Origin of the sequence: Desulfobulbus sp. (assembly GCF_030824455.1) — a bacterium.
GTDB lineage: Bacteria > Desulfobacterota > Desulfobulbia > Desulfobulbales > Desulfobulbaceae > Desulfobulbus.
Genome location: NZ_JAVBXR010000038.1, coordinates 1 through 46,723, shown reverse-complemented (window position 1 = coordinate 46,723; position 46,723 = coordinate 1). Strand labels below are relative to the sequence as shown.

The 46,723-nt window shown below is 57.6% G+C and carries 39 protein-coding genes, 2 tRNA genes and 1 pseudogene; 23 read left to right on the top strand and 19 right to left on the bottom strand.

Annotation, left to right across the window (positions count from 1 at the left end; all coding sequences use genetic code 11):
• Positions 1-106: 106 nt before the first annotated feature.
• The 5 genes from RCH93_RS06785 to RCH93_RS06765 all read right to left on the bottom strand — a co-directional run bounded on the left by RCH93_RS06785 (position 107) and on the right by RCH93_RS06765 (position 9,968).
• Positions 107-1,579, bottom strand: a complete 1,473-nt coding sequence (locus RCH93_RS06785) for an alpha-amylase family glycosyl hydrolase (protein ID WP_306547569.1) — start codon at positions 1,577-1,579, stop codon at positions 107-109.
• Between the two features lie 131 nt (positions 1,580-1,710).
• Positions 1,711-2,922 carry a hypothetical protein gene (locus tag RCH93_RS06780; protein WP_306547568.1) on the bottom strand — a complete coding sequence of 404 codons (1,212 nt, stop codon included), beginning with the start codon at positions 2,920-2,922 and terminating at the stop codon, positions 1,711-1,713.
• A gap of 92 nt (positions 2,923-3,014) precedes the next feature.
• Positions 3,015-5,756 (bottom strand): hypothetical protein, encoded by a 2,742-nt coding sequence (locus RCH93_RS06775; RefSeq protein ID WP_306547567.1) that lies wholly within the window; start codon positions 5,754-5,756, stop codon positions 3,015-3,017.
• 302 nt (positions 5,757-6,058) lie between these two features.
• The gene (locus RCH93_RS06770; protein WP_306547566.1) at positions 6,059-7,477 is read right to left on the bottom strand and encodes a methyl-accepting chemotaxis protein; all 1,419 of its coding nucleotides are present in this window, start codon (positions 7,475-7,477) and stop codon (positions 6,059-6,061) included.
• 28 nt (positions 7,478-7,505) lie between these two features.
• Positions 7,506-9,968: a bifunctional diguanylate cyclase/phosphodiesterase gene (locus tag RCH93_RS06765; protein WP_306547565.1), complete on the bottom strand. Its 2,463-nt coding sequence runs from the start codon at positions 9,966-9,968 to the stop codon at positions 7,506-7,508.
• A gap of 584 nt (positions 9,969-10,552) precedes the next feature.
• Between RCH93_RS06765 and RCH93_RS06760 the strand changes: the two genes are divergently transcribed.
• From RCH93_RS06760 to RCH93_RS06750, 3 genes are read left to right on the top strand one after another with little or no spacing between them, the layout of a single operon-like run.
• Positions 10,553-11,053 (top strand): hypothetical protein, encoded by a 501-nt coding sequence (locus tag RCH93_RS06760; RefSeq protein WP_306547564.1) that lies wholly within the window; start codon positions 10,553-10,555, stop codon positions 11,051-11,053.
• 11 nt (positions 11,054-11,064) lie between these two features.
• Positions 11,065-12,483 carry an MFS transporter gene (locus RCH93_RS06755; protein ID WP_306547563.1) on the top strand — a complete coding sequence of 473 codons (1,419 nt, stop codon included), beginning with the start codon at positions 11,065-11,067 and terminating at the stop codon, positions 12,481-12,483.
• Positions 12,484-12,519: 36 nt separating this feature from the next.
• Positions 12,520-13,122, top strand: coding sequence for a flavin reductase family protein (locus tag RCH93_RS06750; protein WP_306547562.1), 603 nt, complete (start codon positions 12,520-12,522; stop codon positions 13,120-13,122).
• Between the two features lie 81 nt (positions 13,123-13,203).
• On the opposite strand, the gene RCH93_RS06745 is transcribed toward RCH93_RS06750, so the two are convergent.
• Positions 13,204-13,497 carry a hypothetical protein gene (locus RCH93_RS06745; protein ID WP_306547561.1) on the bottom strand — a complete coding sequence of 98 codons (294 nt, stop codon included), beginning with the start codon at positions 13,495-13,497 and terminating at the stop codon, positions 13,204-13,206.
• A 499-nt stretch (positions 13,498-13,996) separates the two neighbouring features.
• Between RCH93_RS06745 and RCH93_RS06740 the strand changes: the two genes are divergently transcribed.
• Positions 13,997-14,650, top strand: coding sequence for a methyltransferase (locus RCH93_RS06740; protein WP_306547560.1), 654 nt, complete (start codon positions 13,997-13,999; stop codon positions 14,648-14,650).
• A gap of 41 nt (positions 14,651-14,691) precedes the next feature.
• Here RCH93_RS06740 and RCH93_RS06735 read toward each other — a convergent pair whose 3' ends face one another.
• The 3 genes from RCH93_RS06735 to RCH93_RS06725 all read right to left on the bottom strand — a co-directional run bounded on the left by RCH93_RS06735 (position 14,692) and on the right by RCH93_RS06725 (position 17,498).
• Positions 14,692-15,519, bottom strand: coding sequence for a DUF2156 domain-containing protein (locus RCH93_RS06735; protein ID WP_306547559.1), 828 nt, complete (start codon positions 15,517-15,519; stop codon positions 14,692-14,694).
• Positions 15,520-15,760: 241 nt separating this feature from the next.
• Positions 15,761-17,053 (bottom strand): TRAP transporter substrate-binding protein DctP, encoded by a 1,293-nt coding sequence (gene dctP / locus RCH93_RS06730; RefSeq protein ID WP_306547558.1) that lies wholly within the window; start codon positions 17,051-17,053, stop codon positions 15,761-15,763.
• A gap of 100 nt (positions 17,054-17,153) precedes the next feature.
• On the bottom strand, positions 17,154-17,498 hold the full coding sequence (locus tag RCH93_RS06725) for a hypothetical protein (RefSeq protein ID WP_306547557.1): 345 nt from the start codon (positions 17,496-17,498) through the stop codon (positions 17,154-17,156).
• 315 nt (positions 17,499-17,813) lie between these two features.
• Here RCH93_RS06725 and RCH93_RS06720 point away from each other — a divergent pair, with 315 nt between their 5' ends.
• From RCH93_RS06720 to secA, 8 genes are all read left to right on the top strand, one after another.
• The gene (locus tag RCH93_RS06720; protein ID WP_306547556.1) at positions 17,814-17,999 is read left to right on the top strand and encodes a 4Fe-4S binding protein; all 186 of its coding nucleotides are present in this window, start codon (positions 17,814-17,816) and stop codon (positions 17,997-17,999) included.
• Positions 18,000-18,097: 98 nt separating this feature from the next.
• Positions 18,098-18,553 carry a hypothetical protein gene (locus RCH93_RS06715; RefSeq protein WP_306547555.1) on the top strand — a complete coding sequence of 152 codons (456 nt, stop codon included), beginning with the start codon at positions 18,098-18,100 and terminating at the stop codon, positions 18,551-18,553.
• Positions 18,540-19,667: an alanine racemase gene (alr, locus tag RCH93_RS06710; protein WP_306547554.1), complete on the top strand. Its 1,128-nt coding sequence runs from the start codon at positions 18,540-18,542 to the stop codon at positions 19,665-19,667. Before RCH93_RS06715 ends, alr begins: the two co-directional genes overlap by 14 nt.
• 52 nt (positions 19,668-19,719) lie before the next feature.
• Positions 19,720-21,369, top strand: a complete 1,650-nt coding sequence (gene argS / locus RCH93_RS06705; protein ID WP_306547553.1) for an arginine--tRNA ligase — start codon at positions 19,720-19,722, stop codon at positions 21,367-21,369.
• Between the two features lie 128 nt (positions 21,370-21,497).
• Positions 21,498-21,800: a hypothetical protein gene (locus tag RCH93_RS06700; protein ID WP_306547552.1), complete on the top strand. Its 303-nt coding sequence runs from the start codon at positions 21,498-21,500 to the stop codon at positions 21,798-21,800.
• 12 nt (positions 21,801-21,812) lie between these two features.
• A complete protein-coding gene (locus tag RCH93_RS06695; protein ID WP_306547551.1) occupies positions 21,813-22,361 on the top strand; it encodes a hypothetical protein in 549 nt (182 codons plus the stop codon).
• 61 nt (positions 22,362-22,422) lie between these two features.
• On the top strand, positions 22,423-22,923 hold the full coding sequence (locus RCH93_RS06690) for an N-acetyltransferase (RefSeq protein WP_306547550.1): 501 nt from the start codon (positions 22,423-22,425) through the stop codon (positions 22,921-22,923).
• 62 nt (positions 22,924-22,985) lie between these two features.
• The gene (secA, locus tag RCH93_RS06685; RefSeq protein ID WP_306547549.1) at positions 22,986-25,547 is read left to right on the top strand and encodes a preprotein translocase subunit SecA; all 2,562 of its coding nucleotides are present in this window, start codon (positions 22,986-22,988) and stop codon (positions 25,545-25,547) included.
• A 98-nt stretch (positions 25,548-25,645) separates the two neighbouring features.
• Here secA and ppk2 read toward each other — a convergent pair whose 3' ends face one another.
• Entirely contained in the window at positions 25,646-26,572 is a 927-nt protein-coding gene (gene ppk2, locus RCH93_RS06680; RefSeq protein WP_306547548.1) for a polyphosphate kinase 2, read from the bottom strand.
• A 230-nt stretch (positions 26,573-26,802) separates the two neighbouring features.
• On the opposite strand from ppk2, the gene RCH93_RS06675 reads away from it, so the two are divergent.
• Positions 26,803-27,213, top strand: a complete 411-nt coding sequence (locus RCH93_RS06675) for a hypothetical protein (RefSeq protein ID WP_306547547.1) — start codon at positions 26,803-26,805, stop codon at positions 27,211-27,213.
• 27 nt (positions 27,214-27,240) lie between these two features.
• Here the strand turns inward: RCH93_RS06675 and RCH93_RS06670 are convergent, their stop codons facing one another.
• Both RCH93_RS06670 and cls read right to left on the bottom strand, forming a co-directional pair.
• A complete protein-coding gene (locus RCH93_RS06670; RefSeq protein ID WP_306547546.1) occupies positions 27,241-27,957 on the bottom strand; it encodes a metallophosphoesterase in 717 nt (238 codons plus the stop codon).
• A gap of 113 nt (positions 27,958-28,070) precedes the next feature.
• On the bottom strand, positions 28,071-29,534 hold the full coding sequence (cls, locus tag RCH93_RS06665) for a cardiolipin synthase (protein WP_306547545.1): 1,464 nt from the start codon (positions 29,532-29,534) through the stop codon (positions 28,071-28,073).
• A 283-nt stretch (positions 29,535-29,817) separates the two neighbouring features.
• Here cls and argJ point away from each other — a divergent pair, with 283 nt between their 5' ends.
• From argJ to RCH93_RS06625, 8 genes are all read left to right on the top strand, one after another.
• A complete protein-coding gene (gene argJ, locus RCH93_RS06660; RefSeq protein WP_306547544.1) occupies positions 29,818-31,002 on the top strand; it encodes a bifunctional glutamate N-acetyltransferase/amino-acid acetyltransferase ArgJ in 1,185 nt (394 codons plus the stop codon).
• A 10-nt stretch (positions 31,003-31,012) separates the two neighbouring features.
• Complete coding sequence (locus RCH93_RS06655; protein WP_306547543.1) at positions 31,013-32,554, top strand: CHAD domain-containing protein; 1,542 nt, start codon at positions 31,013-31,015, stop codon at positions 32,552-32,554.
• 8 nt (positions 32,555-32,562) lie between these two features.
• Positions 32,563-33,300 (top strand): ParA family protein, encoded by a 738-nt coding sequence (locus RCH93_RS06650; protein ID WP_306547542.1) that lies wholly within the window; start codon positions 32,563-32,565, stop codon positions 33,298-33,300.
• Complete coding sequence (locus RCH93_RS06645) at positions 33,278-33,802, top strand: histidine phosphatase family protein (protein ID WP_306547541.1); 525 nt, start codon at positions 33,278-33,280, stop codon at positions 33,800-33,802. Before RCH93_RS06650 ends, RCH93_RS06645 begins: the two co-directional genes overlap by 23 nt.
• Before the next feature lie 411 nt (positions 33,803-34,213).
• On the top strand, positions 34,214-35,467 hold the full coding sequence (locus RCH93_RS06640; protein WP_306547540.1) for a valine--pyruvate transaminase: 1,254 nt from the start codon (positions 34,214-34,216) through the stop codon (positions 35,465-35,467).
• 96 nt (positions 35,468-35,563) lie between these two features.
• A complete protein-coding gene (locus tag RCH93_RS06635) occupies positions 35,564-36,010 on the top strand; it encodes a DUF4177 domain-containing protein (protein ID WP_306547539.1) in 447 nt (148 codons plus the stop codon).
• A 46-nt stretch (positions 36,011-36,056) separates the two neighbouring features.
• Positions 36,057-37,106, top strand: a complete 1,050-nt coding sequence (locus RCH93_RS06630; protein WP_306547538.1) for a microcin C ABC transporter permease YejB — start codon at positions 36,057-36,059, stop codon at positions 37,104-37,106.
• Positions 37,107-37,108: 2 nt separating this feature from the next.
• Positions 37,109-38,146, top strand: coding sequence for an ABC transporter permease (locus RCH93_RS06625; protein WP_306547537.1), 1,038 nt, complete (start codon positions 37,109-37,111; stop codon positions 38,144-38,146).
• Positions 38,147-38,202: 56 nt separating this feature from the next.
• Here RCH93_RS06625 and RCH93_RS06620 read toward each other — a convergent pair whose 3' ends face one another.
• From RCH93_RS06620 to RCH93_RS06605, 4 genes are all read right to left on the bottom strand, one after another.
• Entirely contained in the window at positions 38,203-40,818 is a 2,616-nt protein-coding gene (locus RCH93_RS06620) for a hypothetical protein (protein ID WP_306547536.1), read from the bottom strand.
• Between the two features lie 38 nt (positions 40,819-40,856).
• The gene (locus RCH93_RS06615; protein ID WP_306547535.1) at positions 40,857-41,462 is read right to left on the bottom strand and encodes an ATP/GTP-binding protein; all 606 of its coding nucleotides are present in this window, start codon (positions 41,460-41,462) and stop codon (positions 40,857-40,859) included.
• A gap of 79 nt (positions 41,463-41,541) precedes the next feature.
• Positions 41,542-41,940 carry a roadblock/LC7 domain-containing protein gene (locus tag RCH93_RS06610; RefSeq protein WP_306547534.1) on the bottom strand — a complete coding sequence of 133 codons (399 nt, stop codon included), beginning with the start codon at positions 41,938-41,940 and terminating at the stop codon, positions 41,542-41,544.
• Positions 41,941-42,483: 543 nt separating this feature from the next.
• The gene (locus RCH93_RS06605) at positions 42,484-43,770 is read right to left on the bottom strand and encodes an IS701 family transposase (RefSeq protein WP_306547533.1); all 1,287 of its coding nucleotides are present in this window, start codon (positions 43,768-43,770) and stop codon (positions 42,484-42,486) included.
• A gap of 108 nt (positions 43,771-43,878) precedes the next feature.
• Between RCH93_RS06605 and RCH93_RS06600 the strand changes: the two are divergent.
• Positions 43,879-44,067 (top strand): annotated as a pseudogene (locus RCH93_RS06600) (integrase core domain-containing protein); the annotation flags it as partial.
• A 275-nt stretch (positions 44,068-44,342) separates the two neighbouring features.
• On the opposite strand, the gene RCH93_RS17895 reads toward RCH93_RS06600, so the two are convergent.
• Positions 44,343-45,185 carry a DUF6444 domain-containing protein gene (locus tag RCH93_RS17895; RefSeq protein WP_373693268.1) on the bottom strand — a complete coding sequence of 281 codons (843 nt, stop codon included), beginning with the start codon at positions 45,183-45,185 and terminating at the stop codon, positions 44,343-44,345.
• A 637-nt stretch (positions 45,186-45,822) separates the two neighbouring features.
• A tRNA-Leu gene (locus RCH93_RS06590) sits at positions 45,823-45,909 on the bottom strand.
• A gap of 213 nt (positions 45,910-46,122) precedes the next feature.
• Between RCH93_RS06590 and RCH93_RS06585 the strand changes: the two genes are divergently transcribed.
• Positions 46,123-46,317, top strand: a complete 195-nt coding sequence (locus RCH93_RS06585) for a hypothetical protein (RefSeq protein WP_306547532.1) — start codon at positions 46,123-46,125, stop codon at positions 46,315-46,317.
• Positions 46,318-46,376: 59 nt separating this feature from the next.
• Here the strand turns inward: RCH93_RS06585 and RCH93_RS06580 are convergent.
• Positions 46,377-46,477, bottom strand: a tRNA-Ser gene (locus RCH93_RS06580).
• Positions 46,478-46,723: the final 246 nt, after the last annotated feature.

Genomic DNA, 46,723 nt, shown 5'->3' with positions numbered 1-46,723 from the left:
TGGCAGGTCGAAACGGCAGGTCTGGTTGACCAACTGACCGGCGGCGGTCAGTCAGCTCCGCCGCGCCATCCGTGAATCCAATGGTTGCGCGGGTTCGACGCTTTGATCAGCGCATGTCGAAAACGTGATACGCCCAAGCAGGCATGTCCAGATACAGGCTTGGTTCAGATAGCTCGTTACCGTTGCGCTCAAAATGCACATCGTTCATCAGGTCCTGCAGTTGCCAGGCACGGCCTGCGACGTCAGGCCACGGCAAGGCAACAGAACACTGGCTTTGATGATTCGAGTAGTTGACAGCAACCAATCGCTTTTCGCCGTTCTTGCCGAGCCACCCGTACACGATGAAGCAGTCCCAGGTCCAATTGCCGTCCCAGGCAGGGCGGCATGTAAGCAGTTGCCAGCGGCCGTCGCGCACGACCGCTGGCCGTAACACCGCCAGCAGCCGGTCATAAAAATGCGCCAACCTGCGGTTGACCGGTTCCTCCGGGCCTCGCGCCAGGTGGGGCGAGATGCGTTTGGTCCGTCCCTCGAATTGCCCCTGGTGAAAGAAACGCAGGCCCGGCGAGAGAAAGGTGAGGACCGCCGCCGCCTCATGGACTTCAGGCGGAAAGGTTGCAGCCGCCCGCGGTTCATCGTGGTTTTCCAGGAAGCGGGCCGATTTGTGCTGAAAATCAAGATCGGCGTGGAAATGCTCGCGCACCGGACGGGCGTGCCCCTCGCGAAGGCGGTCGTACAACCGTTTGTCGTAGGTGTAATCGAATCCCTGTTGCTGGAGTTCCCACTCCAGGTCCCAGTAGACCTCGGCCATGAAGCAAAAGCCCGGAACCCGCTCGCGCACCTGTAGCGTGGCCTTCGGCCAGAAGGATTGCGTCGCAATGCCCCAGGTCCGGGCAAAAACCTCCGGCAGGATCAGCATGGCCATGTCACAGCGCACCCCGTCGCATTGCCCCGCGATGCGTTCCAGTTCGCCGATCATCGCCTGCTGCAGTTCCGGATTGCCGTAGTTGAGCTGCAGGGTGTCGGGCCAGCCGTCAAAGTAGGGGTCTCGGCCGTAGGCCAGCACCAGCGGTCCGTTGCTGGTCTGCACCCGGCAGTAGTTGTGCGGCGAGCGGGCCAGATCCTCCTCGCTGCCCCGGACAAAATACTCGGGGTGCTGGTCGACCCAGGGGTGATCCGGGGCCATGTGGTTGGGGACAAAGTCGAGCATCAGCTTGAGGCCGCGTTGCTGCAGCCGCTGCCGCAACCGGGCCAGCGCCGCGTCGCCGCCCAGATCGCGATGCACGGTGTAGCCCTGGATGGCAAACCCGGAGCCGGCGATGTCTTCGTCTTTGAGATCCGGCAAGGTTGCGGCGAATTCACGGCCCCATTGGTGATGGGACCGAGAGATTGCCTGCGCGAGCGGGCCGGTCTGCCAAACGCTCAGCAGCCAGACCCAGTCAAAACCCAATTCGGCAATCCGATCCAGCTCGGCGTCCGCAATATCGTCCAAGTCCGCGCGTTTGCCGAGCGCGTGCGAGAGTTCCGTCAACCAGACGCGAGTGTTGATTTGGTAAAGCAATGGGGAATGCATATCGGCCATGGGTCCTCCTTGCGGCTCGCGAAATTGTGTTGCGAGCGAGTTTGTTTCCAGCAAAAGAAGGGAGAGGGGGATTGCCCCTGCCTGTCCCGCCTCCTCCGCCTGCCCCGCTTCTTCCGCCAAACGAAACGGTTTTAGAAGAGGATGCCGAAGAGCTTTCTCAGCAGTTCTTCCAGCGGCATCATGGTCAGCATCAGCGGCAGAAGCGGAATAAGGGTCGCGGCTGCGAGCCGAAGGATGGTGTCCCTGGTCACCGGCGCGATGCGCATGCTGCGGACGACTTCGTAACTGTTGCCCAAATCGGCCAGGGATTGAATATCGCCGCTTCCCACCAGCGCTTCATCGGCAGGGGCGCCGCCGCGCAGCCACTTGGCGTCGAATTCGCGCACGTAACGCTCGGCCAGTCCGCCGTACTCGCGCAGGCCGGTTCGCTTTGCCTGGGCCAACTGCGGCGCAAACACCAACAGCGGGCCCAGCACAATGGCCAGGAGCAGCGTGACCAGGAGCAGAATCTCCATCTTGAAGTTCGGCAGGGCTGCTCCGAGATGGAAAATGCGATTGGCGAGATTCCCGGCGAGCAAGGCGCCGTGGGCCATCAACACCGGCATAAAGGCGTAGGCCGTGTTGGCCAGAAAGCCTATCCCGCCTACCCGGTCCGGGTGGGTTGGAACCAGACTCAGCTCAATGCGCGACACCTGCCAGAGGAAGCGCATCCAGATGAACAAACGAAAATACCAGCGAGCCAGCAGGAACTGGAAGATCGGGATGCTGGCGTAGGCGTACCACCAGCCGGCAAACGAGAACTTCGAACCCTCGGCCGAGGGCGTCGCATACCAAGTGGCGGTGTCGAGCGCCATGTAATGGCGCCAGATGAGCAAGTTGCCGACCGCAAATACAAAGACAATCAGCAGCACTTCGGCAAGGACCGAGTTGCGCAGTCGGATGGCGGCGGCAATCGCGGCGTCAAACTGCGCCATGGCCTCAACGGGAATAATTTTGCGTTCCAGGAATTGTTGCACCAGGGGACGCATGCGCCGATGCACCACCAGTTCAGCCGCAATCAACAGCGGCACCACCGCCAGAAAACGGACGTGAACATCCGCGTCGAGCAGAAAGGGCACCGTCACGTTGCCGCCTAGAGCCGTTCGTTCCAGGGCCGAGAGGGCCAGCAGCGGCAGCCAGCAAAAGAGCGAAATGACGATGATCCGCTGGCGCAGCAGCAACAGCGCGTCATCGGCCAGATGTGTCCGGCGCAGGAGTTGGAAGAGCGGTCCGCCCAGGACGAGCGAGAAGTCGGGATGATCCCGATGAAGGAGGTCGCTGGGGCCAGCGTTGGTGGAATGCATAAGCCGTTCCTCTGCAGAGTTGAGAAGATCGTGCCGTTTAGGGAAAAAAGTGGCGGGGCCGCAAGGACGTTGCGGCGGCCGTCCTCACTCTTTTACTTCTTTGCCGTTTGTTTCCCGCCCACCTGCTCCTTCACCAACCGCTCAAAAATGTGCCCCCGTTCGACCTCCAGCGCGGACTTGGCGTCAAGCCGGCCGAAAATGTCGAGCAGGGGAGCGATCAGACCCGTCCAACCCGTCTGGTGGCTGGCGCCGAGCCCGGCCCCGTTGTCGCCGTGGAAGTACTCGTAGAACAGGATCAGGTCGCGCCAGTGCGGGTCGTCCTGGAACTTGGCTGAACCGCCATAGACTGGGCGTTGGCCGTCGGCGTTGCGCAGGAAGGTGGACGTCAGTCGGCGGGAGAGTTCCTGGGCAACCTCAAACAGGTTCATCAAGTTGCCGGACCCGGTCGGGCATTCCACCTTGAACGCATCGCCATAGAAATTGTACAAATTGATCAGCGCCCGGACGATCAGCGCATTGACCGGCATCCACACCGGCCCCCGCCAGTTGGAGTTGCCGCCGAACATGCCGGTGTTCGATTCAGCCGGCAAATACTGTACCTTGTACTCCTCATGCCCAACCCAGAATTTAAAGGGATTTTCAAGGTGATGGCGCGAGAGCGAGCGGATGCCGTGCGGTCCCAAAAATTCCTGCTCGTCGAGCATGTAGCCGAGCACCCGCTCCAGCTTTTTTTTGCTGAGGATCGACAGCAGCTTTCGCCCTTTGTAGCCACTGAATCCCTCGTCGGTTGGAGCCACATGGGAAACCAGCTCGGGGTGACGCTGCCGGAACTGGGCGATCATCTCCATCAGTTTCGGGAAGCGGGTTATGGAATCGGCCTCGAACACCGTGGAGGCGCAGAGCGGCAGCAGACCCACCAGCGACCGCACCTTCAACCGCATGGCCTGGCCATCCGGCAAGCGAAGCAAATCGTAGAAAAAACCATCCTCTTCGTCCCACATCTCGTCGCGATGCTCGCCGATGCGGTCCATGGCGTAGGCAATCCACATGAAATGCTGGGCGAATTTGAAGGCAACCTCTTCATAGATCGGGTCGTACTCGGTCAGAATCAGGGCCATCTCAAGCATGTTCTGGCAGTAGAAGGCCATCCAGGCCGTGCCGTCCGCCTGTTCCAGCGAGCCGCCGGTGGGCAGCTGGGCGCTGCGGTCAAAGACGCCGATATTGTCCAGGCCAAGAAAGCCGCCGGCAAAGACGTTGCGGCCGGCCGGATCCTTGCGGTTCACCCACCAGTTGAAGTTGAGCAGCAATCCCTGAAATGAACGCTCCAGGAAGCGCAGGTCCGCCCGGCCCAGCGACTGCTCGTATTTGTACAGCCAAAGGGTGGCCCAGGCGTGAACCGGTGGGTTGACGTCGCTGAAGTTCCACTCGTAGGCGGGAATCTGACCATTGGGATGAAAATAGAGACTGCGCAGCATCAGCAGCAACTGCTCCTTGGCGAAATCAAAGTCCACCAGCGACAGGGCAATGGTGTGAAAGGCCAGGTCCCAGGCCGCATACCACGGATATTCCCACTTGTCGGGCATGGAGATGACCTCGGCGTTGAGCATGTGGAACCACTCGGTGTTGCGCACGTCCTTGCGGGCCGATTCGAGCATGGGATGGCTCTTATGTTCCATCAGCCACTGTTCCAGATCGAAATAGTAGAATTGTTTGCCCCAGAGCATGCCGGCCAGGGCCTGGCGGTGGACTCGCCGCTGGTCTTCGTTCAGCGAATCCGGCGTGATCCGCTGGTAGAATTCGTCGGCATCAGCTATCCGGTTCTTGAAGATCTGTTCGAAACCGTTGACGGGTTTGGCCACCGGGGTGGCTGCAAGCCGCAGGCGGACGGTCTGGCTGCCGCCGCCCTCCACTTCAAGCACATAATGGGCCGCAGCCTTGGTGCCGGTCTTGGCGGGATTGACCGCATCCGGCTGTCCAGCAATGAGCGCGGCGTGAAAGGCGTCTTTTACATAGGGTGAACTGTTGGGTTGATTCCAGAGGCGCTCGGCATTGCTCTCGTTTTCGGTGAACAGCAGCTCCGGGCCGCCGTCGCAATACAAAAAAGACTCGCCCAATTCATGGTGGCTGGCCTGAATGACGCCTGCTGCCGCCTCCCGCAGCAACGGCTTGCGATTATCCTCGCCCCACGACCAGGTGTTGCGGAACCAGAGGGTCGGCAACAGGCGAAGCCGGGCCGCTTCCGGGCCGCGATTATGGACCGTGATCCGGATGCACACATCCTCCGGGACTTCCTTGGCGTATTCCACGAACACGTCAAAGTAGCGGTCGTCGTCGAAAATGCCGGTGTCGAGCAGTTCGTACTCGAACTCCTCCCGGGACCGTTGGCGGTTTTTTTCGATCAGCTCCTGGTAGGGGAACTGCTGTTGGGGATATTTGTAGAGGTACTGCATGTAGGAGTGGGTGGGCGTGCTGTCGAGGTAGAAGTAGTACTCCTTGACATCCTCGCCGTGGTTGCCCTCACTGTTGGTGAGGCCGAACAGCCGCTCCTTGAGAATGGGGTCGCGCTCGTTCCACAACGTAAGCGCAAAGCACAGTCGCTGCTTGTCGTCGCTGATGCCGCCCAGGCCGTCCTCGCCCCAACGGTAGGCCCGCGAGCGTGCTTGATCATGGGAGAAATAGCCCCAGGCGTTGCCGTCCTGGCTGTAGTCCTCGCGAACCGTGCCCCACTGGCGCTCGCTGAGATAGGGCCCCCATTTCTTCCAGGGAACGCCCGCCTCGCGGGCCTCGTTCAGCCGTTTTTGCTCCGTGACGTCGACAATCTTTGACTTTGCCATAAGTTGCATCTCCCGCTGGGATTCTCGGCTTATTGAGCTCAATCAGTATGCACTATGATACCCTCGGATGCATGGCGCTGCAAGGTGACGCACAGCGTTTTTTTCTCTTTGTTGCTGCAAAAAAAAGTAATTATTGGCGGGGGTTATGTCATGGATAAAAAAGCGTTTGGGCGGGGGGCGCTGAAGTTTTAATGTCGGCGCGGCCAACCGCGCGCGCTTGCTCCATCAAACTTGAACGCAAACCGGAATGAGAAGGCTTCTGTTTGATAGCTCTTGCTGTCGGCAATCGAGCCCTGTTGCCGTCAGATGTTGAGCAAATCCTCGAAATTGATGTCTGCGCCAAGCACGCCGACCCAGGCGGAATGCCGATAGACCGGGACCGCGATTGTAAGACAGAAGGAATTGGTGGCCTCGGATTTGTAGATGTCTGAAATGTACGCTCTTCCTGTTTCGCGCACTTGGCGGAACCACTCTTTCCGATTCCAGTTTTTTCCCTTGGCCGTAGCGTCGCAGACCGTGGTCTGGCCGCTTCTGAACACATTGCTCGATATTTGCGTTCCGTCGGCGTCGGTGAGATAGACCAGTTCGAGAAAGGAGAGCGACTGCATGCGCCGCTGCAGGGCCTGATCGGTGTGCTTGTTGGGGGTGTGGATGTCTGCGTCCTCGGTCATGGCGGTCACCGCTTTCTCTGCCTTGCGGTACTGCGGCAAAATGAAAATGCCGGTGGCCAGCAATTGCTGCTCGGTCAGCTCCTTGACGCGTTCGGCCAACTCCGCCAGCCTGCCGCTGTCGTTCCGTCCTTCCTTGCCAAGAGCGGTGATGTGCGCCAGATCGTCGGTCAACGAAGCCACCGCCTTTTTCTGATCGCCGACGGCGTCAATCACCGATTGCAGGTGGGTGTGAAATCGGCGATGCTCTTGGCTCACCTTGCCGAGGGCGGCCGAGGCCTCCTGGTTGCTCCCCAACCCCGATGCAACCCCCTCTTGAACGCGCGTGACCGCTGCGACGGTCTCCTGGATCAGGCCGCTGATGCCCAAAAGCGAATCCTTGATTTCCTGCGACGCCTTGGCTGTTTCCTGGCTGAGTTGTCTGATCTCCTGGGCGATGACCCCGAATCCCGCGCCGTGCACGCCGGCGCGCGCGGCCTCGATAAAGGCGTTGAGCGAGAGTAACCCGGTGTTGTCGGCGATGTCGGAGATGGATTCAATGATGGACCCTATGGAGCGCGATTTTTGATCCAGATCGGCAATGGCGGCGGAGAGGCGGTCCACATCCTGTCCCATCGCACGCATGCCGTGCAGGGCTTGACTGGTCAGATCGCCGGTTCGGTCGATTTCTTCGACGATGGCGGCGGATTGCGCCAACGCTTGGTTGGCGCTGGCGGCTGAATTGCCGATCCCCTCGGCGATTCTGCGGCCCGCCTTTTCAATCTGTTCGGCGCCTTGCGAGAGCGATTCTGCAGACTGTCGGACCTTGGCGGCGATGGCGTGGGTCTGGGGCGCCACCGCGGCGGTTTCCACGTTGCGCCGGGTGAGGTCGACGACAAAGGTGTGCAGACGGGCCAACATCTGGTTGAGCGTTTCGACGAGCAGGTTGGCCGGCCCCTCTCCGGGCAGGGAAAAGGAAGAGTCAAGCGCCCAGCGTCCAGCCAAGGCGGTTGCAATCTCGCGGATTCTTTCCAGTCGCCTCGCTTTGCCAGCGGATTGAAACAGTGCGAACATAGTTGCCTTCCTTTGGTAAAAACCGTGATTACTGCATCTGAGCATATTTGCGGATCAGTTCCATCGCCTTGCCGCCGTCGACCGGACGGGAGAACATGAAGCCTTGCGCCTTGTCGCAATGCAGGGCGCGCAACCGGTCGAACTGCTCCCGGTTTTCGACCCCTTCGGCAATGACGCTCAATCCCAGGCTGCGCGCCAACGAAATGATGGATTGCACAATCTGATCGTTTTCCTGCGTTTCCTCAAAACCGCTGATAAAGGAGCGGTCAATTTTGAGGTGATCAATCGGCATGCGCCGCAGGTAGGAGAGGGAGGAATAGCCGGTGCCGAAATCGTCGATGGCGATCTGCACGCCCAGCGCCCGCAACCGGTTGAGTTCTGCGACCGTTCGGTTGACGTCGTGCATCAGCACCGATTCGGTAATCTCGATTTTGAGGCAGGCCGGGTTGAGATCGTTGTGCTGCAGCACTTCCGTCACATGCTCGACCAGGCCGGGTTTGTTGAACTGACGAATGGAAACGTTGACGCTCATGGTCAGGTTTCGGGCGCTGGCCAAATTTTGCTGCCAGCGTTTGAGCGTGCGGCACGCCTCGGCTATCACCCATTTGCCCAGTTCGACAATCAGCCCGGTCTCCTCGGCAAGGGGGATGAAACGGTCCGGCGGGATCATGCCGCGCAGGGGATGATCCCAGCGAACCAGGGCCTCGAATCCCTCCAGCTGTTCGTCGGCCACCGCGACAATCGGCTGATAGTGGAGGGTGAGGCCGTCGTTGACCAGCACTTCACGCAGTTCTGCTTCGAGGTTGATCGACTCGACCAGTTCCTGGCGCATCCTTTTGTCGAACAAGACCATGCCTTTGCCGCTTTGTTTAGCTCGGTACATGGCGATGTCGGCGTCGCGCAGCACGTCTCCGGCCGTGGTGTATTCGGCCATGTTCGACACAATGCCGATGGATGCGCCAGGGGTGATGTCGCTGCCGCACAGGGAAAACGGTTCGCAGAGGATGGAGTGCATTCGCCGGGCCACCTTGAGCAACTCTTTTTTGGAGGCAAACTCTTCAAGGATGATGGCAAATTCGTCGCCGCCCAGGCGGGCCACGGTATCCACGGTGCGCACGCAAAACGACAACCTGCGGCCGACCTCGATCAGCAGCTGATCCCCGGCTGGATGGCCCAGGGTGTCGTTGACGCACTTGAACTTGTTGAGATCAATCATTAAAACCGCATAGAAAAGCTCGGGCCGCCGCCGCGACCGCTCCAGGGCGCGCTCCAGCCGTTCGCCGAAGAGGGTGCGGTTGGGCAGGCCGGTGAGGGCGTCGTGGAAGGCCTGATGGGTGATCTGCTCCTCAAACGATTTGCGCTCCGAGATGTCCTGGTAAATATAGGTAATGCCGTTTATTTCTTGGCCAACCCGGACAGGGAAGCCGATCATGGAAACCGGGATGTGGGTTCCGTTGCGGTGGCGGCGGCTGGTCTCGCATTGCACGGTTTCGCCTGCGAGGATGGCGTTGCGCAGTTTTTCGCACTCTGTCTGCAATTCTTCGGGAACGATCAGGGCCCGCATGCCAAAGCCAATAATGTCCACGGCCCGGTAGCCAAACAGTTTTTCAAATCCCTGGTTGCAGTTGAGCACATTGCGGCGGGTGTCGATGATGACAATGGCCTGGGGCGAATTGGCAAACAGTTGGGAAAAATAGGCCCGTTGCACCTCTAAATCGGTTTCGGTGCGCTTGCGGTCGGTGATGTCCATCACCGTGCCCTCGTAATAGCTGATCTCGCCGTTGTCGCCAAACACGGCGCGGGCGTTTTCGGTGATCCAGATGATTTCGCCGTCCTTCCGGCGCACCTGGGATTCAAAGCCGACGACTTTCTCGTCCCGCTCCAGGATGCGGATGAACTGGTCGCGCCGCTCGGGCTCCACATAGAGCTGCCGCTTGATGTCCTTGAAGTGGGTGATGAGATCCTGGGCGGAGTCAAAGCCGTAGATGTGCGCCAGGGCCGGATTGACGTCCAGGTAGCGGCCGTTGGGCGTGGTTAAAAAGATGCCTTCCACTGCGTTGTGGAAGACGCTCTGGTATTTTTTATGGGTTTCAAGCATCTGGGCCTCGGTTGCCCGCTGCTCGGCCATGCTCTGGTAGATGATCAGCACGCCCTGGAGTTTTAGGTCCGCCGTGAGCGGGAACGACGAGACCGCCACGTCGATCAGGGTCTTGTCGGCGTGCAAACGCCTGGTCGCAACGCGCACCAGGGTCGGTTGATCCACCCATTCATTCATCTCTTCGGGTTCGCCGTTGGGCGGGCGGAGCAGGCCTTCCAGGCTCCTTCCCACTATTTCCGCGCTGTTCAATCCAAAGATGTGCTCAAACGCGTTGTTGGCAAAAAGGATGTTGCCGTGCAGATTGCAGAAAACAACGGCGTTGGGGGAGTTGTCGAAGAGGTGTCGATAGGCTGATTCGGCGAGCTGACCGTCCTTGGCGTCGCTTTGGGTCATAATTATAATTTATTTTAGGTGGTTAGGGGGCAGTATTGCATGAGCACGATCTTCGCTGTAAAGCAACTCTCGCACCATGGCTGGGAAATTATGATTCTTGTTGCGTTATCGGACAGATGTCGGGGGCAGGGAATTGAAGCGGCCTAGTCAATGATTGCAAGGCCTTCGCGGCGTTTTACATGGTTGTTCGGAAAAATTTGATAAATGGACAAATGTGTGCATATTTTTTCTGGGCGAATGTGGCCGGCGGCGGGAATTTTCGGTTGCGTAATCGGGCGTTGTCGGCGTTGGGCTCCACGCGTCGCGTCTGACTGATCGGTTGATCTGGGTGATCTGGATGAGCACTGCGCCGCAGCGTCAAGAGACGCCTGAGGCGAGCGTGCAGGAGGGGTTCGACAAGGCGCAGGCGCACTTCAGACGGTGTGGTGAAAATGCAGGGCAGTGATTGCGATTCTGGCAATTAAGAGGCAATATAGTTGGATTCGATGGCCTGCAGCGGAGCGTCATGGGGATGTGTCTGAAAAATCAAAGTGCGCAGGTTACAAGCTACGTTGATGTGCCGAAGTTGCAACAAAGGAGGCTAAATGAAGAACATGCGTTGTTGTCTTTTCCTGATGGTGGTTTTACTCGCTGCGCCTGTCTGCGCCCGCGCGGACCTGGACGGATTCCTCTCTGGTTTGAACAATCAGGCCCATAACGACATGAATGATTACAATGTTCGCCTGAGCGTGCAATTTGGTATGCCGCTGCCGCAGGTGCAGTCCCTGGTCCGGTCGATGGCAACGCCGGGCGACGCTTTTATGTGTCTGCAGCTTGGCCAGATGACGCGTCTGCCGCCCGACCGGGTGTTGCAGACCTACAAGGCCAACAGGGGGAAAGGGTGGGGCGTGGTGGCCAAGGAATTGGGCATTAAGCCTGGCTCCGCCGAATTCCATGCGCTCAAACGGGGCGACTTTGTCTTGACCGGCGCGCCCGGAGCCGCCGGCAATGGCGGTGGAAACGGCAACGCTCAGGGGAACGGCCAGGGTAACGAAGGCAACAGTCAAGGCGGTGGGCACGGCAAGGGCAAAGGTCGCAACAAATAACCAGCATTTTTATGATCGCCTCTCCTTCTCCCCCGTTCCCGCCTCCGTCCGCCGAGCCTTCTTCCGCCCTTGAGCGGTCGGCCCTGTGCGTCGCCGCTCTGACCTCGTTCATGGGGCCGTTCATGATCTCTTCGGTCAATGTCGCCCTGCCGGCGATACAGGCCGAGCTTGGCATGAATGCGGTGCAGCTGAGCTGGGTCGCCACCTCCTATCTGCTGGCGGTCGCGGTCGCTCTGTTGCCGGCCGGCAAGATTGCCGACATCCATGGCCGGAAGAAGGTTTTCACCGCCGGCCTGATCACCTACACCCTGACCTCGACGGCCGCGGTCTTTGCCGGCAACGCGGCTTGGCTGCTGTTGTTCCGCGCCTTGCAGGGGTTGGGGGCCGCCATGTTTATCACCACCGGCATGGCCATTCTCACCTCGATTTTTCCACCGCATAAACGCGGTCGCGCCATTGGTGTGTATGTGGCCGCCGTGTACGTGGGCCTTTCGGTGGGCCCCTTTGTTGGCGGCGCCCTGATCCAGCATTTTGGCTGGCGCTCCATTTTTCTGCTGATGCTCCCCCTGGGCGCCGGCTCAATCGCGGTGACTTTGACCTTTCTCAAGGGCGAATGGGCCGACGACCGCAGCCAAAAGTTGGATGTCGCCGGCTGTTTGCTCTACGCGGCCGCCATCCTGGCCTTGATCTACGGCGCTTCGCTGCTGCCGACCTTGCTTGGCTGCGGTTTGGCCTGTGCCGGCTTGATCGGACTGGGCCTGTTTTTTCAGCAACAGCGTCGTGCCCCGCACCCGGTCTTTGAAGTTGCCCTGTTCGTCGAAAACCGCACATTCGCCTTTTCCAGTCTGGCGGCTTTGCTCAACTACTCGGCCACCTTTGCAGTCACCTTTCTGATGAGCCTGTATCTGCAATATCTCAAAGGGATGGAGCCGCAAACCGCCGGGCTTGTGCTGATGGCGCAGCCCGTGGTGATGGCCGTGTTCTCGCCTCTGGCAGGCCGTCTTTCTGATCGCGTCGAACCGCGACTGCTGGCCTCCGCCGGCATGGCGATCACCGTGGCGGGCATGCTGGTGTTCACCCAGTTGCATGCCGACAGCAGCCTGGTCGGCATAGTGGGCAATCTGGTGATGCTCGGTATGGGTTTTGCTCTGTTCTCGTCGCCGAACATGAACGCCATCATGGGCTCGGTGGCCAAAGAGCATTACGGCGTGGCCTCCGGGGCCGTGGCCACCATGCGGCTGATGGGGCAGATGATGAGCATGGCCATCGCCACTGTGGCGTTGGCGCTTCTGGTGGGGCGGGAGGCGATTGGGCCGGAAAATTATGATCGTTTTTTGCTCAGCGTGCGCGCGGTGTTCACCGTTTCCGCCGCGCTCTGCGGGGTTGGCGTCTATTTTTCGATGTTTCGCGGCCGGTTGCGGCGGCAATAATCTGAGCTTGAGACAGCTCGTTGAGAGTGCAAGGCTATGACAAAAGTTGATTGGAAACCAGGCACCATGATCTACCCGCTGCCGGCGGTGATGGTCAGCCTGGGAGAAACCCCTGAAGAGTACAACATCATCACCATTGCCTGGACCGGCACCCTCTGTTCCGATCCGCCGATGTGCTACATTTCGGTGCGGCCGCAGCGTCATTCCTATGAAATTCTGCAGCGAACCCGGGAGTTTGTGATCAATCTCACCACCAAACCGCTGGCCTTTGCCACCGACTGGTGCGGGGTCAGATCCGGCCGCCAATATCATAAATTCGAGGAAATGCACCTGACGCCGGGCGCGGCGACCAAGGTCAAAGCCCCGATTATCGTTGAGGCGCCGATCAACATTGAGTGCCGGGTGACCGACGTCCAGCGGTTGGGAACCCACGACATGTTCATCGCCGAGGTGGTCAACGTCAAGGCCGACGAGCAGTACATCGATCCCCGCACCGGCGCTTTTGATCTGGCCAAGGCGGAACCGCTGGTCTTTGCCCATGGACAGTATTTTTCCCTGGGCAAGAAGATTGGCAAATTCGGGTTTTCGGTGGAGAAGAAGCGCAAGAAGCGTGCATCCGGACCTAAACGACCCAAATAAAAAGGGGACGTCGCTCGCGACGGCCCCTTTTGTATTGCGCATGTGATTCCCGCCGCACGGCGAGCGTTCTTGGGCGTTTTATTACTGATCGCAGACCAGCTTTTTGGGCTCGCTGGTGGTGGTCAGGCAGACCACGACCGCGTCTTGAACCTCCTGGCTGAGTTTCCCTTTTTGTCCCATTTTAGCGACAATCGCTTTCCAGTCAGCGTTCTTTTGATCCAATTTGGCGCAGATTTTTTTCAGGCTATGGCATTTGGCGCAATTGTTCTGCAAGGTCTGTTGACAGACCTGTTCCGCCGCTTCCTGGCTTGTGCCCAGTGAAGCGATGCTGAGGGCAAAGAGCGCCATTGAACCAAGAACAAGATACTTTTTCATGATGCCTACCTCCTTAAAGTGTGTGGTTTGCCGCTTTTCGCCGACAAAGGAAGGCGAAAAAACGGAATTGCGAACAGGAGAGAGCCGGGAACTGCTTGTATCAGCAGAATAATCTACCTGGACGAGCGGGAAAAGTCGAGGGGAAGAAAGGTGGATTTGGGTAAAGAGGCGCCTTGGCCAGGCGCTTTGGGGAGCAAAGTGGATTCGAGGAGTTGAGGAGTTGAGGCGTAGCGCCAGCTGGCGGGAGCGGCAAGGGGTTGGTTGAAGGGGAAAGAATGGCGGCGTGCGCCGGGCAAACACACCGCAGCCGTCTTTGCATCATCCCGGCGGCGCCGATTGTTGTATCTTCTTGACGCCCTAACCGGTACTCTGAATGCATCCTCATGGATTTGTCCATCTCGGCAGTAGTCTTTCCGCCTGTTCGCAGCGCGGATCCTCCGCCTTCTGATTTGCTCACATTCATCGCCCGAAATCCTCTTCGGTATGAGCGCTCAGTCCCATGTATCACGTCAAATTTGAAAACTTTGCCATCGGCGGCGCCGACTACACCATCCGCTCCCTGCAGAACCGCCAGCAGTTCCACGACCCGGAAGGAACGGCGGAAGGGATGGGCATCTCCTCGGCCACCTGGTCGCTGTTCGGCACGGTCTGGCCCTCTGGACTGATCCTGGCTGACATCATGAGCACCTACGACCTCGACGGTCTGACTGTTTTGGAGGTGGGCTGCGGTCTCGGCATTGCCAGTTTAATTGCCAATGCGCGCGGGGCCAGCCATACGGCCAGCGATTATCATCCCCTGGCCGACGAATTTCTCCAGGAGAACAACCGGCTCAACAACCTGCCGCCCCAGCGGTTTGAGCGCAGCGATTGGGCGGAAACCACCTCCGCGCTTGGCCGGTTTGACCTGATCATCGGCAGCGATCTGCTCTACGAACCTGATCACCCGGGTTTGCTGTCTCATTTCATTGATCTGCACGCCAGCAACTCCGTGCGCGTCATCATCATAGATCCCGGCAGACGGCAGCAGGGAAAATTCACCCGTCAGATGGAGGGCTTGGGCTTTGACGCCAGCTTTGCGCGGGCGGAAAAAGAGCAGAGCCAATGCCGCGATTTCAGCGGCAAGATTCATCACTATTGCCGTGAACGGGGGTGATCCCGGCAAAAAGCTTCCTGAACCCGCGGCGGCAAAGGCGTCTAGGCCAGGGCAACCTTGAATTTTTCGATAAATCCTGACGGCCTGTAGCTGAGTTTGGCGTGGCGCAGGCCAGGGTCGCCCATGTCCTGCTCGCGGTTGATGGTTTCGTAATCCTCCGGCAGCACCGAGGCAAAGGATTGGTTGATGAACTGGTACAATCCTTTGTAGCCAGCCACTGCCTTTTCAAAATGGATCAGGTAGGTCGCCACTCCGGCCAGTTCCTCGCCCAGCACATAGGCCACGGGCCGCTCCTCCACGTAATAAATCCCGCCGCAGAGCTGCAGCTCTTCCGATTTTTCCAGACCTTCCCGCGCCGCCTCATAGTCTCCGGCCTGGTCGTTCTCGGCCCGCCAGTCGTCAAGTACGCGGAGGGCGTCGCTGCGGAACTCTTCGCGCAAAGGCAGGGCCCGGTAGGCGTGCGAATTGACAAACGCCTTGATCAAATTGCGTTTTTTGTGGTAATTGCGGCCGCCCAACTCGGCCAGGGCCTGCCTGCGGTAGAGGTAATCAAAGTTGTCGCGGTCCTCGATCACGGTGTAGTTCATGGCCGCCAGCCGGGCGGCCTGATCTTTGGAGACGCATTTCATCATCCCGTGGTCGCGGAAAAGGCACTCCAGCAACGGTTGTTCGGGCAGGCCAAAGGGAAGGATGAAAAAGGGCGTGTCCTTGTCCCGGCCGAGGATGACAATCGTGCCGTCAACGAACTGCGAGAGGCGGTAGCCGTGGCTTTGCCGAAACAGATAGATGTTGGCAAAGGTGAATTCGGAGATGCCGTCGCGCAGTTGCTGGAAAAGCGGGTGCAGCAGAGGACGGTGGGCAAGGGTCAAGGATGTGGTTTCTGGATAAATAGGGAGCATGGAAAGAGCAAAAAAATGATTGCAACCGGGGCAATGCGTTGAGGGAGCGGCGTTGCCCACTGTGGGCCTACGTCTTGGCGGGGCAGGACAAGAGTCGGCCGCCTTGCGAGCCTACAATACCCATCGCCGGGCCAATCGGCAAGGCGCGGCAGGAGGATTTGAGGATTTCGCGCCGGCGGGTCGCGTTCCGGCCTTGGTGGTCCGGCTGGCTTCAGTCGGCGGCCTGCGCGGAGTGTCCCTGATTTGTCGGCGTGTTGCCTGGGGGTGGTTCTTGCGCCGCCGCCGGTTCGGGTTCGGTTTTGGGCTCCACCTCTGCGGGCGGCTGAACCGCAGCCGGCGGCAAAGGTTCGTCCGCATCGAGCAGTTCCAGGGCCGTGGGTTGGCGGTCGACGCTTGCTTGCGGGGATTCCTGCCTGCCGTCCTGCGGCGGAGGGCCCGGATTTTCGTGCTGCTCCTGCGGCAGGTTGGCGGGAGCAATTGATTTTGCCTCTGCCGCTGGTTGCGCTTGGTCCGTTTGGTTCGGCGCCGGCAGTAGGGCGGCCTCCTGCATCTTGGTCAGCAACGCCTGCAGCCTGGGTTCGCGGTAGTCGGCCATCTCTTTGAGGCTGGCGGTGCGGGCGCGAAAGGTTTCGATGTCGGGCTGCGCCTCGATTGTCATGCCCTGTTGGGCAAACAGGGTCAGTCGCGCCGCCTCCTGGCTGCGTTGCGCCAGCCGCTGGCGCGCCGTTGCCTCGGTCATGGCGGCCTGGAGCCGCGCCTGGTCGGTCGGCGTCAACGTGTTCCACCATTTGAGCGAGGCCACGGCGAGGTGGGCGGTGTAACTGTGGCGGGTGAGGCTGAGGTGGCGTTGCACGGTGTGCAAACTGTATTTTTCGATCAGCCACAGCGGGCTTTCCTGGCCCTCGATCAACCCCTGTTCAAGCTCGGCATAGATCGGCCAGGGGCGCGGCGTGGGACTGGCGCCCAGGGCCAGCCAGAGCGCGGTGTTGATTGGCGAGGAGGGGGTTCGTATGTTCAAACCCTTGAGGTCGTCCAGGGTTTTGACCGGGCGGATGTTGTTGCTCAGGTGGCGGAACCCGCCCTCGGCAAAGGCCAACCCCTTGCAGCCAATGGTTTCGATGTCGCGGAGGATGGCCCCGCCCAGGGGCCCGTCGAGGATGGTCGCTGCCTGTTGTTCGTCGCGAAAGAGGAAGGGAAAGGCCACGACCCGGACGATGGGATCGAACCGCTCAAAGGCGGGGGTGGGAAGCACGGCCATCTGCGCGCCGTTGGTTTGCACCTCTTCCACGGCCTTGGCCTCGCCGGAGCGCAAGCCTGCCGGATCGATCAGGACGACGAAGGAATCCCCGGCTTGCCGCTCGATCAGATCCTTGAAGGCGTCGGCAACAACCCGTTGCGGCGAGCCGGGTTTGGCCAGGGTCAGCAGGACAATTTCCTGAACTGCCGCCGTCGCAAGGCGGCAGCTCAGGAGCAGCGCGATCAGGGCAAACGCAAGTGGTTTCATTGCGCCCCATGCGCGCAGACTGCACAGATCATGGCCCGCGCCGAAGGACTGCCGCTGCAGGCCGCTGTTGTCTCCACATTGGCGCTGTGCAGGACTGCGTCTATTGTTCGGCGCCCAGAACCTTGGCGGTGATCATCGCCTGGGTGTGGGCGTCGGGTTCTGGCGATTTCCAACTGATGAACTGTTTCACCACCCGCATGTAATCGCCGTTGTCCTCCTTGCACAGGGCGCAGATCGATTCGGCGTTGTCCCGGTACATGATGATTTTACTGGCCGGATCGCCGGATTTGTCGACGGCGGCCATCTTCCGGCAGCCGCAGTCCAGCCGGATCACGGCCACGCCCACCGCGTCCGGGCTGCCCTCGATAATGCCTTCGATCATGGCCTGTTCGCCTTTTTCCGGGGACGGGGAGGCTGTGCCGCTTTTTTGTTGTTTTTTTGCCATCGTGATGTGCACCTCTGGAATTGGTAAAATTGGACTTCATCTTCTTACCTTTGTTTCCGGCAAGAGCAAATCAAAAAAAGCGTGACGCTGGTGAAAGGCCGGGTGGTTGGTCGCGGCGGCGTGGACCGGTGATATCGGTAGGTTAGCCGCTCTTTTCCGGGTGCTTGCCTGGGTGTGAAAGTATCTTTTAACTTGACAAAGCATGGGCTGTCTTTTAAAGGAAAACGATTCTTGCGTATTGTTTTGCCTTGTAGCCCAAGGTTGCAACAACATCGTTTTTTGTGTTCTCAATTCATTCATTTTGGAGGTTGTGCCATGTGGGAAATCGTTGTTGACAAAGATAAATGTTCTGGTGATGAAGAGTGTGTAAACGCTTGCCCCGCTCAGGTTTTTGAAATGCAGGGCGGTAAGGCCGAGCCTGTCAACTCCGACGAATGTCTGGGTTGCGAGACCTGTGTTGAAGTTTGCCCCGAAGGCGCCATCACCGTTACCGAAATCTGATTGCATCAGAACATTCGGTTGGTCTGTAAGCCCATCCCTTGTAGGGGATGGGCTTAACTTGTTTTAAGGGATGATTGCCGCGAGAGTGGAACGGTTGGATGCCAGGAAGCATGATGTTCAGTCGTTTGTCTAAACCGGGCGTGCCGCGTTCGGTGCATCTGTTTGCCGCGCCCTTTCTCTGGACTGTGGTCGGCTGCATGCTGCTGTTCCGGGGTTGGGGCTGGCTCGGCCCGGGCGCCGGCCGCTTGCTGATTATAGTCTCCGGACTGCTGGGGACGCTGAAATCGTTGTTGGTGCTCGACAACATGGCGCGGCGTTCCATCCGGCGCATTGTCCTTTTTAAAGACGGCACCTGCCTGGGGGCCGTCTATTCCTGGAAATCCTGGCTGCTGGTGGCGTTGATGATCGGCGCGGGCTTTGTCCTGCGCTGGGTCGGTCAGCCTGGACCGCTAACGGGCATGCTGTATTGCGCCGTTGGTTGGTCGCTGTGCCTGTCCAGCCGATTGGGCTGGATGCAATGGTTCAACCTGTTGAGAAACAATGAGATCGCTTAATCGTGTGCAAGTAAGCCGGTCGGCTCTGGTGCATAATTTCGAGGTGTGCCGACGGTTGGCCGGCGGGGCGGCGATCATGCCCCTGGTCAAGGCCGACGGTTACGGGCACGGCATGGTTGATTGCGCCCGCATTTTTGCCGCGCAGGGTGCGGCGGCCTTTGGCGTGGCCGAGGCCGTGGAGGGCGTGCGGCTGCGCGAGGCCGGCATTGCCCAGCCTATTCTGGTGCTGGCCGGGGTGATTCCCCAAACCCTGGAAACCATTGTCGAGGCGAATCTGACCCCGGTGGTGGTCGATCAGGCGATGTTGCCAGAGTTGTCGCGCTTGGCCGGGCTGCGCCAAACCACCCTGGGGGTGCATGTCAAACTGGACGCCGGCATGGGCCGCCAGGGCGTTCTGCCGGCGGATTTTGTCGCCTTGGCGCAGGCCGTGCAAACCACCGCCAACCTGCGGCTTGACGGCGTCATGGCCCATTTTCCCCTGGCCGATGATCGCCAATCCGCCAATTCAGCCCAGGTGCTGCACACCTTTGTCGAGACTACCGCAGCCCTGGCGCGACTGACCTCCGGGAAATGCCGCCTCCATCTTGCCAATTCCGGCGGTTTATTTTATGTTGCCGGCGCTTGCCTTGATATGGTCCGGCCAGGCATCGCCCTGTACGGGTACTATCCGGACGGCGCAGCGGGCAGAACGGCCGCCGCGCCGCCGCTGCTGCAGCCGGCGATGCGTTTTTCCACCAGGGTCATCCAGGTGCGGCAGGTTCCCGCCGGCAGCGGTCTGGGCTACAGTCAGCTCTTCACCACCATTCGCCCCTCGACCATTGCAGTGCTGCCGGTCGGGTATGACGACGGCTACCTGCGGGTGCTCTCCAACCGGGCGCAAGTCATAATCCACGGCCAGCGCGCTCCGGTGGTCGGCCGCATCTCCATGAACCTGACCCTGGTCGACGTCACCGATCTGGACGCTTCCGTGCAGATGGGCGACGAGGCCGTGCTGCTCGGTCGGCAGGGCGGGGAAGAGATTGCCGCCGATGAGATTGCCGCCTGGATGGAGACCATCAGCTACGAGGCGCTCTGTCTGTTTGGCAAGCTCAACGACCGGGAATTGGTCGATTGACGACAGTGTTTCGCGCCGCTTTGATTGCTAAAATTTTTCAACCTGTTGGGCCATGATAAAATCACACGTTAAAGAGATTGTTGATCACTGCTTTGCCGAAGGCGTCAAGCTGGGACACTGGAGCGAGGCCGCCAGCGGCCGCTACACCATCGAGGTGCCCAAACGGGAGGGGCAGGGCGATTTTTCCACCAATTTCGCCTTGGTGGCCGCCGGGGTCGACAAGCGTAAACCGCGCGATCTGGCTGCGCAATTTGCCCAACTGCTCGGCAGCCAGCCAATGATCGACCGGGTGGAGATCGCCGGACCCGGATTCATCAATCTCTTTCTCGATAAAAATATCTGGGCCACGGTGCTGGCGCCGATCTACGATCAGGGCGAGCGCTTCGGCTGCTCCGAGGTGGGCGCTGGTCGGAAGGTGTTGGTTGAATTCGTCAGCGCCAACCCCACTGGCCCCTTGAGCGTCGGTCACGGCCGCAACGCCGTGCTCGGCGACGCCATCGCCCGGGTGTTGGCAGCCAGCGGCTACGCGGTGCAGCGCGAATACTACTTCAACGACGCCGGCCGTCAGATGCGGGTGCTGGGCGAATCGACCAAGGCGCGGTATCTGGAACTGCTCGGCCTGCCCAACGTTTTCCCCGAGGACGGCTACCAGGGCGACTACATCTACGACATCGCCCGGTCAATGATCGACGAGGGCAACGACGCCTTCAAAGAGGCCGAGGTTGCGGTGTTCAAAAACCGGGCCCAGCAGGCCATCTTTGCCGACATCGACGCCACCCTGAAGCGGATCGGCATCGGGTTTGACACCTATTTCAACGAGCACACCCTCTATGAGGACGGCCGCATCACCCAGGTGGTCGCGGAGCTGCGCGCCAAGGATCTGGTGTACGAGAAGGAAGGCGCCACCTGGTTCAAAACCTCCGAATTCGGGCAGGAGCAGGACCGGGTGATCATCAAGAGCACCGGCGAACCCACCTACCGGCTGCCGGACATCGCCTATCACCTGGACAAGTTCAAGCGCGGCTACGACTGGATGATCAACGTCTTTGGTTCGGACCACATCGCCACCGTGCCCGACGTCATGGCCGGCATCCGTGCGCTTGGCTTTGACGACAGTCGGATTACCGTGGTGCTGTATCAGTTTGTCACCCTGCTCCGCGACGGCAAGCAGGTGAAAATGTCGACCCGCAAGGCCACCTTTGTCACCGTCGACGAACTGGTGGACGAGGTCGGCCCGGACGCCCTGCGCTTTTTCTTTCTGATGCGCAAGCCTGACAATCTGATCGAGTTTGACCTGGATCTGGCCAAGAAACAGAGTCAGGAGAATCCGGTTTTTTACGTCCAATACGCCCACGCCCGGTTGTGCAGCATTGAAAAACAGGCGCGGGAACAGGGCGTGACCGTCGACTCGGCGGCCGAGGTTCTGCACCGTTTGGTTGAGCCCGAGGAGTTTGCTCTGCTGAAGACCCTGGCCGATTATCCGTCGCTCGTGGCCGGAGCAGCAGCGGATCTGGCCCCGCACCGGGTAATTTTTTATTTGATGGAGCTGGCCGGTCAGTTTCACGGTTTTTACAACAAACACAAGGTGTTGACCGATGACCGCGAGCTGGTCCGGGCTCGCCTCTATCTATGCGGGGCGCTCAAGCGGGTGTTCCGCAACGGCCTGCAGTTGGCCGGGTTGACCGCCCCGGAATCGATGTAAGACCAGCTGCAGATCGTGCGCTTTTCCGCAGTTGGCCTTGCTTTTTCCGCCGGCAATACTTACCAATGCCGTTTGCACGGCTGGGCTGCTGGCCAGAGTCGGCCTGACCCTGAATTGCCCGGAGCAGCATGGGACTGTTGACAAGAAAAGAGACGGAGCCTGAAGACCCGCCCAGGGAAGCAACCCAACCGAGGAAAGCCAAGGCCTTTCGCATTGAGTTGGGTTGGCGTGGGATGTTCGGGCTGGTGGTTGTCTGTTTTTTTCTTTTTTTCTGGATGTTTGTGCTCGGCATCTGGGCCGGGCAGACCATCCTCCTGCCGTCCCGGGACAGCAGGGTAACGCAACCGGGCGGGCCCGCGCAACAACCTCCGGCGCGGACAGCCGCCGAGAGCAATTCGGCGTCGCAACCTCAGCCGCCCACGGACCGGTAACAACGAACAAAGATGAGCAGCAAAAGATATCAGAGAGGCGCGGCAAAGACGCGCGGTTCCCTTGTGGCGGAGGCGCGCAAGGCGGCAAGTGAACACCTCAGGCGGCATGCGGCGTGGCACGCCCCGGCGGCGTCGCCGGTGGCGCTCTTTTTTTTCGCCCACCTGCTGACCCTGGCGGCCTTTGCTTTGATGAAATCCGGGGTCCTGCAGCAGGAGCAGCTGGATCATAAATCCCTGGTTATTTGGTCGGTCTATGGTTTTTTGCCGCTGTTGCTCTGTTCCTACCTGTGCTTCTTTGCCGTTGCCCGTCCTGTTGCCGGAATATTGGCGCGGCGATTTCCCGATTGGACGACCACAGGTCTCGAATTGGCCTCCGGGGCCGCCTACGGCGCTGCTGTTGCCGTCTCGCTGATCGCGCTGCTGCAGCCCGACACCTGGCTCTCTGCCGCGCTCGTGCTCTTGATTGGCCTCGCGTCCGGTCAGGGAAACTGGTTTATATATCGCAAACTGACGGCAGTCGCCGCATGCCCGCAAGAGACGCCGCCGCAGGAACACCCCTGAGATCCGCGCTTGCGGATTACACCCCAGGCGCGCCCCCTTGTCACTCATGGAAAAAGACCCTATGTCCGAACATTGCAAGCACAACACGCCGGGGCGAATCCGGCCGGCGCGGATGGGCGACGTCCGCGCCATCCACGCCCTGCTGACCATCTTTGCCGCCAAGGGATTGATGCTGCCCCGCTCGATCAGTTCCCTCTACGACCATCTCCGCGATTTTGTGGTGTACGAGGAAGAGGGCGTGATTTTGGGCATCTGCGCCCTGCACATCAGCTGGGACAATCTGGCTGAGATCCGGTCGCTGGCCGTGGCCGAAGAACGGCAAAAATGCGGCATCGGCGCCCTGCTGGTGGAATCCTGTCTGGACGAGGCCAAGAGCTTGGAAATCAACACCGTGTTCGTTCTCACCTATCAGGCCGCCTTTTTTCGCAAATTTGGCTTCGAAGACCGCGACAAGCAGGATCTGCCCCACAAGATCTGGAGCGACTGCATCCACTGCTCCAAGTTCCCCGACTGCGACGAGGACGCGCTGATCCGCACCACCAATCTTACATCCGCCTCCTGATTCGGAACGGACTTCTCTTTTACTTATCCCAAGGGCGCCTGCGCCCTTGATGGAGACGCACGATGCTAGGAAGGACTCTTGCCAAGATTTTCGGCAGCAAAAACGACAGGGTAATCAAGCAGTACCGGCGGATCGTCAAGTTGATCAACGAGTTTGAGCCTTCGCTTGAGCCGCTTTCCGACGCCGAACTGGCCGCCAAGACCGTCGACTTCCGCGAGCGGCTTGAACAGGGCGCGGCGCTCGACGACCTGCTGCCCGAAGCCTTTGCCGTGGTCCGCGAGGCGGCCAGGCGGGTGCTGGGCGAGCGCCATTACGACGTGCAGCTGATCGGCGGCATCGTGCTCCATCAGGGCAAAATCGCCGAGATGAAGACCGGCGAGGGCAAGACCCTGACCTCGACCGCGCCGATTTATCTCAACGCGCTCAGCGGCAAGGGCGTGCACGTGGTCACGGTCAACGATTATCTGGCCCGCCGCGACGTTGAGTGGATGAGCTCGGTGTACCGGTTCCTCGGTCTGAGCACCAGCTGCATTGTCCATGACATGAACGACGAGGAGCGCCGGGAAGCCTACGCCGCCGACATCACCTACGGCACCAATAACGAATTTGGCTTTGATTATCTCCGCGACAACATGAAGTTTTCCCTGCAGGATTACTGCCAGCGGGGATTCAACTACGCGATTGTCGACGAGGTCGACTCGATTCTTATCGACGAGGCGCGGACGCCGCTGATCATCTCCGGGGCCGCAGAGCAGTCCACCGACATGTATCTCAAGGTCGACCGGATCATGCGCCATTTCAAGGCCGAGGAGCACTACACCAAGGAAGAGAAATCCCGGCAGATCATGCTTACCGACGACGGCGTAGGGTTGGCGGAAGAGCTGCTGGAGGTGGAAAACCTGTACGATCCGCGCTTCATCAACCAGTTGCACCACGTCAACCAGGCCCTCAAGGCGCACTACATTTTCCAGCGCGACGTCGACTACATCGTCAAGAACGGGGCTGTGGTGATTGTCGACGAGTTTACCGGCCGCACCATGGAAGGACGGCGCTACTCCGATGGGCTCCATCAGGCCCTGGAAGCCAAGGAAGGGGTCAAGGTGGAGAAAGAAAACCAGACCCTGGCCTCGATCACCTTCCAGAACTATTTCCGGATGTACAAAAAGCTGGCGGGCATGACCGGCACCGCCGACACCGAAGCCCCGGAGTTCAAGAAGATCTACAACCTCGACGTCATCGTCATCCCCACCCATCAGAAGATGATCCGCAAAGATTACGCCGACGTCATCTACAAGAACCAGCAGGCCAAGTACCGCAACATCGTCAATGAGATAAAAGAGCTCAACGAAAAGGGCCAGCCGATCCTGGTGGGCACCATCTCCATCGACATCTCGGAAAAAATCTCCAAGATGCTGACCAAAGAGGGCATTGCCCACGACGTGCTCAACGCCAAGCAGCACGACCGCGAGGCTGAGATTATCGCCGGCGCCGGTCAGCAGGGCAGGGTGACCATTGCCACCAACATGGCCGGCCGCGGCACCGACATCAAGCTGGGCGAAGGGGTGCGCGAGCTGGGCGGCCTGCACATCCTCGGCACCAGCCGCCACGAGAGCCGCCGCATCGACAACCAGCTGCGCGGCCGTTCCGGGCGTCAGGGCGATCCGGGTTCCTCGCGCTTTTATCTGTCGCTGGAGGACGATCTGCTGCGGATTTTCGGTTCCGACCGGCTGAGTTCGATCATGGACAAGCTCGGCATGGAAGAAGATGAACCCATCGAGCATTCCATGGTTTCGCGGGCGATTGAAAACGCCCAGCGCAAGGTCGAGGGCCACAACTTCGACATCCGCAAGCACCTGCTTGAATACGACGACGTCATGAACAAGCAGCGCGAGGTCATCTACAGCCAGCGCCGCGAGGTGCTGGAAGGCGAGAACGTGCGCCCGATTGTCGACGACATGATCGCCGAGCTGGTCGCGCAGGTTGGGGCGGAATTTGCGGGCAAGAGCGCGGCCGACGAGTGGGACTGGCCGGCTTTGGAGGAACGGGTGGAACAGCTGTTTAACCTGAAGCTTGATTGGCCGCAGGAAGATCGGCACGATCTCAACCACGCGACCTTTGTTGAAAAATTGCAGGAATCGGTGCAACAGGGCTATGCCGTGCAGGAGGAGCGCAACGGCGAGCAGCAGATGCGCCAGCTCGAACGGATGGTGGTGCTGCAGATGGTGGACACCCTGTGGAAGGAGCACCTGCTGCACATGGATCATCTCAAGGAGGGCATCGGTCTGCGCGGTTATGGCCAGAAAAATCCGCTGCTTGAGTACAAGCGCGAAGGCTACAACCTGTTTATGACCATGATCGAGGCGGTCAAACAGCACACCGTGGCCAATCTGATGCGCATCCAACTCGTGCAGGACGACGAACTGGCGCGGATGGAAGAGGAGCGGCGGCTACAGCGCGAGCGCGAGCTGGAAGAGGCTAAGCGTTCCAGCGCGACCGCGCCGACCGGGGTCGCTGAAATCGAGCGCAAACCGATTCAGCGGGTCGAAGACAAGATTGGCCGGAACGCGGCCTGCCCCTGCGGTTCAGGAAAGAAATACAAGAAATGCTGCGGGCATACCGGCTGATGGTTGCGCGCTGAGCGTTGCCCGCAAACGGCCGCTGGCTGTTCCTGCGGTTCAAGCCGTCGACCCTTGAGAGGGTTGACGGCTTTTTTTTTTGCTGCTCAGCCCCTGAGGTGCTGGGGATCAAACAGATTTTTTTCCATGTGCTTGATCTCGTCGATGCCCGAGATGATGATGTTGGGGTCGGTTGCCAGTTCGTCGTCCGGCAGCTTTTTGTCGTAGTCGAGGTGGGAGAGGATGTGCTTGATGCAGTTGAGCCGGGCCTGCTTCTTGTCGTCGGAGCGGATGATGGTCCAGGGGCTCAGGGTGCGGTTGGATTCGTTGAGCATCTGGAATTTTTTGACGGTGTACTGGTCCCAGTAGGTCTGGGCCAGGTTGTCCACCGGCGAGAGTTTGTACTGCTTGAGAATGTCGGTCTTGCGCGATTCAAAGCGTTTGGACTGTTCGTCCTTGGAAACCGAGAAGTAGAATTTGAACAGCTTGATGCCGTCTTTGACCAGCATCTCCTCAAACAGCGGCACGTCTTTCAAGAACCGTTTGTGCTGTTCGTCGGTGCAAAAGCCCATCACTGGCTCGACCATGGCCCGGTTGTACCAGGAGCGGTCAAAGAGCACCAACTCGCCGGCGGAAGGCAGGTGGGGCACATAGCGCTGGAAATACCATTGGGTAGCCTCCTTGTCGCTGGGCGCGGTCAAGGCGACGACGCGGGTGTTGCGGGGGTTAAGAAAGGCGGAGATGCGCTTGATGGTGCCGCCCTTGCCGGCTGCGTCGCGACCCTCGAATATGGCCAGCACCCGGGCCCCGCGTTTTTTCATGTCCTGCTGCAGTTTCATCAACTCGGTCTGCAGCTTTTTCAGCTCCATTTCATAGGCCAGGGCGGCCTTGCTCACCCACACGGCGACATGATCGTCGCTCTTTTTATCCTCCATGTAACGCAGAGCCGAACCTTCCTGCAGTTTGAAATGAAGGGCCTTGTCCGGCTCCTGATTTTTCCCTTTGTCGTCAATTTTCTTCTTTTTCTCGCCCATGCGTTTCTCCTTTGGCCGGCGCTGACCGCCGGCCGGGATGTCCGGGGCCTCTTTCCCGGCCCTTGGCGCGGATTGGAAAAGGGGTTCGGGATGTTTTTTTGTGGTGCAAGCCGGTGTTCGCGTATATATGAGGGTAGCACAGATCCTGGGAAAATCCAGGATGACATCGATATTTTTAACTATTTCGAACCGCTGGAAATACATTCCAGCCTATGGCGGGAGAATGCGCGATGAACGGAACAGACGAGGCGGTCAACGCCTTTCTCAGTGATTGGCAAGCAAGCCCGGAGGGCAATAAACAGGGATTCGTCCGGCTCAAAACCTTATTGTCGGCCAAAGAAAATGCAACGATTGAGTTCCTGCCCCGGCCAGGAGTCACCTACTCGTTGCGCGCCGCGCTTCCCGGCGGCGAGCGCCCCCTGTTTGTCATGGTCGACGTGATCGAGGATCAGCCGCGCTGGCTGTCGGTTTGCTTTTTTGGCGATATGATTCAGGACCCGGAAGAGCGCGGCGCCTTTGTTCCCGGCGGCTTGCTGGGGCAGGACGCCCTCTGCTTTGATCTTGAGGAGTGCGGCGAAGAGGCGCTTTGCTATGTCGAGGCCCGAATCAACGAGGCCTACGCGGCCGCCTCAGGTCGCTGAGGTCGCTGAGGCCGGGCTCGTCGCGGTTTAGTTGCGTTTGCTGGCGGTGCGGAACATCTCCCCGTAAATGGCCGGCAGTTGGTGCTGGTCAAGCGCCCTGATTACGGCCTCGACGTCGTAGGCGCAGCGGTGGTGACTGACCGAAATATTGCCCTTGGTCAGCTCAAGCACGGCGTAGGCGGCCTCGGGCCGTCCGTCGAACATCCGGCCCACCGAGCCCGGATTGATGAAGTGGACGCCGGCTACATGGCGGTGATACGGCGAATGCGAGTGTCCGGTAATCACCACCTCGCAGTTGGTTTCCTTGGCCAGTTCCTTGAAGCGCTTGTCCGGGGTGTCGGCGCAGAGAAACTCTTCGTGATCGGCCGGGCTGCCGTGGAAGAGGCCGATAAAGGTCTGGCCGAGGCGGAGGAGTTTCTTCTTTTTTAGCTCCAGAAGAAACTGGCTGTTTTCTGCGGTCAGCATGGCTGCGGTGCTGGTGTACATGATCCGCTTTTCCGGCTTGGACGGCTTTTTGAACGACTTGCCTTTGAGCAGTTTGATCACCCGGTCGTCGGTGTTGCCCCGGATGGTAAAGGCCTGACGGGCGCGCAGCCACTCCAGGGTCTCGTTGGGAAAGGGAGCATAGACCACGGAGTCGCCGCAGTTGAGCACATGGGCGCAGGCCAGCGGTTCCACCTCGCGGCTGACCGCCTCAAGGGCCGGGTAATTGCCGTGGATGTCGGATATCAGCAGGATTTTCATGGACAGGGAGAAGGCTCCGTGGAAGGAAAGGGTTGGGGAATTGTTGGGTTAAAACCGCCCGGCGCACTGTCTGGCAATGCCTGGCATTGTCTGGCGGAGGGTGCGCGGTCGGTTCACAGCAGCGGACTCACCAGCAGGGCAATGTTTTCCAGGAATCGTTGGCCAAAGGAACGGGCGCCAAAGGCCTCGGCGTCATGGGGCGTGGTCTGGCGCAGATACCGCTGTTGCAGTTGCCGAACCTGACCGGCAAAGTCTTTGTTATAGATAAAAAGCGTCATCTCAAAATTGAGCCAGAAGCTGCGCATGTCAAGATTGACCGAGCCAAAGAGGCAGAAATCGCCGTCCACGGTGATGGTCTTGGCGTGGAGCAGGCCGCCGGAAAAGGCCATGATGCGCACGCCAGCGCGGGTCAAGGCCTCGTAGCGGGCGCGACTGGCGTACTGCACCAGCCGCGAATCGTTTCTTTCCGGAACAATCACCGTAACCTCGACGCCCCGTTGCGCCGCTGATTTCAGCGCCGCCAGGATGGCGTTGTCCGGCGCGAAATAGGGCGTGGTGAGGATGAGTTCCCGCCTGGCCGCATAGATGGTGGTGAGCAGCAGGTCGTGGATGGTGTCTTCGCCGTAGCCCGGCCCCGACGGCGCCAACTGCACCAGGGCGTCGCCGGTCTGGGGCGCTGGCGGGAGGTCGGTGTTTTCAGGGGGATCGGAGGGGCGTGACGCCCGTTCCAGCCGCCAGTCAAAGAGAAAGATCGCCGCCAGAAGTTCCGCTGCCGGGCCGGTGATCCGAACCATGGCGTCCACCCATTCGCCGACCCCGTTTTTCTGTTTAAACAATCGCGGATCAACCAGATTCTGGCTGCCGGTGTAGGCGATCTGGTTGTCGATCACCGCTATCTTGCGGTGGTTGCGCAGGTCAATGCGGATAAACAAGGCCCGGATCAGGCCGGCGGGCAGAGCTTCCGCCACAGCCACGCCGCCCGCGCGCAGACGTGCGGCGCTCCGGCTGCGGAGAAACGGTTTGGAGCCGATGCTGTCCAGCAACAGCCGGCAGACCACGCCCCGTTTGCAGGCAACCAACAGGGCGTCGATCAGATCGTCGGCCCATCCGCCTTCGCTCAGAATGTAAAATTCGAGAAAACAGCTGGACTTGGCGCGGCCAATGTCTTCAATCAGCAAGGAGAAAAAACGCTCGGCCGCATCGATCAGTTCCAGCCGGTTGCCGGGCATGGTGGGGATGCCGGTGGTGGCCATGATCTGTCGATCCAGGGGCAGACATTCCGGATTGACCGCGCTCCAGTCAATGGGCGGGGCGTCCACATGGCCGGCCGTCCTTGCGCGGACCACCGGTCGATCCTTGATCAGGCGGTTGGCCCGGCGCTCTCCCAAACGGTTTTCGCCAAACAGCAGGTAAGTGATTGCGCCGCCGAAAGGAAGCATCAAGATGACCACCAGCCAGGCAAAGGAGACGCTGGGCGCGCGCTTGCGCATGATGACCCGCAGGGAAAAACCAATGCGAATGGCCAGATCGGCAAGAAAGAGCGAACCGGTCAGGCTCCAGGCAACGGTGTCCATCATGTCGAAAAAGGGCCTGGCCCCTTGGGAAGCGGCGGTGATTGATCCACCCTGTGCAAGGTGGGGCGTGTTGGGCTGGGTATGTGGGAAAGCATGGTTGGGAGTCTCTGGAAACGGTCATCGACGGTTCCGGCCGTTGAAGCCGAAGCGTAAGGTGGCATAAAACCCTGTTCATGGTCAAGGGAAATCACCGTCGCCCAATGGTTCGCTCTTTTCTTTTGTCGGGCATCTGGTAGAGTATTGACTGTTGTCATTCTAATAACTTCATTAAAAAACAGGATGTTTCATGCAGGTGAAAGGATTTTTGGCCGCTGCTGTCCCGGCCGGCATACGGTATGCGGGTCGGCTTGATCTGGGGATGATTTTTTCGCGGACGCCGGCGGTGACCGCTGGCGCCTTTACCACCAACAAGGTCAAAGCGGCTCCAATTTTCTTGGATATGGAGCGGTTGCGTTCGGGTTTGGCCCAGGCGGTCCTGGTCAACAGCGGCAACGCCAACGCCTGCACCGGCCAGGACGGAATGGCTCAGGCTGTCGCCACCAGCGCCATGGCGGCACGGGAGCTGGGCATTGATGAGTCGCTGGTGCAGGTGGCCTCGACCGGGGTGATCGGCCAGCCGCTGAGCGCCGAGCCCTTTGCCCAAGCCATGCCGGCGCTGGTTGCCCGGCTTTCGGCGGACGGTTTTGACGAATTGGCCCAGGCAATCATGACCACGGATTTGGTCCCCAAGGTTGCTGAGGCCAAGGTGTTGCTCAACGGCGTGGAGGTCTCGATCCTTGGCTTGGCCAAGGGTTCGGGCATGATCATGCCCAACATGGCCACCATGCTCTGTTTTGTGGTCACCGACGCCAACATCGCTTTTCCGGTGCTCGATCAATTGGTCAAGTCCGGGGTGGAACGGAGTTTCAACCGGATCACCGTGGACGGCGACACCTCAACCAACGACATGGCGCTGGTCATGGCCAACGGCGCAGCCGGCAACGCCCTGATCGACGATGCCAATGCTGAGACGGCGGCCCTGTTCGGCTCGGCCCTGTTTGGCGTTTTCAAGGATTTGGCGCTGAAGATCGTTGCCGACGGCGAAGGGGCCACCAAGCTGGCAACCATCAAGGTGGCCGGGGCGCGCAGCGAGGCCGAGGCGGTTGACGCCGCCCGAACCATTGCCAACTCTCCCCTGGTCAAGACCGCCTTTTTTGGCGAGGACGCCAACTGGGGCCGGATCATCGCTGCCCTGGGACGATCGGCTTGCCACTTTGACCAGAACCGGGTGGCGATCAGCTTTGACAAGGTCAGGCTGGTCGAAAACGGCGTGTTCGTGGGCGCTGCCGCGGAATCAGCCGCCACCGAGGTGCTCAAACAGCGGCAATTCACCGTCACCGTGCAACTCAGCGAAGGCGCGGCCGAGGCCGAGTTCCACACCTGTGATTTTTCCTACGACTACGTGAAGATCAACGCCGATTACCGGAGTTGAGGGAGGAGCGATGCAGCAACCTGGCGCGGACACTTGGCTCCTTCCCGACACGCTCCAGGTTGACGCGTTGCTTGCCGCCCTGGCTGCGGAGTTTGGCTGCGAGGCCGCGCCCGAGTACGCGGCCTTGGTGGTGTATGCCGATTCCTTTGACTGGCGGCTCTATCAGCAGGGCTACCTGCTCCATTGCCACGATTCCTCCTGGACCTTGTACCACGGCGACAGCTGCGAGGTGACCGTGCAGCAGGGCGGGCCGGAATTGAAAACCTCCTGTTTCGCCCATCAGTTTCCGCCGGGCCGACTCCGGGAAACGCTGACCCCGGTGCTTGGCGTCCGGAGTCTCCTGCCGTTGGCGCCGGTGCAATTGAGCGGTCGCCAGGTCCGGCTGCTCAACAGCGACCAAAAAACTGTGGCCCGGCTGGTGCTTGAAACCCAGCAACCGGCGGGGCAGGGGACGATGTTTCGCCTGATTCGTTTGTTCCCCATCCGTGGGTACGATCAGGAACTGACGCTTGTCCAGCGCATCCTTGCCGACAACGGCGTTCGCCATTCCGCCTCCCCCCTGATCGGATTTGAAGAGGGCTGCCGGAAGGCGGGCCGGCAACCGCTGGACTACAGCTCGAAATTCACCTTGGAGCTCGATGAAGCCAGCACGGCCCGCCAGGCCATGACCTGCATCTATCAAACGCTCCTCGACAGTATTAACCGCAATATCCCCGGCGTGCTGGCGGATTGGGACACCGAGTTTCTCCACGATCTGCGGGTTGCGGTCCGTCGCACCCGATCCGGGTTGAGTCTGGTGAAACAGGTTCTGCCTGGGGAAATCGTCGCCCGCTTCAAGCGCGATTTCGGCCTGCTGGGCAGCTTGACCGGGCCAACCCGCGATCTCGACGTTTATCTGCTCAACCGGGCCGCCTATCTCAAGCGTCTGCCGCCCGCCTTGCAACCGGGGTTGGACGCCTTTTTTGGCGAACTGGCCCGTCGCCGTCAGGCGGAACAGAAACGCCTGGCCCGGGCCCTGCGGGGAAAAAAGAGCAAAGCAATGCTCATTGCCTGGAGCCGCTGCCTCCACGGGCAGGATCGACAACCGGCGCCTTTGGCGGCAACGCCGATTCGCGAGTTGGCCGGGCGGATCATCCTGCGCCGGTACAAACGGGTGCTGCAAAACGGCCAAGCATTGAGCGCAGCCACGCCGGATTCTGAAGTGCATCGCCTGCGGATTGAGTGCAAAAAGCTGCGTTATGCCATGGAATTTTTCAGTTCTCTGTATCCCAAGGAGGAGATCCAACAGGTGGTGCGGCATCTGAAAAAATTGCAGGATATTCTGGGCGACTTCAACGATCTCTCGGTGCAACAGCAGATGCTTCGCCAAGCCTTGGAGGAACTGCGGGTCGGATCGCGGCGCAACCTGGAACAGGCCTCGGCCCTGGGCGGGCTGCTGCAGAGCCTGTTTGAGGAGCAGCAGGCGCTGCGCGATCATTTTGCCGAAGCCTTTGATCAGTTCAGCGATCCGGCAACCACAGCGCTGTCCCACGAACTCTTCCGAAAAATATAGGATTTCCCATGAGCGTGCTTGCGGTCTACAACATCAAGGGCGGGGTCGGCAAAACAGCCGCCTCGGTCAATCTGGCCTATCTCTCGTCCATTGAAGAGGGCAAGACCCTGTTGCTTGACATGGACCCGCAGGGGTCGGCCTCCTTTTATTTCCGCATCCGGTCGCCGGATAAATTCGGCGCCAAAAAATTGCTCAAGGGCGGCAAACACATCGAGGAGAACATCCGAGGCACCGACTACCCCGGCCTTGACATGCTGCCCGCTGATTTTTCCTACCGCAACATCGACATCGCGCTTGATGAGTGCAAAAAATCGCAGAAGCGGCTGAACAAGGTGCTGCAGCCCCTGGAGGACGAATACGCGCGGATCGTTCTTGATTGTCCGCCCAACCTGACGCTGTTGTCGGAAAACATCTTTTACGCCGCCGACTACATCCTGGTCCCGGTGATTCCCACCACCCTGTCCCTGCTGTCGCTGGAGCAACTGTTTGCCTTCCTTGATGAAATTGGCCAAGGTCGCGAAAAGGTGCTGGTCTTTTTCTCCATGGTCGAGAAACGAAAAAAGATGCACGCCGACATGATGCAGTCCCTGCAGGATAAGTCCTGCGTCCTGCAATCGGTGATTCCCTATTCTGCGGACATCGAACGGATGGGGGTGTATCGGCAGCCCGTTGCCGCCGCTCTGCCCGGATCGATCTCCGCTGCAGCCTATGTGAGTTTGTGGCATGAAATCCGAGATCGCCTCTAAAGACGCCGTCAGGCAGCTGCTGATCTGCCGCCACGCCAAGTCAAGCTGGCAGGACGGAGATTTGAGTGATTTTGCCCGCCCCCTCAACAAGCGCGGCGAGCGCGACGCCCCGGAAATGGGCCGTCGACTGCTGCTGCGCGGGATACACCCGGATCTGATTCTGACCAGCCCGGCGACCCGCGCCCAAAGCACCGCCGCTCACTATGCCGCCCAATTGGGATGCGCGCCGGGCGTGTTGCAGCTCAATCCGGATCAGTACGCGGCCACCGCATCCACCCTGCTGACGATGCTGCAGGGGCTGCAGCCGCAGATGCGCACCGTGCTGCTGGTTGGGCACAATCCGGAGAGCACGGTGCTGGCCAATGCGCTTGGCGGTCTGGCGATCGACAACATTCCCACCAGCGGCGTCGTGGCCCTGGAGTTTGCCCTCGACTCCTGGCGCGACCTGGCGGTGGGGAAGGGGACCTTGCTGTTTTTTGATTTTCCGAAAAATCATGGTTGATTGGTTGCAACCACAGCGCCTGCCCGGTTCCGATGCATAGAACGAAAAAAGAGCGGGAACCGGACTGCATGCGATGCAGGAATTTTTTCATCACCTACCATCCTCAGCAACCGAGGGGATGCCGGGCGTACGGGTTTAAAAGCAAGGATCTGCCGTCTAGGGTGGTGCTGGCGAGCTCCGGTCAGCCCTGCCAGTTTTTTGCCCCGCGTAGCCCCGCCTGAATGGCAACTGCCCCGCAAATGCGGCGGTTCGCGTTTTTGTCCCGACTCCTTTTGCATACATCGGGTTGGATTTTTCCTTCGATACTGGTAAGATTACCAGTTCACCCGATGCGGGCGCGCAGCGGGCGGCGGAGTTTGCTTTGAGTGGGTGCTTTTTCTTTTACAGCAATCAGGGATTGAGGGGTGGGGCATGAAACTGTCGGCGTTTGGCGAAAAACTTTCCACGGGCGCGGGGATTCTGTCGTTGATGGACGACCTCGGCAACGCCCTCGCCGAAGGCGATAAAATCATGATGGGCGGCGGCAACCCCGGCCACATTCCGGAAATTCAAGAGGTGATGCGCCAGCGGCTGCAGGCCTTGATTGCCGACGAACAGTCGTTGCGCAAACTGATTGGCGTCTACGATCCGCCCAAGGGCGAGGTCGATTTTTGCAAAGCCCTGGCAACGTTGTTGCGCCGCGAGTATGGCTGGGATCTAAACGAGGAGAACATCTGCCTGACCAACGGCAGCCAGGGGGCATTTTTCCTCCTCTTTAATCTGCTGGCCGGCAGAACGGCCAACGGCGGCCACCGTAAAATACTGCTGCCCATAGCCCCCGAATATATCGGCTATGCCGACCTCGGCCTGAGCGATGATTTTTTTACCTCGGTGCAGCCGAGAATTGAGCCTGTTGGGGAGAAGTTTTTCAAGTACCGGGTCGATTTTGAGCGAATAGCCGTCACCGACGAGATCGGCGCCATTTGCGTGTCGCGGCCGACCAACCCAACCGGCAACGTCCTCACCGACGACGAAATCGCCGGATTGGCCAACTTGGCCGAAACCCACGACATCCCCCTGATTATCGACAACGCCTACGGCACGCCCTTTCCGTGCATGATCTACACCGAAGTGAAGCCGGTGTGGAACAAGCATCTGATTTTGTGCATGTCGTTGTCCAAATTTGGCCTGCCCGCCGTGCGCACCGGCATTGTGGTCGCGGAGAAGGAGATCATTCGCCTGCTTTCCGGGGTCAATGCGGTGGTAAATTTGGCGACCGGCAGTTTTGGCGCCATGCTGACCACCGAGATCATCCAGTCTGGCGAGATTATCCGCCTCAGTCGCGAGGTGATCCGACCCTTTTATCAAAAGAAGATGGAACGCGCCCTGGCCTGCATTGAAAAGAGTTTCACCGGTTTCCCCTACAAAGTGCATGTGCCCGAAGGGGCCATGTTTCTGTGGCTGTGGTTTCCAGGGCTGCCGGTTTCCAGCCGGCAACTGTACGAACGGTTGAAACAACGGGGCGTGGTGGTGGTTTCGGGCGATTATTTTTTCCCGGGCCTGGCGCCCGGTTGGCGGCATGCGGAGGAGTGTTTGCGGATCACCTATTCCCAGGCGGAAGAGGATGTGCAGCAAGGCGTTGCCGTTATCGCCGACGAGGTGAGGTCGCTTTTTGCCCAACAGTAGGCGGGTGGGCGCAGGGGCGCTGAGACGGCGCAGGTCGATGTTGGTCGGACGTTTGCGGAAGGATCGTTGCAGGGAAAATTTTATGAAAAGGAGACGATGATGTTGTGGCAATACCGGACCATTCTTTTTGAATTCACCAAAGATGGCCTGTTGGGCGACCGATATGTCGATGATGAAGAAATGGAGAAGACCCTCAATCAGTTGGGGCGACAATCTTGGGAACTGGTGAACGTGACCCTGCTGCAAGACGGCTTGCTGGCCTTTTTAAAGCGCCGGACAGAGGAAGACGGCGCTGTTGCCAGGGGCAAAGAACGGGAGGGCAGGGAGCGCGTCGCCGCGGAACCGCCGAGGCCGGCCGAACCCGCCCACTCTGCGCCGCCGATTGTGCGAGAACCCAGGCAGGCTCCAGTCCCGCGCACTCCGGTTGTCGCCGAACAGGCGTCGATTGAGGAACGCGAGCTTCTCCACGGCTTTGATCGCCAGCGGAGAAGCGGCAGGGCCAAGGACGACACGGATTTTGTCGGCGGCATCAAAATTTCTTGATCGGAGACATGGATCCTTGCATCTCCAGCCAAGAAATCTCTGAGTCATGACCCTGTATATACTGAAGCGACTGGTGCTGATGTTGCCAACCCTGATCGGGGTCATGCTCATCACCTTTGTGGTCACCCAGTTCGTCCCCGGCGGCCCGGTGGAACGGATGATGGCGCAATTAAGCGGCTACGGTTCCGGCAATGAATCCGCTGCAGTCGGCGGTGGGTTGTATCAGGGCAACAAGGGGTTGGATCAGGAGCGGGTCGAACAGTTGAAAAAGCTCTACGGTTTCGACAAACCGCCGCTTGAACGTTTTGTCGACATGATGCGCCGCTATCTGGCCTTTGATTTCGGCGATTCCTACTACCACCACATGAGCGTCGCCCAACTGGTGATTTCCAAGCTGCCGGTGTCGATGTCGCTTGGCTTGTGGAGTTTTCTCATTGTCTATTCGGTTTGCATTCCCTTGGGGATTGCCAAGGCGGTGCGCGACGGCTCGACCTTTGACGTCCTGACCAGCTCAATCATCCTTGTCGGCTACGCCATCCCCGGGTTTGTGCTGGGCATTGTTTTGATTGTCCTTTTTGGCGGCGGCAGCTTCTGGAGCGTGTTCCCTTTGCGCGGTCTGGTCTCCGACAACTGGCGGGAACTCAGTCTGGTCGGCAAAGCGTGTGATTATCTCTGGCATATGGTCCTGCCGATCATCGCCTCCACTGTGGGCAGCCTCGCGGTGATGACCCTGCTGACCAAGAATTCGTTTCTGGAGGAAATTCGCAAACAGTATGTGGTCACCGCCAGGGCCAAAGGCTTGGAGGAGCGGCAGGTGCTGTACAAGCATGTGTTCCGCAACGCCATTATTCCAATCATCACCGGCTTTCCCGGCAGCTTCATCACCGCTTTTTTCACCGGCAGCCTGCTGGTGGAGACCATCTTTTCCCTGGACGGCATGGGCCTGCTGGCCTACGAATCGGTCATGAACCGCGACTACCCGGTAGTGCTCGGCACCTTGTATTTTTTCACCATCATCGGACTGGTCTCGCGCCTGCTTTCCGACCTCTCCTATGTACTGGTGGATCCGCGCATCAGTTTCGAGGGCAGGCAATAGCCATGGGGTTGGAGAAAACGCGCAGAGCGGACAGCTTGGGGCGCAAGCGTTGGCGCCGGTTCCGGCAAAACCGGCGCGGCTTCTACTCGCTGGTTCTTTTTGTTGTCCTGTTTGGCCTCAGTCTGGGCACCGAGCTGCTCAGCAACGACAAACCGCTTTTCATCCGCTACCAAGGGGAGAACTATTTTCCTCTGTGGCGGATGTATCCGGAAACCGTTTTTGGCGGCGATTTCGACACGGAAACCGATTACCGCGATCCCTATATCCGCACCCGTTTGACCGCTGACGGCAACATCGTAGTTTTCCCGCCCAATCCCCACAGCTTCAACTCGATTAACCTGGAACTGGATCGTCCGACGCCCGCCCCGCCTAGCCCGGAGAATTTTCTCGGCACCGATGATCGCGGCCGCGACGTTCTGGCTCGGTTGATCTACGGTTTCCGCTTGAGCATCCTCTTTGGCGCGGCGTTGACGGCGGTCGGCACTCTGATCGGCATTGCCGCCGGTGCGGTGCAGGGCTATTTCGGCGGCCGGACCGATCTTTTTTTTCAGCGCTTTATTGAACTCTGGGGCTCGATGCCGGAGTTGTACCTGCTGATCATTTTTGCCTCGATCTTTAAGCCATCCATGCTGTTGTTGCTGATTCTGCTGTCGCTGTTCGGCTGGATGGGGCTGTCGGATTATGTGCGCGCCGAGTTTCTCAAAGGGCGCAACATGGAGTACGTCAAGGCGGCCAAGGCCTTGGGCGTCGGCAATTTTACCATCATGTCGCGCCATCTGCTGCCCAACAGCATGACGCCGGTGATCACTTTTTTGCCGTTTCGCATGTCCGGGGCCATTCTCGCTCTGACCAGTCTTGATTTCCTCGGACTGGGCGTGCCGCCGTCAACCCCCAGCCTGGGGGAACTGCTGGCCCAGGGAAAGGCCAACATCGAAGCGTGGTGGCTGTCGCTCTCCACCTTTGTCGTGCTGGTGGGGGCGCTGGTGCTGCTTATTTTTATCGGCGAAGCCCTGCGCGAGGCCTTTGATCCGAGGAAATAAAAAAAGGACCGAAGATACGGCTCTTCGGTCCCTTGTGCAAATGAGAAGTGATCTGGTCAGTGGTTGTGGTGGTGCAGATCGTGCCGCAGTTTGGCAAATTCTTCTTTGATGTTGAAGCGCAGCTCGGACAGTTCGAAGTACAGCTCTTTGGCGGTGTAAGCGAACTGCGGTTCCTGGCTGCTGTCCGGCGAGCTTGCCGCTGGAACAAGAGGCATGACGGCGCTGGCCTGTTGCAGCCAGGCGGTGAAGCGGCTGATTGCTTCCGGCAGCTCCTCGGCCGGGCATGAGGCGAGCAAAAGCTGTTCGTACAGATAGTTGACCAACTTTTCCGTGGCCGCATCCTCCTTGGCGGGCAGGCGCATCAGCATGGCAATCACGGAGTTGAGCAGTTGCATCAAAGCCTGTTGTTCGCTGGAAAGTCCGGCTTGCTGCAAGGAGGCGACAACCTCGGCGGCTTCAGCCATCTTGTCGCGCGAGGGCGTGCGGACAACGAACGGCAAAAGAGCGCCTAGAGCGGCTAGTTGCATTTGCCTGTCTTCTTCCGGCGAACCAACGGCGTCGGTCAAGGTTGCCTCCAACGCCTCGGTTAATTCATCCGTCGGAGCAAGCACAGGCTCTGTTTCTTCCTCAACCGCGTCAAAAAAGAGATCCAGTGCGCCCTCAAGGGTTTCGTCCGGCAGTTTGTCGTCATCAACAACTGTGGCGGGTTCTTCTATGTCCGACAATTCCGGTGGCGAGAATTCGCTCAAAGCCGGGGCTATCTCGAATTCTTCCTCTTCCACGAACGGCTCAAATGTTGGGGCAGCCTCCTCAACAATTGCCGTTTTGGGTTCTTCCTCGATGTCAGCGCCAAAAAAGAAATCAAGTTTTTCTTCGATTTCATCAATAGGGGTGAAATCCAAAGCCGCCACCGCTTCTTCTTCCGAAAAACCTTGTTCTTCGGCACTGTCCGCGAGCGCTGCCTGGACGCTGTTCTCGGTATCGAAAAAGAGCGATTGCTCGATCTCTTCAACCGAATCCTCGCCGGCGGCCTGAACAGGTTCCGCCGCTGCGTCTGCAAAAAAATTGTCCAGCTTGCTTTGAATATCCAGAGTGTCGATATCCGTATCCTGAGCGTCACGCTCAAGCGAATCGGCGGGCTGCTCCGCATCATTCAAGGCAGCCACCACTGCATCTTCCGCAAATTCAAGATCAGCGTCAACGTCTGCCAAGGCCGCCACAGGCTCGTTGTCCTCGAACGCCATTTCCAGGGAATCGGTTTCCTGGGCCGACAAGGCCATGAAAGAATCCTCGCTTTCTTTCTCAGCCTCGCCAAAAAGAAAATCAAGCTGTTCGGACAGATCGCTCTGAGCAGGAAGATCCAGGGGTTCGGATTCTTCGCTGAAACCGGCGAATTCGTCCGAATCGGACAAGGCCGGCATGAGGCCGCGTTTAGCGCTGAGGTGGGCCTCAATAAAATCGTCGGCGAGTTCGTCGGCGACCGGATGAATGGCGTCAGGCGGCAATATTTCGTCGGGATATTGTATGTCGGCGGTTTCCATGGCCGGTTTTGCATCAAAGGCAAACAGCGTGTCAATTTCAGCGCCAATGGCCTCGGACGCATCGGCGGCGGTCGACGATAGGTGGTCGTGTTCCACTGCGACGTCTTCCTGGAAAAAAATGGGAGTCGGCGCTTCGTCGAACGCAATCGGCTCTTGATCTGTGATCCCCTGGATAGTGCCAGGAGCGCTGATTTCTTCAACAACATCGTCAATCAATTGTTCGTCCACAGGGGAAACAGACTGGTTGGTGATGAGCATCTTGAGGTTGTTGAGACGATTGATGCGATCAACCAGAAGTTCCTGGACGCCGGCCTGATCAAGGCGGCTGCCGTCTGTTTGCGACACCTGTTCCAACGCCTCGTTGAACGAGTGAAGGAGCGTGAACGCTTCAGGATGGGCGTCGGCCCGTTCCTCGGCGATGTAATCGCTCAAGGCCTGCAAACCCTGCAAGAGCACCAGCGCCGGCTTGTTCTCCATCATCTGTTGATGGTGGGCGGCAAGCATGGCATTAAATTGCGCCAAGCTGTCATCCGTGACTTCCCAGTCGAGACTAAGAATAGCGGCTTTCAATTGTTTGGCGGCATTCGATTCTGTAGGAGGCGATGAGGGCGCATCTGGAAGCACGCTTGGCGCAATTGTAGAGACAACCGGCTTGGGTGCATTGTCTTCGCTTTGGTTGATCTGATATTGGAGAATTTTGAATTTGCGAACATCGCCTTTGAGCAGTTGGGTGATTTGTTCCCCTGTGATATTTGGCGAAGAGATTATTTTTTCAAAATTGTAGAAAAAGGTGAGGAGCAGTTTGATAGAGTTGGGATGAGCGTAGGCCCCCTTGGTGCGGATATAATTTCCTATTTTACTGAGGCCTTGCAAATACACCTCGGCCACTTTGTCGCCCTGCCACATCGACTGCAAGTTGTCCAACTCGTCCGCCAGTTCCTGCAGAATTTCGTCGTTGATTTCCCAATCCAATGAAAGAATGATGGATTTAAGCCGGGTCAACGGGGAAGATTCTTCGCTGGTAAACTCAAATAGATCGACATCCTGAGTGTCGAAGGATTCGTTGGCGAAGAGCGTCAGATCTTCAAAATCTTCAATTGCGGAGATTGTTTCACGCTGCGTTTTTTTCATAGACCGGCTCTAGTGTTGGCTCCCTTGGTGCTGCGCCATTACATAAGTTTCTTCTGAATGGAAATAACCGTGGATGAAATAATTTTTTTGAGCGTTTCTGGAACGTTGTACCCGGTGAGCGCACTCGCCTCGAACGTGGGCACCTTGAGTTTGCTGTTCAAATCCTTGTCAAGAACAGAAATCGGCAACACAGGAATGCCCTGATTGCGCAGATCAACTTTGTTGTACTGAAGAACCAACGGAATCTTGAATATGGATTCCTTGTAACTCATAAGATTTTCATGCAATTGGTTGAGCGAGCGAATGTTTTTTTCGCGCATCTGTTCTTGGGCGTCGGCCACGAAAACAATGCCGTCCACGCCCTTGAGCACCAACTTTCTGGTGGCATTGTACTTGACCTGGCCGGGAACCGTATATAGCTGAATTTTGAGTTCGTAACCCTTGATCTGTCCCATGTTGAAGGGCAAAAAATCGAAAAAAAGGGTGCGGTCGCCATGGGTTTTAAGGCTCACCATTTCAGACTGAATCTGTTTGGTGAATTTCCTGTTGATGTATTCAAGGTTGGTGGTTTTGCCGCCGCGGCCTGGACCGTAGTAGACAATTTTCACCTGGACGATCTTTTCTCTGAGATTGATAAAACTCACAACGCTCTCCTACGGTCTTAAGCTGATCGCAAAAAATCCATAACAATAATAGTCAGACGCCTTGGACCGAAGAAATCAGTTATTTGCGCGACCAGATTTTTTTAATGCGCTCAATGGTTTCAACCACATTAAGACGAAGAAAACCCAGAGAGATGCTTTTGCCAAACATGGTTATGAGCAACAGTTCGTCGTCAATTTTGGAGAAATGGATATTGCACTCCGCTCCTTTATGAAACAGCAGCGAAAATTCTTGCTCGCCGACAAGTTTGGCCATGGCGTCGACGGTGGCAAAATTACCGGCGGCTAAGGCGGCAAACGAATACACATCGTATTTTGATGTGCCGTTGTCTTTGGCGGTAATAATGTTGCCTGCCATATCAATGATGATAACGCAGTCGACGCCAATTTTTATGAGCTTTTCAGTCAGGATTTCATCTATTTTTTCAAGTTGTTCCTGGCTAACAACTCCGTAATTCATATAGCTACCTCGTGCATGTTCATATAAGTTGTTTTTTGGGGAGAGCCGATATTGCCGAATTTTGCAAGGGGCAAACCGCAGCCCTTGGGGCGATTGTTTGGGAGTCCATTAGTCGCCGAACATTGAGCATTGCTTTTTGGCCATCGACCAGTGTGATGGTCCGAAATTCAGTCTGTTTACACAGATTGCACGTTAAGCAATGTTCGGAAATTAATGACCGGATTAAAATGGGATTCTCAAAAAGCCAATTTATTCAGGAGGATCTCTTGGGCACCTTTTTCAATTATGAGGAGTATACGTCAGAAAAAAAATTATATGAAGCGGTTTCTTCTCATTATATTTATTTCTGATCGATTGACCGAACTAGTACTACTCCGACACATACTGTACTTTAACCATTCAACATCCGAACCAGCAGCCTTGAAATCTGGTGCCTGACATCAGGCAGTGATGGCATGCCCTTGGCCCGTTGTTTTTGTCTTCATCGCTCAGAGGATCGGAGAGAACAGCAACGGTGGCGCGACCGCTCCATCTGCTTGCTTTTCAGAACAAAGCAGCGCTTTCCAGGGTCGACCTTTTCTGGATCCAGTTGCGCCGCGCTGTGGCACTCAGCTGTTTTTTTTGCTGCAATCGCAGGAGTGTCAGGTAGCCATAAGCCAGCGTTGTTAGAAGAACATGCCGATGCCACCCGTTCCAAGAGCGCCCTTCATGGTGATCAAGCCCCAGTTCTTCTTTCAGCTGTTGATAGCCATGCTCAATCCAATAACGTTCATGATAGAGCCGGGCAAGGTCAATCGTTACCAGGTGCTGTGGCATGTTGCTAAAGAAGTAGCGAAGCTCGTGTCCACCTCCTCTCAGGGGACGGCGCTCTATCAGCAACCAGACCTGTTCATGATGATCGCCTTGTTTCCATCCGATGGCCGGCCAGACTCTCATCGAGACGGCTTCTGCAGCAAGTGGCTTGTCTTTTGAATTGAGCCTCAGCTCCAGTCGTTGCCAGGCATCATCGGCAATGCTTGCTCCCAGTGCCGACAGCTTGATTGGCTCGGGGTTTGTGGAGATCACCTTAGGGCGAATTCGTGGACGCCCCCGCTTATGCTCTTTGACTGGCGCAATTTCAAAGACCGGTTCTTGAAGAAAGACCTGGGTGTTGGAGTACACCCCCAACATGTAGCTTTCATTGCGTAACTCAAGCTCCTGGCGAAACTCCGGAATGTTGCCATACCAACCGTCAGCAAGGATTGCACGATGGGGCACATTGTCTTTGCGAGCCAGGTCAACAAAATCAAGTGCAATGCGCCATTTAGACTTATGACGGACCGACTCCGGCACATGTGCTTTTTTACGCTTTGCAGCGCATTCATTATTGTCCTGATCCCAAGATTCGGGGACAAACAGTTCCATGACATATGGCCAGGCAATATCTTGACCGACATACGTCATGCTGACACCAATCTGGCAGTTGTCAGTCTTGCCTGACGCACCGCAGTGTTGCCGGGCAACACAGACACTGTCATACCCTTTCTTAGGGAAGCCGGTGTCGTCAATAACCAGGAGTCCTTGCGGATCGGATGTGGCGTCAAGCATGGTGCGGCGGAATTGTGCAGCAACAAGTTGATCATCCCATTTGGCTGTCGAGAGAAGACGCTGCATGCCACGCTCTGAAGCGTTTACCTTCTCTGACATAGGTTCAACTGATTTCCGCTCACCGTCCATAAGTAGGCCGGTTATGTAGCATTCAGCAAGCTCTCGACTCTCTGAACGACGGAAATAACCATAATAGGGAGCCAAGTATTCTTCGATGCCGGGGAAAACGATCTCTGTTGTCATGTGCAGAGATTACCGCACGAAGCAGATTATATCAAGTCAAGTGTCGGAGTGGTATCAAGTGGAAAATCTGCCACCAGTAGCGCCCAATGAAGGGCCTAACCAAGGAGCAGGCAATGGGAATCCGTGAAATATGAATGGGTGTATTTGCATGCCTATGACACGGTCACCGATGCCAGAGTTTCGATCATGCAATATCTGGACTGGTACAACAGATCCCGACCCTATTCAAAATTAGAGAAAAGAACCCCGGACGAAGCATATGCCGTGATGTTGCCGACGGTTAAACAGGCAGCCTAACAACAAGCAGAGACTCCACTTAAAAAAAAACTGTCCGAACGAACTGAGCCACCTCTTTCAGCCGCTTGCATGCGAGAGAGTACAAGAGTCAGTTGATACCGCTCCTTGCAACGACTGCAGACAATTACGGCCACTTCGTGAAGAGGGAATTTTTCAGGAACGGGCTGGAGTAATTGGCTTTTCATTTGTCTGCGGCCTTGAAGAACGGTTCCAAATCTTCTGGTTCAGATTCTTCTTTTTTGAAGGACCATTCCCTGTTCACGGGCTCTCGAAATTCAATGCCAAGCAGGCGGTCGTAACGTTTGGCGAGCATGGGGAAAAACTTGAAATGAAACCGTAGGAGCAAACTGAAAACCTCGAGATAAGCCATCACGCAAAAGCCGATGAAAACGAGGAATAAGCCGAAAATGGTTAGAGCGTCTGAATAGGTCATAAGTCGGCTCGATAGTTGGAAATGATAGGTAAAGCCTGATGAGTCTGTTTAGTTGATATTGAAGGACATCAGTGGCAAGGTTACGGAAGGCTTCGGCAAATTGGGGATCGATATGAATATCGCCGCAATTGGTCGTAATGGTAAAACCGCGCATCATGCGGGGAACGCGCTTGGCGAGGGGATATTTCAAATCGTCGATGGTTTCTGTAGCCCTCGGGCTCCTGGCTCCTGTCAAAGGGGATGTATTTGACGATGTCGGGTTCAGCCACCGGTCGCACGCGGCACCGACGTGTCCCGGTTGCCCGCCGGGTTTGCGGCCGTTTGGCGAGCGCGGCTCCTTCTTGCGGAAGGGATCGGTTGACGGCGGCTTGCTGCTGTTTTTGCTGTCGAGCCCCAACCGGTTCAGCAGCAGCGAAACCAACAGCAGCAGCACCTTCAGACTGCCCTTGAGCGCCGGCGAAAGTCCTTTCTCCGCGGCAATCAGCTCGGCAACCCGCTGTACCGTCTCTTCCACATTGATGTTGTCGATGGTCACGCCATCCCCCGTGTCTATATCATGCCGCCAGTATACCACGGGTTTTAAAACCGGAAATTTTGCGCCAAAATTGACCTGTGTCGCATTCTTCTTTTTTGCGCAACCCCCGGGGGCCGCACCACTCCAGTTCGCTGTCGGCCAGAAGCGCATGGGCTGCTTTTTCGGGATAAAACAGGGCACGTGGCCGGTGGGGTGGAGATTTGAAAATTTACCTCAAAACCCTGTTAAGAACTTTTTTGAACTTTTATGGAGTTTTGCTGAATAGTTACAAAATGGGGAACAATTCTCCCATGTTTTGGATTAATCGCTTTAATTGCTTGCATTTCGAAAGTGAAAAGAAGAAAGGAGCGATAATAATTAGCGTAGCGGCAGAGGAAAGTGAGGTAAATACAAGATATCTTAAAAAAATCTCGAAAAGGTCAAACAAGAAACAATAGCAGCGGAAAACTTGAATCTAGCAGCAGAAGAGAAAAAATCGATACGCCTCGAACCTGAAAAGAAAAAACTGACAACAGGCCCGAAAGTATACACCTGGATAAACGACAAAGGGCAAACCGTTCATTCAAATCAGCCCCCAAAATGAAGGATTTTAGAAGGATTTTTTCAGAGAAAAACAGGGAGTAATAGAGTGCGAAAAAGAGAAAAAACATAATAAAAATAATAGCATAGACTGGATAAGTCTGCCATTTTTCAGCCTTCACGCCGGCGACAAAAAATGATGCAAGTTTATGCAAGTAGTCAAAAAAAAGGGGTTACACGACAGATCGTGTAACCCCTTGATTTTTCATGGTACCGGAGGTCGGAATCGAACCGACACGGGGTCGCCCCCGCTGGATTTTGAGTCCAGTGCGTCTACCAGTTTCACCACTCCGGCACAAATATTTTTACATTTTACCGACCGAGCTTTTTCCTGTCAAGGAGAAAGCTCGGTCGTTGTTTCGGCCTAGCCCATGTTTAATGGTCCCGCAAAAAGTCAAACGTCCACCGACGAAACAGTCGGTTCCGGTTAGCTTTATACCGCTAACCGAAGGTTGTAGCCGTCAGCCGCCTCGTCGTTTGCAAAAAAAGCAAAGGCGGATACCCGTGCTTGGCGGCCTCACAGCGCCAAAAGCTCTTTGACAACGGTACAACCAGAAAATTAAAGGTCGGACACACCGGCATGTTGATGCTTTTCTATCCTTTTGTTGCGATGAGCAACAAAAGCGGCGGGGCGCAGGATAAGAAGGGCAACCCATGGCAAACCTCTTTTACCAATGGTTTGTGTCAAATGGGCTTTCGGTGATTATACAACAAAATACCCGTTGGTATTATTGAGCAATATTAACTGGTTGAACGTCACTGTGGTGACCCCAAGGGGACTCGAACCCCTGTTGCCGGCGTGAGAGGCCGATTCGTACGCTATCTTTCACGATTTTTCTAATCATTCACCTCATTTTACGGTCACTGGCACCGCTAAAAGCGCATTAAAAAGCGCATTAAAAACGCCTTAACTTTGGTTCGTCACCTGACGAGCCTAGATATAAAATGAGGACTAACAATGTATTTTCCAGAAACACCTACGCCATTAATTTTAAAAATATGCTTTATGTTAATTGATAATTCAATTTACATACTATTAATTTTAAATATTTTACTTTTTATGCTGAAATTAAATTTAGAAAAAAATATTATTCAGAAAATTTCAAAGT

What these genes read in the sequence shown, in the direction of transcription:
- RCH93_RS06745 (WP_306547561.1), bottom strand. Translation starts at nt 13,497, where the DNA reads ATGAAAAAGTATCTTGTTCTTGGTTCAATGGCGCTCTTTGCCCTCAGC.
- RCH93_RS06640 (WP_306547540.1), top strand. Translation starts at nt 34,214, where the DNA reads ATGAAACTGTCGGCGTTTGGCGAAAAACTTTCCACGGGCGCGGGGATT.
- RCH93_RS06670 (WP_306547546.1), bottom strand. Translation starts at nt 27,957, where the DNA reads ATGAAAATCCTGCTGATATCCGACATCCACGGCAATTACCCGGCCCTT.
- alr (WP_306547554.1), top strand. Translation starts at nt 18,540, where the DNA reads ATGAGATCGCTTAATCGTGTGCAAGTAAGCCGGTCGGCTCTGGTGCAT.
- RCH93_RS06620 (WP_306547536.1), bottom strand. Translation starts at nt 40,818, where the DNA reads ATGAAAAAAACGCAGCGTGAAACAATCTCCGCAATTGAAGATTTTGAA.
- RCH93_RS06760 (WP_306547564.1), top strand. Translation starts at nt 10,553, where the DNA reads ATGAAGAACATGCGTTGTTGTCTTTTCCTGATGGTGGTTTTACTCGCT.
- RCH93_RS06690 (WP_306547550.1), top strand. Translation starts at nt 22,423, where the DNA reads ATGTCCGAACATTGCAAGCACAACACGCCGGGGCGAATCCGGCCGGCG.
- argS (WP_306547553.1), top strand. Translation starts at nt 19,720, where the DNA reads ATGATAAAATCACACGTTAAAGAGATTGTTGATCACTGCTTTGCCGAA.
- RCH93_RS06720 (WP_306547556.1), top strand. Translation starts at nt 17,814, where the DNA reads ATGTGGGAAATCGTTGTTGACAAAGATAAATGTTCTGGTGATGAAGAG.
- RCH93_RS06715 (WP_306547555.1), top strand. Translation starts at nt 18,098, where the DNA reads ATGCCAGGAAGCATGATGTTCAGTCGTTTGTCTAAACCGGGCGTGCCG.
- RCH93_RS17895 (WP_373693268.1), bottom strand. Translation starts at nt 45,185, where the DNA reads ATGCGCTTCTGGCCGACAGCGAACTGGAGTGGTGCGGCCCCCGGGGGT.
- RCH93_RS06610 (WP_306547534.1), bottom strand. Translation starts at nt 41,940, where the DNA reads ATGAATTACGGAGTTGTTAGCCAGGAACAACTTGAAAAAATAGATGAA.
- RCH93_RS06775 (WP_306547567.1), bottom strand. Translation starts at nt 5,756, where the DNA reads ATGGCAAAGTCAAAGATTGTCGACGTCACGGAGCAAAAACGGCTGAAC.
- ppk2 (WP_306547548.1), bottom strand. Translation starts at nt 26,572, where the DNA reads ATGGGCGAGAAAAAGAAGAAAATTGACGACAAAGGGAAAAATCAGGAG.
- RCH93_RS06740 (WP_306547560.1), top strand. Translation starts at nt 13,997, where the DNA reads ATGTATCACGTCAAATTTGAAAACTTTGCCATCGGCGGCGCCGACTAC.
- RCH93_RS06755 (WP_306547563.1), top strand. Translation starts at nt 11,065, where the DNA reads ATGATCGCCTCTCCTTCTCCCCCGTTCCCGCCTCCGTCCGCCGAGCCT.
- RCH93_RS06770 (WP_306547566.1), bottom strand. Translation starts at nt 7,477, where the DNA reads ATGTTCGCACTGTTTCAATCCGCTGGCAAAGCGAGGCGACTGGAAAGA.
- RCH93_RS06655 (WP_306547543.1), top strand. Translation starts at nt 31,013, where the DNA reads ATGCAGCAACCTGGCGCGGACACTTGGCTCCTTCCCGACACGCTCCAG.
- RCH93_RS06750 (WP_306547562.1), top strand. Translation starts at nt 12,520, where the DNA reads ATGACAAAAGTTGATTGGAAACCAGGCACCATGATCTACCCGCTGCCG.
- RCH93_RS06765 (WP_306547565.1), bottom strand. Translation starts at nt 9,968, where the DNA reads ATGACCCAAAGCGACGCCAAGGACGGTCAGCTCGCCGAATCAGCCTAT.
- RCH93_RS06695 (WP_306547551.1), top strand. Translation starts at nt 21,813, where the DNA reads ATGAGCAGCAAAAGATATCAGAGAGGCGCGGCAAAGACGCGCGGTTCC.
- RCH93_RS06785 (WP_306547569.1), bottom strand. Translation starts at nt 1,579, where the DNA reads ATGGCCGATATGCATTCCCCATTGCTTTACCAAATCAACACTCGCGTC.
- RCH93_RS06650 (WP_306547542.1), top strand. Translation starts at nt 32,563, where the DNA reads ATGAGCGTGCTTGCGGTCTACAACATCAAGGGCGGGGTCGGCAAAACA.
- cls (WP_306547545.1), bottom strand. Translation starts at nt 29,534, where the DNA reads ATGATGGACACCGTTGCCTGGAGCCTGACCGGTTCGCTCTTTCTTGCC.
- RCH93_RS06725 (WP_306547557.1), bottom strand. Translation starts at nt 17,498, where the DNA reads ATGGCAAAAAAACAACAAAAAAGCGGCACAGCCTCCCCGTCCCCGGAA.
- RCH93_RS06675 (WP_306547547.1), top strand. Translation starts at nt 26,803, where the DNA reads ATGAACGGAACAGACGAGGCGGTCAACGCCTTTCTCAGTGATTGGCAA.
- RCH93_RS06645 (WP_306547541.1), top strand. Translation starts at nt 33,278, where the DNA reads ATGAAATCCGAGATCGCCTCTAAAGACGCCGTCAGGCAGCTGCTGATC.
- RCH93_RS06700 (WP_306547552.1), top strand. Translation starts at nt 21,498, where the DNA reads ATGGGACTGTTGACAAGAAAAGAGACGGAGCCTGAAGACCCGCCCAGG.
- RCH93_RS06605 (WP_306547533.1), bottom strand. Translation starts at nt 43,770, where the DNA reads ATGACAACAGAGATCGTTTTCCCCGGCATCGAAGAATACTTGGCTCCC.
- RCH93_RS06780 (WP_306547568.1), bottom strand. Translation starts at nt 2,922, where the DNA reads ATGCATTCCACCAACGCTGGCCCCAGCGACCTCCTTCATCGGGATCAT.
- RCH93_RS06630 (WP_306547538.1), top strand. Translation starts at nt 36,057, where the DNA reads ATGACCCTGTATATACTGAAGCGACTGGTGCTGATGTTGCCAACCCTG.
- secA (WP_306547549.1), top strand. Translation starts at nt 22,986, where the DNA reads ATGCTAGGAAGGACTCTTGCCAAGATTTTCGGCAGCAAAAACGACAGG.
- RCH93_RS06625 (WP_306547537.1), top strand. Translation starts at nt 37,109, where the DNA reads ATGGGGTTGGAGAAAACGCGCAGAGCGGACAGCTTGGGGCGCAAGCGT.
- dctP (WP_306547558.1), bottom strand. Translation starts at nt 17,053, where the DNA reads ATGAAACCACTTGCGTTTGCCCTGATCGCGCTGCTCCTGAGCTGCCGC.
- argJ (WP_306547544.1), top strand. Translation starts at nt 29,818, where the DNA reads ATGCAGGTGAAAGGATTTTTGGCCGCTGCTGTCCCGGCCGGCATACGG.
- RCH93_RS06635 (WP_306547539.1), top strand. Translation starts at nt 35,564, where the DNA reads ATGATGTTGTGGCAATACCGGACCATTCTTTTTGAATTCACCAAAGAT.